This is a genomic window from Nocardia sp. NPDC005745, from assembly GCF_040630775.1.
Taxonomy (GTDB): domain Bacteria; phylum Actinomycetota; class Actinomycetes; order Mycobacteriales; family Mycobacteriaceae; genus Nocardia.
The window spans coordinates 1-51,550 of the sequence record NZ_JBEXYF010000042.1 but is presented as its reverse complement, the minus strand read 5'-3'; the positions used below and the strand labels follow the sequence as shown (position 1 = coordinate 51,550).

The window sequence follows — 51,550 nt, the reverse complement described above, 5'->3', positions numbered from 1 at the left end:
CCAACCGGCTCACCGCGGTCATCAACTTCGACGGCTGGCGCGACCACCGAATCACCCTGCAACTCACCCACTCTGACCAGTTCCTGCGGTGGAGTCAGCGTTCCGGGAAGTTCTACAACCAGGTGGATTTCGCCGAGCTGCTGGAGGACTTCGCCGCCGACATCCACGACCCCACGGCCGCGGACATGATCGAGCTGGCGCAGTCGTTCCAGGCCGCACGCCAGGTCAGTTTCGAGTCGTCGTCGCGCCTGTCCAACGGCGCGGTGTCCTTCCGCTACCGGGAGGACATCGACGCCAAGGCCGGGAACGCGGGACAGCTCGAGGTGCCGGAGACGTTCGTTCTCCAGATCCCGATCCTGCGCGGCGGCGACCACGTCCAGGTGATCGCGAAGCTGCGGTACCGCATCGAGCACAACAGCCTGAAGCTCGGCTTCCGCGTGCCCGGCCTGGACGACCTGCGGTTGCAGGCGTTCGCCACCGCCACCAGCGACGTCATCACCGAACTCGACACAGCGCACGGGCACACCGTGGTCTACGGCCCCGCCCCCGCCCCGATCGATCCCCTTCCCTGACCCGCACGCGGGCGAGCCGACCGCGGCTCGCCCGCACCGAAGGAGCACCCAGTGCCCGAGCCGTTCGTGCTCACCACCCCCTCCGGCCTAATCACGGTCACCGTCCAGCCGTGGACGGCGGAGCAGCGCGCCACTGCCGTCCACGAGATTCGGCAGATCGTGGACTCCCTCACCGCCGCGTTCCTCCGGCCCACCGACGACGTCGTATGCGCCCGCTCAAACGGTCCGCTCACACCCCGCGACGAGCACGAGGTGGCGCGGTTCCGTGAGTTCCTGACGCAGGCGCCGAAGGTAGGCCAGGACACCGCGTACGAGCAGGTGTACGGCACCGCCAAGGTCACCGGCGGCACGTTCACCCTCCACATCGGCGGGCTGGTCTCCCCTGCCCTGCCGTACGACGCCACCGGCGAGCAGTACAACGCGGCACGGGACGAACTTCTCGAACGCGCCGAGCGCGCACGGCAGGAGAAGACCCATGGCTGACGAGAAACCCGAACTGAACGAAGCCCTGAAGGGATTCAGCGAATCACTCGCCAAATCCGTCGAGTCTCTTGCCCGCGTTGGGCAGCTCTGGCGCGCCCAGGGCGCGTTCGGCTGGATGCTCCGCGGCGACATCGAGCAGGCCCGCACGACCCTGGAGAGCCTTCCGGCTGACCGGCTTCCGGAGATCGCCATCGCCGCAACCACGCTGGCGTCCCTCGCCGAGGAGATCGCCGCCCGCACCCCACCGAAATAGCTTCCCGCTCCACCCCAACCCATCCGAAGGAGACACCACATCATGACCTTCGCCCAGCTCCTGCACCTGCTGGACCTCACCCCCGAACAGTGGGTGCAGCTGTTCCTGCACCACCCGATCCGCACCCTCGAGCAGCCGACCACGGCGTTCATGGCCCCGCTCGGCCGGTGGTACTGGTGACCATCACCGCCACCCCACCACCGGCCACCGGCGAAACACCCACCCGGGACACGGTCCGCCACTGGTTGCAGGTCATCGGCTACATCCTGGTCATCGTCGGCGGCGTGGCCATCGGGTTGCCGCTCGCGGTCCTGCTGATGTGGAACCTCACCCTGCTACTCGGCTCGGTCGCCGCGGCCGGGGCCGGCATCGTGCTCGGCGCCGCCCTCCTGGCCGGTGTCGTCTGGTACGCCCTGCGTGGCTGACCAAGCCACCCCCGGCCCGCCACCACCCCGACTGCCCGGCGAGTTCGTCGTCCGCCTGGTGGAGGCATACCAGCGGCATTACCAGCATCTGCCCCTCCTCCACGCGGACGACGTGCTCCCCCTCCTCCGCGGTGACGACCGCGAATACGCCGCCGCTGAAGCCCTGCTCAACGCTGACCGCGTCTACTACCCCGAAGGACCATCCGCGTGACGCTCCCAGATCCCGAGGTGATCGAGGTACCGGCCCGCTGCCCCGAGTGCAGCCTGTACGTCGACGCCCCTCATGCCTCCTCACGCAATCTGTGCTCGACGTGCCGGTCAGACGAGATGCCGCGCCCCGATGTCGCGGGCGCTGTGTTTCGGGCGGGACCACCACCCGTGACCGCGCCGACGCACCCCGGCGTCGAATTCACCGCCACCGAACGCGCCCTACTGCGCCGCATTCCCCAGCACATCGGGCACTGCATCTCCAGCCCAGAGCACGGCATCGCATACCTGCGTGACGGCCACCTGGGCGGCGGTGGCGGCGAATTCACTACCGCTGGGGCCGTGCTGCTGCACTACCAGTGCACCCGCACCGCCATAGAAGGCCAGTGGCACGACTGGATCCCGGTCGCCTGGGCCGGACCCGACGATATCCGGCCAACTGGTACGCCGATCATGTTCCGCGAAGGCGCGCTGCTGCGTGAAGCCCGCGTCAGCTACACGCGGCTGCACCGCTGGTGCGAATCGCTGCCCGCCGACGTACGAGCCCAAGCGACGGTGCGGTGGCGCACCTACCCGACCAACTCCCGCGACATCGGCGCCCTGGTCCGACTCACGTTGCAGCAGTTGGCCGACCCCGCACCCGCCACCGAACTCACCCTCTTCAACCTCCAGGAGCCCGCCACATGATCCCCCGCATGCTCATCGCACTCGCCGTCGGTGTCGCCACTTCGTTGCTGATCTCGTGGCCGTGGTGGCTCCTGACTGTGCTACCGATCGCCGTGCTGATCTCCGTAATCCCTATTCCCGCACGGGCGTCCCGCACCAGCGACAAAGCCCCCTGCCAATCGCTGATGAAAGACCTCGGCCACCTGGCCGGTGAGCACCGATTCCTGCGCCACACAACCGCCGAGGGCGACGTCTGCTACTGCGGGTGGCGCGACCAGAACGAACCTCACTGCTACCACCAGGCGCAGATGCTGCTCGGCGAGTTCGACATCCGCCGCAAAGAGGAGGCTGACCGATGATTTCCCTGTGGTGGTCGTTCACCCTGACCACGATCGGCGTCGTCGGCCTGGTCCTGGTGTATCGCTCCCAATCCCTGATCGGCCCCGGCATCGGCCTGGCCGTGCAGGGCCTGTGGATCGCCTACGCCATCGCGACCCGGCAGTGGTGGTTCCTGCTATCCGCGTTCACCTACGGCGGCGCGAACGTCTACGGCATCGCCAAGCGCCGCGCGGCGGTCCGGGCTCAGGGCGAGACCACACCGGCCCCCATTGCCTGGCTTATCGCCCGCGAGTGGCGTGATGGACTAGCCCGGATCGCCGCCAATCCATGCTCCAACTGCTCCGGCGTGTATACATGCCGCGACATCCACCGCGCGGATCAAACGCATTGGTGCAGCGGCTGCATCGCCCGTGACGCCCTGAACTCCCCGATCCCCTCGTGGTCACCCGAGACGGCCGCCGAGATGGGCGCAGCTATCGAGCGGGACGAGTTCAACCGCTTCTGGAACGCCGTCGCCTCCGCGCTGACCACGTTCTGTGTACGCAACGGCTACAGGCGGCCCTACTTCTCCGAACGCAACCGCACCGCGGCCCAAGCCTGGCGCGCCCTGCACCCCGACAGCACCCTCGGCGCGGCCACCCTCACTCCCACACGCGAGGAGTCCGACCGTGGCTGACTGGATAGACCACCTCGTGAACTGGCAGATCCAGCAGGGCATACGCCGCGGCGAATACCAGCCCCAGCAGAAACCGCCAGCGGTCCGCAGCGTCTCCTACTCGGTGCTCGCCGGTATCCGCCGCCTCACGAGAGGCCGCACCCGATGACCACCCCATCCACGCCCGTGGAGATCACCATCTACGGCCAGCCTGGTTGCCAGCAGTGCCGCATGACCACCCGCCACCTCGACCGGCTTCGTGTCGAGTACACCTACCGCGACGTTACAAAAGACCAGGATGCACGCGACATCGTGACCATGCTCGGCTACCTGACGCTGCCGGTCGTCGTCGCCGGTGACGTGCACTGGTCCGGATTCCGGGACGAGCGACTCGACCGGCTCGCCGAGATTTACGCCGCCGCACCCGATATCGCTCCCCTCGAATCGGCGGCCGTGGCCACGCTCACCGAGGCCGACGATGCCTGAACGCATCCAACTCAAACGCGCCGCAGGATGGTGCAAACCACCCGGCGCAGTGGTCGTCGCCCGACCGTCGAAGTGGGGCAACCCCTGTCGCTGGCAGCCGGGCCCGATCACGGACCCCGCCACCGGCGAGGTCACCGAATGCACCCCGGCCGATGCTCGCCGCATCGCGGTCGACGGATTCCGGAACATGCTTGCCGACCCGGAAGCACGCGCCATCAACCGCTACCCATCCGATGAGGAGATCCGCGCCGAGCTGCGCGGCAAAGACCTCTGCTGCTGGTGCCCCCTCGAGGACGAGGACGGCAACCGTGTCCCCTGCCACGCCGACGTGCTACTCCAGCTCGCGGCCGGGGAGGAAATCTGACATGCCGCCTCGTCTAGAACTTGCCGCACAGACTTTCGGCGACCTCACAGTCCTTGAGCGCTCGCACCAAGACAAGTTCCGTGCATGGGTGTGGCTGTGTTCATGCAGATGTGGGCGACACGTCCGCGTTCGTGGCGCTACTCTGACCGCTGGTCGCACGTCCGCGTGCGCGTCGTGCGCAGTAAGCCGCGCACAAACGACACACGGCGGAACCGCGTCCCCGCTCTATCAGCGCTGGCGGGCAATGCTCGGCCGCTGCGAGAACCCCAACCACCGGGGATGGGAGAACTACGGCGGGCGCGGAATAGCCGTCTGCTCACGGTGGCACTCGTTCGAACAATTCGCTGCCGACATGGCCAGCGGATTCGCGCCTGAGCTTGAACTCGATCGCATTGATCCAGACGGCCACTACAGCCCAGACAACTGCCGCTGGGCCACCCGGACAGAGCAGCAGAACAACCGCCGCAACAACCACCGCGTCGAATTCTGTGGACAAACGCGGACTGTCAAGGAATGGGCCGCTCTGCTCGGGCTCAAGGCCAACACTCTGCTGTATCGCCTACGTCGCGGATGGCCCATTGAGCGCGCGCTCACTGAAGGTGCCCGGCCCGACGTCCTGCTCCAGCTCGCGAACCCCGAAGGATAGTCATGACCCTCATCCGCATCTACGTCCGGTCCAACGGCGCCGAACTCGACGTGCGCGAGGAAGAGACCGTGTCGCTGCAATCCGAGCCCGAGACCGCCCGTCTCGCGCGGATGATGCGCACCGTCCTCGGCAAGGTCGAACGCGCACTCGGATTCGAAACGCGCGACGGAACACCAGGAATCACCGTGCACCGCGTGCCCGCCGATCTGCTCAGCAAAATCCAGAGTGTCGACCTCTCTGCACTCACCATCACGCCCGAACCCGCGCCCGCCCAGGTGCCGGAACTTCCCGCCCCTACCGGACGCCGTCCCAACGGCGCACCCTTCTGGCGCGTCCTGTCTCGCGCGATTCCCGAATACGCGTCAGTGGGTATCGGTGATCCCGACGCCGAAGGCAACCCCCGAATCAGCATCGCAGTCGAACCTGGCGATTGGTCCCGCGATGACGCACGCTGCATCGCTCACGCGATCCTCGCCGCGACCGACTGGAAAGAGGACAACCCCGATGCGTAAGTGGTTGGCGGGCTGGGCTGGTCAGCTCTCCGCCTGGTTCGGGCGCCTGGCTGACCGGCTGTGGCCGCCCTACCCGCGCCGAATCCGCGACCAGGAGAGCCGCCCATGACGCACTGGCACAACGCAGAGCACTGGACCCACCTCCGGCCTCCACGCCGCAACGTCAAGCCCACACCGAACCAGCGCGCCATCCTCCGGCTGCTCTCCGACGGGAACCCCCGCACCGGCCGCGAAGTGAAGACCGCGACCAGGCAAGACAACGTGGCCGTACGCAACCGGCTGAAGGCGATGGCCATGCGCGGCTGGCTGTTCGCCGACACACCACCACCGAAGGGCCACATCACCTACCGCATCACCGGCGCCGGCCGGACCGCCCTGACGAAGGTGGGCGGCGACTGATGGTTTTGCCAGGTGTCCGCATCTACGACGAGATCTGCACCATCGAGGGATGCGACCTACCGCACCGATCCCGCGGCTGGTGCAGCAAGCACTACGCCCGCTGGTATCGAACCGGTGACCCGCTCACCGTCCGTCCCTCATCCCCACCGCCACCACCCAAACGCGGCCCCCGGAAACCCCGGGTGCCGTGCTCGGTAGACGGATGCGATCGGGTCGCGGTCTCACGCGGCTGGTGCACAAGGCACTACCAGCACTGGTACGCCTACGGCGACCCCGTGAAACCCGCACCACGCAAACCCCCCACCCCGCAGACTCACTGCAAGTACGAACACCCGCTGTCGGGCGACAACATCCGGGTTCACAAGCGGCCCGACGGAACGTCTCACCGGATCTGCCGCGCATGCGAGAGCAGAAGGTCGAAGGAGTACTACCAGTCTCGGCGCCAGCTCCGTGAGGCCCGCCGCCGCTGCACCCCTGACTCGTAGCTTCCGGACATGGGCAGCAACACCAACGAACTCACCTGTACCACGTGCGGGAAACCAGCATTCCCCGACCACCCCGACAGTCACCCTTTCACCTTCGCCATGGCCGAACCCGTCACAACGGACCAGACCGACATGCAGCAGGCGGTCCGCGACGCCTTCGAGGCGGGATACCTCGCAGCCGAACAGTGGTGGGCGGACGCGCACCCGTGCTGCCACGAGAGCGACCAGGCGGAGCGAGACAACGCATTCACCACCTGGCGCACAAAGGACCGCTGACATGAGCACTACACCCCGCGCAGCTACCGACTGCCCGGACTGCCGAGACTTGATCGACAAGTACGGGGCGCCGGACCGCTCATGCGACACCCACTGGCAGGAAGACCACCCCGGCAGCACACGCACGTCCATCACCTTCACAGACGTCAACGTCAACCACGACACCTTCGAACTCCTCACCGGTGTGCGCGACTTCTCTGCGTATAGAGGGGGTGCGGGGTGACGACTCCGAAGGATCCGAAGGCGACGCGGCCGCGGCGGGGGAAGGCGCGGGCGACTCCGGATGAGATGGCGCGGCAGCAGCGGTGCGCGGATCTGGCGGTGCAGGGGCTCACCTATGCGGAGATCGCTGTGGAGGAGGGGTACGCCAGCGAGTCGGGGGCGCGGGCGGCGGTGCACGCGGTGTTCCGGCGTGCCGCGACGGACGCGGCGGATGTGCTGCGGCCGAAGATCGAGGCCCGTGCGGAACTGTTGTGGACCGCTGGGCTGCAGGTGATGCGGGACGGCCGGGACGAGGGTGACCTGGACAAGTTCAAAGCGGGTGCGACGGTGGCGGATAGGGCGCTGGCCCGCCTGATGCGCTTGTACGGGCTGGATCAGCCGGTGGTGGAGGTGAACGTCGGCGGTGAGTCTCTCGACTCGTTGAAGGCGCAGTTCATGCGGATGCTCGACGGTGACGTGGTGGACGCGGAGCTGGTGAGTGCCGGCGACCCGGCTGTTCGCGAGATCCCTGGGGAGTGAGTGCCGGTGCCTACCTATGGGAGTCGCGGTGACCTGGGGAGAGTCTCCGGAAAATCGGTCCGAGACTCCCGGGGTGCCTACCGGATGCAGGGGCGGCGGCCGATCCCGCAGCGGTATCGGGTGCGGCCGGGCGACACGGTGGCGTTGATGGAGTGCCGGAACCCCCAGTGCCGGGCGCCGTTCGATCCGCGGTTCGAGGTGCCGCGTGACCGGTTGTGTGTGGAGTGCCGTAAGGCGCAGCGGGAGGCGACACCGGTCCTGCCTGGCCTGGAGTCGCTGGAATGATCCCATTGACGGCACACGCCTATGTGTGTACTGTTGAGCGTGTTCGACGGAATTGGCCGTCATCTCACCGGAAGGAGCCGGATGTGAATCCCGTATTGCACCGGATCACCGACAGCATCTACTTCGACGAGGCCCTCGTGTTGCTCACGTTCGGCGCGACGTACGCGATCGGGGCGTGGTTGGTATGACCCTCCCCCGCGACCGCAACGGCAACATCATCCCCGCCGACGACTGGGAAAAGATCTGCGCCGCCCTGTTCAACGGCGCATCCCCCCAGCGGGCCACCCAGATCATGGTGACCGCCGAGATCAACATGCGCCAGCGCCAGGCGCGGGAAGCGCAGCAGCCCGAGCAGCCCGGCGGCGCACTCCGGGACGAAGCCGAGGACCGGCGCATCAACGCCGTTGTCGACAAGTTCAGGAGCGAAGCCCAGCAGCGCCGCATCGAAGCGGCCCGCGCGGGACGCAGGAAGGTGCTCGCCCGCAAGCGAAGCGCCTAACCCCGACCCCCGGCCGCGTTCCTCGAACCAGCGCGGCCGGGCCGGTCGTCGCCCCGATTACCCCCTGCGTCGGCGACGACCACCCCTCCAGCGACGGCCCCCGAACCACGGCGCGGAGGGAAACACCGCCAAAACACCCACTACCGAAGGAATCCACCGTGATCGCTACCCGACCGCCGCAGACCGGTGGACGCCACCGCGCCCCCGAACCGCCCCGCCCCCGGCACGCCGTCCTGGTCATGTTCCTGTGGGTCGTGGTCGTGGCCGGGTGCAGCCTCGCGCTGGTCCTGCTCTGACACCGGAAGGGACACGCACCATGGAACATGCTGATATCGAGCGGATAGCCGCGGATGTTGTATGCGCCCACCTCACAGAGGAAATCGAGTACGGCGCCGTCTACGAACGTGACGATTGCTACGACATCCCCGAGAGCGACTTGAAGGCCATCCACCGCCGAGCTGGCGAACTGCTGCGCATGGTGGCCGACCAGTTCACCGCGCCAGCTCCAGAGCCCGACCATCTCAGCGCCGATGCCCTGCTCGAGGACGGCGCGACGATCACGCTGGAGTACTGGCCCGGCGAGGCTGGGCAGATGAGCGAGAACGGTGACGTGATCGAGCCGCCGCACGACGGATGGTTCCTCGCCGTAGCCAAGAACAGCGAGGACGGCGAGGACACCGAGATCGGGCACGGCGCGGGCGATTCCGCTGCCGATGCGCTCCGGCGACTGCGTCAGCCGCGGCCGGCCCCGACCCTGGGCCGGTTCGATGACGATCCGCCGTTCTGACAAACTCTAGACAGTACACACATGAGCGTGTATTGTTAAAAGAGTTCGAGGGACAAGCCCTCACAGACCGGATGGAGCCGGACATGGACATCTCTCTCGCCACCGCCCTCAACGCCTTGACCCGCGCTGCCGCGCAGTGGCGGCAGGGGTACGAGGACGGCCACCACAACGGCGGCCACTCCGACGCGGTCGAGCAGGCGTACGAGACCGCGTACGTGGCGGGCGCGACCCAGGCCCAGGCCGATGAGGCGTACCAGCTCGGCGTGGACTGGGGCGCGCTCGCGGCGTAGCCGCTACGGCGGGCCGGGGAGTTGCACCCCGGCCCGCTACATGTTGTCTCGAACCGACCGGTTGACGAGACACACATAGGCGTGTATTGTTTGAGTCATCGGAAGGAAAGCCTTCCCCAACCCGGAGGAGCCGGACATGAGCACCAAGGACCCCCGCCACACCACCACCGCCGACGAGATCGCCACCGTCCGCGCGGCGCTCGGCGTGGACGACGCGAGCATCCGCATCGAGATCTCCCGCACCGGCTGGGACCACGCCACCTGCGAGGTCACCGGCACCCCCGCCGCCGTCGACATCCAGTTCACCGACCGCGCGGACGGCCTCACCTCGATCATGGTCGCCGCGTCCGAGGTCGCCGAGCAGGTCGAGGCCCTCACCTACCGCGACGACGTCGACCTGAGCGAGGGCATCACCCTCGACGTGTCGTACTGGTGGCTCCGCTACGCCGTGGCCGTCCCGGCGGCGGCCTGACCCCCATCCACCAGCCGCCAGGCTCCCCACGGGGCCTGGTGGCTTCCGCCTATCCACGGAGCCCCACATGCCCAACCACCCACCCACCGCCCCGCCCCTGACCGATGCCGAGATAGCGGACCTGATCCAGCACTGGAACGACGGCGGGAGCGTCAACGCCTACCAGCCCGAGATTCACGCGATGGCCGCCGAGCTGCTCGAGCTACGCGCCCGCACCTCCCGGCTGGGGGAATTGCTGCGAACCATCTGGAAACGACGACGGCAATGGCAAACCGACTACGTCGACCTGATATCGGCCCGTGCCCGTATCGCCGAGCTGGAGGGCGAGCGGGACGAGCTCCGGGCCGATGCCGATCGGGCACATGGCAATGCGGGAGCGCTGCACGCACGTGTGATGGAACTTCGGGCGCAAGTGACCGCCCGTGACGCCCGCATCGCCGAGTTGGAGGCTGCGCAGCGTCCCCCACTCGGGTACGTCGTCGGCTGGCAGCACGAGGGCCGGACTCTTCTCGCGTTCGATGAGCTGGAGGTCGGCATCCTTGGTGACCGTGCCCGCGCGTACACCGACCCAGGTGAGGCGCACGAGTTCCTCGCCGAGGTCGCGCCCGAGGACCCTCGTACGCGGTTCTGCGTCTACGAGCTGCGAGAGGCGACTCCGTGAGCGGCTACCCAGAACCCGAGCGCTGCCCCCGCTGCGGTCAGCAGCTGATCGACGGCTGGCATCTGACCCCCTTCCAGCAGGACGCCGACGCCCTCACCAAGACCTGCCCCGCCGACACCGAGAGAGCCACCCCGTGACCATCACACGCCACTCCCTCACCCCATTGCTGCACCGCACCCCATGCCACCATTGGGGCCACCACCCCCCACCAGCGGAGGGGGTACCGGCAGAAGGGGACCACGTGGCCTACGAATACGGCCGCGGCGCCGAGATGCTTCTCGCGCGCCGCTACCTGGGATTGGAACGCGGCGAAATGGCGACTGTGCTGCGCGTACGCGAACAGTCCTACCAGCGGTGGGAGAACGGGCGCGACGCCATCCCCGACGGCGCATGGAAAGACGTAGACGCGTTGTACGCGCGATTCGACCAGCAAGTGGAAGCCCTCATCGCGGCAGTGCCCCCCACTGGTGAGGACCCCCACCCCGTGCGCGTGTGGAGGGGCCGCTCCCCCGAACAACCGTTCCCCGGCCTATGGCAGCGCATCGTGGGTGAGGCCCGCCGGCGCGAACCCCGCATCACCCCGGTCTACCCGGACGACGACGAGTGATCCCATGACGGATGTGTGGGAGCGCGCCGCGCAGCTGCCGCTTGCGCAGCGCCGGGCGTTCGAGGCATGGGCGCGTCAAACGTTGACGCGCCGAGCCGCGCTCGCCGCGTGTTCCCACCCGGCCGACCTCGCCCAACAGATCGACCCCACCTACGTCGCCACCCCCGCGATACGGCTGATGGCCGAGGCGATAGAAGACGCGATGACCACCCGCGGTGCTCGGCTGCTGATCACCTGCCCGCCGCAGGAGGGCAAGTCGACGTTGGTGGCGGTGTGGACGGTGCTGCGTCAGCTTCAGCGGAACCCGGACACCCGCATCCTGATCGCCTCCTACAGTGAGGATCTCGCCCGGCAGGCCAGCCAAGCGGGGCGCAACATCATCTCGGCCTACGGCACCGGCGCCCGAGACCCCCTCACCGGCATTGAGCTCCCCGACCGGCTCGGGCTCGGGTTGGCCGCCGACCGGTTCGCCGCCGGGAACTGGCAGATCAAGGGCCACAAGGGCGGTGTGGTCGCGGTCGGTATGGGCGGCACCATCACCGGCCGCCCCTGCGACATGCTCGTCATAGACGACCCGCTGAAGGGTATGGCCGCGGCGGACTCCCTCACCGAACGCGCGAAGGTGATCGCGGGATTCCAAGGCGACCTGACCACTCGTCTCGCGCCGGGCGCGCCGATCATCCTGATCCAAACCCGCTGGCACGAGGCCGACCTCGCTGGGTTCCTGCTCGCTGAGCACGCGAAGAAGTGGACCCACATCAACATCCCAGCCGTCGCCACCGCGGGCGTCCGCGACGCGCTCGAACGGCCGGAGGGCACGCCGCTGGAGTCGGCGCGCGGCCGCACCGCCGAGGACTGGGCCGACATCCGCACGGCGGTGGGCGAACGCGTCTGGGCCGCCTTGTATCTCGGGTCGCCGTACCCGCTCGGCGGGACACTGTTCTCGCAAGCCTGGTTCGACCGGTACCGGCTCGCCGCCGAACCCCTGCTGTATCGGCGGCTCGTCACGATCGACCCGGCCGAGACCGGCAAGGGCGACGAAGCGGGGATCGTCGCCGCGGGCCTGGCCGGTGACGGCACGGTGGTGCTGTCGCAGGACTGGTCGGGGCAGCTGTCGTCGGCGCAGTGGCCGCGCCGCGCCTGCCTCCTAGCGCTCGCCTACGGCGCGACTGAGGTGGTGTTCGAGGCGTACAGCGCACCAACCACCTACGCGGCCCTGCTGAAACGCGCCTACGACGACCTGGTGGTCGAGGCCGCGGGCGCCGGCGGTGTGGTCGAGGGTGTCCGGGTGCCGCCGTATCGGCCGTTCCACATCAATCCGTGGAAGGGCAGCGGTAATGCGTTGGTGCGGTCGACGGGGTTCCGGCACGCGACGAGCGTCGGCCGCTGCCGGGTGGTGGGGCATCAACTCGCCACGCTGGAGGCGCAGGCAGTCCGCTGGCAGGAAGGACAGCACCAGCCGGACCGGGTGGCGGCGGGCACGATCGCGTTCGACGTGCTGTCCGGTGGCGGGGAAATGGCGATGGCCAGCCCGGACACACCGTGGGGTTCGATGCCGGACGGACTGCTACCCAGCCGTTGACGATACACGCCCAAGTGTGTAGTATTGGTGTTGTTCGAGGGATAAGCCCTCACCCAACCGGAAGGCCGGACATGTCAGTTCCCGACTCCCCCGCTGCCCAGGACTTCGCCGCCCACCCGAGCGACGCCATGACCGAACCCGTGCTGTGCGAGCAGCACGACGGCGTGCACGAGTTGGCCGCTGATTGCGTGTGGCCGCACAACTGGGCCCCGAACGGCCGCACGTGGGCCGACGGCACCGCCGAATGCCCAGACCGTCTGGAGTGGGGTCCCGAACGGCCCTAGGACCACCCGAATGGTGGCTGGTTCCCCGCATCAACGGCGCTGCGGTCGGGAATCAACGGCGATCCCATCGCGAACCAGCCACCACACCCAGACCACCGAGTTCGACGGACCAAGCCGTCACACATCCGGAAGGCCGGACCCATGACCCTGTTCACTACCCCGCAAATCACCGAGGACGCCATCGTCGGCAGCGCCGACGGCCGTATCTGCCTCCAGCTCGTGGAGCTGCTCGGCGGTCGCCCCGGCCGAATCTGGCTCGTGTACAACCACCGCCAGCCGGTGGTGCGCAGTGAGTACTACGTGGAGGTGTTCAACCTCGGCACCCTGTCGTGGCAGCGGCTCCACGAAATCCAGCCCGGCGCCGTCGGTCTCGTCTTCCCGAGCGATATCCCTGCCCGGATGCAGGAACTCGCCGACCAACTGTTCACCGCCGCAAACGCGGTCCTCGCCGCCGCCGAGACGGCCGAGCGCCGATAGACCCGAGGGGAACCCATGACCACGTTCGATGAACTGATGGACGCGCAGGCCCGCGTCGTCGCAATCGCGATCGCCAACTACCCGTGCCCCTGCCACCCGATCGACACCGCGGCCGAGTTCCGCGCCGAGTTCGAGCGCCAGGCCCACAGGGCGTACGGACCGATCGCACAGCACGTGATCGACGCCGAGACCCGACTCGGCTTGATCGCCACCATGTTTGCCATTCGCACCAACTGACCGCCCCGGCCCGCCACCACCCGGTGGCGGGCCACCTGACGGACCGAGCCGTCACCAACCCGGAAGGAACCGGAACATGTTCAACCACAACACCACCGCGATCATCGATGGCCTCGACCCCAAGACGCTCACCCCGGAACTGAACGAGACCGTCGCGCTCCAGGTCGCTATCTGCGCGCTCGGCTCCGACGCGCCGCGCGACGCCGGGTACGCGCCCGCCACCGCCCCGCATCCCGATTTCATGCGCCTCCTGGCGCTCGACCCCGCCGCCCTCCCCGCCGTCTGGGCACCCGCGTCCGATCCCGACAGCCTGCCCTTCTACGCCTTCCCCTGGGCCGTCTGATGCACATCACCCCCTGCAACCTCGGCCCGATCGACTGGCAGCGCCCATTCGCGTCACCCATGCGCAAGGTCGCGACGTGCGCGTGCGGGATCGGATTCTCCGCACTCGATGAGACCGGGGTCCGAGACCAGTACGCCGAACACCTGCTCATCGAGCGCCCCCCGGCGGAGGTGTTGGCCCGCGACGTGCCGACCTTGGCCGATGTGCAGAGGTGGCCGCACTTCTTCATAGGTGGTCCCGGCGTTCGGCACGCACGGGCAGCCCGCTGCCCCCACAACAAAGAACTCACCATGCTGTTCACCTGCCCCGGCTGCATCGCCGAGCACAGAAAGAAACCGGACATGACCGCCCCCACCCATGACCAGCAGGCCAGCATCTCCCCCATCACCGACACCCTCGGCCGCATATGGGTGTTCTGCCCCGATGGGGAATGGCGTTCCACCGAGTGCGGGCAGGGCATCAGCTGGGACCGCCTGATGCGCTCACCGCTGTCCCAAGCTGAGCGAGACCGCATCGAATCGCGCCTGAATCCCGCCGAATCCGCCGACCTCGAGCATGACGCCGCAATGCTCGCCGCCCTCGCCAAGGGAGTCACAGATGCGGACGCGTACGCCGACCGCTGGATCGAAGTCGCCGACACCCTCACCGCCTATCGCGATGCGGGTGTCAACCTCCCCGAGACGCCGAGCGGTCACGAGGAATGGTTCTTCACCGGCGCGGTGCGGATGCCGTTCGATCTCGACGTGATGCGCGACGAGCTTGCCGCCCTGTCCGGTCTGATCACCAAGGCCCACACCATCGCCGCCCTGTACCGGCGTGAGGCCCGCCGCCTGGACGACGAGTACGCCGCCGTCGCTCCCGACTGATCACCCATCCGGCCCGCCCCGCCACCCGCGGCGGGCCGGACCGTCACGGAGGAAACCCATGCCCGAGCAACTGGGGCCGCCCGCGCCCCGCCCCTGCGAGTCCTGCCCGTACCGCTGCGACGTACCTAGCGGCGTAGGGGCCGCAGAGGAAATGGAGAAGGTCACCCGCCGCCGTCCTGACATCACCCTCTCCGAAGCCATCAGGGACGCGTTCCGCGGGTGGAACTCCTGCACTTGCGGCTCAGCGGACTGCGACCATTTCACCGAGTAGCGGTTGCGCGGTCGGTGTCTACCGTCCGCGCCATGGCAACCACCCTGCTCGCCCTGGCCCTGTACGTGCTCACCGTCGCCCGCCTGAGCCGGATCATCACCAACGACAAGATCGGCGAACCAATACGAGACTGGTCGATCGCGCGATGGCCCGAGGGGTCCATGCTGCGGTTCATGTTCTGGTGCGCCTGGTGCATGGGCTGGTGGTTCGCGCTCGCGCTGGCCTTCCCCGCGGCGCTCGTGGCCGGTTTGCCGTGGTGGTGGGGGTTCGGGTTGTGGCCGGCGGCGTCGTATCTGGTGGGTTTCCTGTCTCGGTACGAGAAGGACTGACCCGTTGACAGTACACACATAGGCGTGTATTGTTGGATGTGTTCGAGGGACAAGCCCTCACCGCACCGGAGGAGCCGGGCATGAGCATCTACACCTTCCAAATGCTGGACGACAACGGCAATCCCACTGGCGGCACCATCGTCACCTCCGACGAGACCGAGGCCAACGAGATGGCCGAGTACTACCGCGCGAACCGCCGCAACTTCACGCTGACCACCGCCCTCGCACCCGCCGACGTCCTCGGGGCAGAGTTCCTCACGGTGTACAGCGAGAACGGCGAAGGCTCTTTCGGCATCATCCACGCCGCCACCTGCCCGCACGCCACCCCGGACGGCACCCAGCGCATCTGGGCAACCACCCCGGCCGCCGCCGTGCGGGGATCGATCGCGCAGTGCTGCAAGGACAACGAGGGCCACATGCTGGACCTGGCCCGCCGCGCGGGCGAGGTCTGACCCCGTGAGGGCCGCCCAGACTGGGCGGCCCTCACCCATATCCCCCGACGGATCGAGCCGTCACCCAACAACCCGGATGGAGCCGGAAATGAACACCTACACCCCCGCACAGGTCACCGCAGCCGACGAGCTGGCGCACGCCAACGCCCACCTGATGGACCTCCTCGACCACGAACCCATCACCTACGGCGCGGCCTACGACCAGTGGCAGAAAGAGTTCGACGGCGCGTACACCGCGCACGAGACCGCCGAGTCCCTGTACCGCAGCCTGTTCCCCGGCGACGCCCCCACCGCGTTCGACGTCCTCACGCATGCCCCGCTGACTGCGCTGCGGCGCGCGTCCCTGCCCGGTGTCTGGACGACCGGTGACAAGCGGTTCCTCGCCGCCCCGTACGCGAAGCGGAACACCAGGGCCGGACGCTGGACCGTCGAGTACTGGGCGCGCGGCGTCCTCGAGGACACCCCACGCCCCACGGTGAAGCTCGTCGCCACCGACCGCGAGCACGTGCAGCAGCTGATCGACCAGATCACGTGGGCCACGACCGACGGTGCACGCCCCGCCGACATTGTGACGCGGTGAGAGCAACCACCCGCGACGGCCGGACGTTGGAGGAGATCCCAGCCAAGGCCGTCACCGGCGACCAGGAGACCGCGGTGCGGCGCCTGGTCGCTTCCCACGCCGAGGACAGCGACGAGGAGCACGCCCTCCTCCAGATGCTCGGCATCCCCTCCACGCCGTCGTCCGTCGGCGTCCCTGATCCCCGCCCGGCGAAGTCGAGCGGCACCCCGAAGAGAAGGAGACAGAAGACCCAATGACTTCCGAATGCCGAAGCCCGGTGTGCGCGGCCGGTCGGCTCGCGCCGATCGCACTGATCACGGTCGGCGTACTGAACATCCCGATCGAGTTCGGGCTCGTAACGATCCCGACGTGGGTGGCGGTGGTGATGCTGTCCATCATCATCGCCGGAGTCGTTACCTTCGCGGGCCACTGGCGGCTCTGCAACCACTGCTATGGGCCGCTGCCGGTGGACGGCCCGACCGACGGCAGTCGAGCGTGGGGGCTGCGCACTCACGGCCTGGCGTGGCGCGTCCTGCGCGTCGGCTTCTTCTCGGTGATCGCGGCCATTGTGGTGGCGCTCATGGACAAGTTCGTCACGGTCTCACTGGACTGGATTACCGCCGCATTCCTCAGCGTGGCCGTCCTGTCCGTCGGCGTAGAGATGGCGGTGAGCGTGCTTCACCGCTGCTCGTGGTGCCCGATCTGTCACCCCGACGACAAGCGGGACAACCGGCCGACCGCCGCCAATGACGTCGAATGGCCCGGCACGATCTAACGCGGTCACCCGAGAACGCCACCACACGCCATCTGTCGGCGTGTGGTGGCGTTTTTGTCGGTTGGGGCTGGTAGACACTGCCCATGTCTGCTCAAATCCGGTTCGCGCGCCTGGCGCTGGACCAGGTTGCCGCCGAACTGGACGGCACAGCGCTACGCAACGGCTATCTGACCTCGGAGCGCATGCGGTTCCTCGCCACCAAGATCCGCGACTCCCAGCAGGTGTACGACACCGCCCTCGAAACCGCGGGCCCGCAGTGACCGACGAACACCTGATGAGCGCCGAACAGCAGGCACTCGTGCGTGCCGTGGTCGACGGGATCAACGCCGCCGCCCGCCCGGTCACCGCCCCGGAACTCGGCCGCTATCTGGCCGGTCGAATCACACCGGCGCCGGAGCCCGGGGACGTGGAGACGGTGCTGCGGATCCTGGATCTGCCCGCTGTAGCGTTCGAGCGCGGCGAAGCGCCCGGGGTCGTGCTCGCGCGCATCCTGGATGTGTTGGAAGCCGCGGCCGCAGGAGAGCACTACACACCCCCAGACCAGGATTCGCGGTACTGAGATTCGATGGAACCGGGACGCGCGTTGATGCGTCGAAACCTGCATGACCTTCGAACTGCGTCCCGCACCGAACCCGGAACCGCCCCTCGGCGGCCCGTACGACGAAGAGAAGGCCGCCCGATCGTGGGCTGCCTTCCTGGCGCAGCGGCACGGCGACGCAGGCGAGGAGCACCCGGACAGGGTTACGCGGTAACGCCGATCGGCACATTCGCGGCGGGGGGTGTCCCCTAGGCTGTCGGAATGGCAACCCCGAGTGTGTGGACCGTGACTACAACCACCCCCACCGAAGACGCTGCCCAATCCATCGCTCGCGCCGCGGTAGCGGAGAAGCTGGCGGCGGGTGCGTTCATCACCGGGCCGATCAAGTCGGTGTTCTGGCACCTCGGCGAGTCCGGTGAAGGCCAGGAATGGCGCGTCGAGTTGCGAACCTCCCACACCACTCGGGACAAGCTCGCCGCCCGGGTCAAGGAGCTGCATCCGTGGGACAATCCAGAGCTGACCGGCCAGCCCATCGCATGGTGCCCGGATGAGTACGCGGACTGGGTGGACCGCTCTACAAGCGCGCCGGAGTAGGAACCTGCGCAGTGGCTGCCCGCGCCCACAGGTCGTCTCCACCGGGGATCCCGACGGTCCGCCGCGCGACCTGCCGCACCCGCGCGAGTGGCCGCACTGATGCGACCTTCCCGGCCAGCGTAAGCGCATCCTCCGTGATCGACAGCGCCTCCTCGGCGTTGCCTGCGTCAAGGTGAGCATCAGCGAGCCAGGTCATGTACAGGGCTTTGTCCCGTGTCCACGGATCGGGGTACGAGCCCAATGCACGTTGCAGCGGCGCCATCGCCTTCTCCGGGTTGTGCAGGACGGCCCAAACGCGGCCGACCATGATGTCCAGCTCGTCGCGGGTCATCCACGCAAACCACTTCGCTGCCGGGCGCGACGCTTCGCTGTCGAGCGCGTCCGCCGCAGCATCGAGGGCACGGGCGGCGTTGTCGCGTTCGCCGATGGTCGCCAAAGACCAGGCACGCCGAGATTCGAGCAACGCTCGAGCCTGCGGGGGAGCGTCCGGGCCAAGGGCAGTACAGGCGGCGTCCGCTGCTGACACGGCGTCGCGGTCACCGGTGGCGTACGCGGTTTGGATGAGCGCGTTAGCGGCCAGCTCCAGGTTGCCGGCCTCGGTCGCGGCGCGGTGGCTGTAGCTGTACAGGCTAAGGGCGTGGTCGGGGAAACCAGCGTCGAACGCTGCCCAACCAGCCTGTTGCGCCTGCTCTCCCGCGAGTTCGGTCAACTGGACTCGTATTGCGCTGCTGTGGTTGGCGTGGCGGAGAACGTGCTCGGTTCTGGCGAGTTCGGAGAAGTACAGGTGGAAGGTGTCGCCGCCGCCGATGAGGTTGTCGAGGTCTTGCAGGCGGGTGAACTTGTGGCGCATCTCGTCCAACTCCGCTGCCCCGACGCGGTTGGGTGCGGCGGCGGTGGTGAGCGGGATGGACATCCCGGCCAGCGCTAGAAAGTCTCTGCGTTTCGTGGCTTCATCCTTCTCAGCGTCGCGGCGGGTTCGTTTCGGGTACAGCCCGATCTCTGATTCCGACCCCGCCTTTAACACTGCCATGAGCGCCTGTCTCGTCGCAGTGCGAGGCCATCGGATTTCACCACGCTCGATCCGGCTGATCGCCTGCGCATCGACGGCGGCTCGGTGGCCAGTCGCGTTTTCGATCTCGGCACACACCAGTGCGGCCAGCTCGGCATGTGTCCAGTCGTGAGCCAGCCTGCGAGATTTGAAAAGCTCGTTCAACTCTCTCTCCAGAGTTCGAGCGTTATTTGCCTACAGTTTTGCGCTGTCGATCAATCCTCGCAGCGACAACCCTGAAAGTGGCCCTCGGCGCCGGGTGAGCCCTCCCTCATCAGGGCACACCACCGGCGTCTGTGACGCCGCCGGAGGGTAGCGAAAGCCCCCGGCGCCGGGCGCCTTCCAATCGAGGAGAACGGGAGCCGCGCGGGATGGGAGAGGCAGACAAGGTCCGGCTGTCAAAGGTCGGGCAGTGGGAAACCATCGACGGCACACCGTACGGGCCGCTGACGCGGGTGCGGTGTCCGGACGTCGAGCACTGCCTACGCCTGGCCCCCTACGAGGACGGCCGCATCGGGCCGCACGACCGCAACCAGCCCGGCACCTGCCGCTGGGTCGGAACCGCGGTCGTGGATGACCGTCACGACATCCCGCGCGAATACCTGATCAACCTCGCTCCGGTCACCGGGATAGACCGGAGGCGCTGGCTGGGCGGGGGCGCAGATGCTTAAAGCCGCAGTGCATTACGTGGACGACGCCACCACCGTGCTGGAGAACCCGATTGCGCGAGTCCGGTTCTACCGCAACGTGTGCGGGCTGCCCGCGTGCATCGATCCGTCGCTGGGCCGAATCTCGTTCTGGTCGGGCAGTATCGGCGCGATCACTCTCCCGGCTCAGTTGGGCGCGCAGGTGAAGAACCACATGCAGCAGACCGGGGCGACGGCCGGGCCGGTCGTGTCGCATCCGCGGTCGAAGCGCTGGACGTTCATCATCCGCCCGGACGTGCCCGATGATGTGCCGTTGTTCGCGGAGATGTTCCGGCTCAACGTCACCCTTGTCCCGCCTGGGGCGGAGATTGCTCTGCCGAGTCCGGTGGATGACGTGCGGGTGTGGGCGCACGCGCCTCGGGATTCGTTCCGGCCGTCGGGGATGGCGGTGATCGAGGCGATTCGTGCGTGTCGACCTCATGGGCGGCCGGTGTTCTACCAGCGGAAACTCGTCCCCGACCAGTAGACAGTACACACACGAGCGTGTATAGTTAGGGGTGTTCGAGGGAGCAGCCCTCAACAAACCGGACGAAGCCGGAACACCCTCCACCTGCTCACCAGGTGGGCCACTGGCGTCGTCCTCTCCCCGGCCGGACATCCCGGACCGGGACCAACAGGGAGGAACCATCATGCGTCACCTCTTCACCGCCGTACTCGCCGGTACGGCACTGCTCAGCGCGGCGGCACCCGTCGCCGCCGCGCCGGTCGTCCCCGCCCGCGCTGAATTCCAGTGCAACCTGGGATTCATGCCGACCAAACCCACCGTGGGTGTCGGCTCGATCGTGGGGAACGCCTGGGCGAAATGCAGCGTCGCCCCCGAGGTGCACCACATGACGCTCACACTGGAGCGGCGCGACGGCGGCGCGTGGGTGTCGGAGGAAATCGCCCACAGCGACAAGATCCCGGCCCCCCGCGAGGTGTACGAGGTCAAGACGCGCTGTATGCCCGGAGTATGGCGTGTCGCGGCCACCGCCAGCGGTAGCCTCGGGGGCACCCCGTTCGCCTTCACGGACTTCAGCATGGAGCGGTTCATCACCGCGCCGGAATGCAAACGATAGGAGCATCCATATGCCCATGACCGCAGGCCGATACGCCGATGCTGGACCGTCGCGCCCGTGGTTCTGGGTGCGTCACGCCGTCGCCGGGCTCGTCCCGGCGCGGCGTGACCCTCGGGACAACGGCGGCGGCTACACCATGCACCGCGAATGGGGCGCATGGACGTTGCGGCCGGTGACCGGGTGGCGGTCGATCCGATGGATCACCCCGCCCGCGCACGCGACCCGCAGCGTGCCCGCCACCGATCGAGACGCAGCGCTCGACTGGCACGCCGAGAAGCTCGGGATTCCTCACTAGAGTCCCGACCAAGGAAGCCCCACCCGAATCCCCTTCCGGGTGGGGCTTCGTCGTGTCCGGGGTGGTTGCACCCCGGCTGTTTACCGTCCGCCGTCGATGGCACAGATCTGGCGGCGCACGAAACCCACCACCCCGGACAGCGTGGAGTCCCCGGTGGCCTCCGCCGTGTCCGGCCTCACCGCGGCATCCGCGCCCGTGCCGCCCGCACGGTGGGGCAAGATCGCCAAAACCAGCGGTGACCGCGGCAAGTGGCAGCCCGAATGCTGGGACATGCTCGACCAGGTCGGCGAACTCAGCTTCTCGATGCTGTGGAAGACCGCCCTACTGAGCCGCTTCCGCCTCGTAGCCTCCGATATCGACCCGGAGACCGGCAAACCCACCGGCAGCACCGACAACGCCGAAGCCAAGAAGATCGTTGCCGCCATCGCGGGCGGCGCGACCGGCCAGTCACAGATGCTGTCCCGCCTGGCCCCTTTGATGATGATCCCCGGGGAGGGGTTCCTCGCGATCATCTACCGCGACGGCGCCGAAGAGTGGCACATCCTGTCGTCGGATGAGATGAAGACCCGCGGTACCGAAGTCGAGATCGAACTGCCCGACGGCAGCAAGTACGTGATGGTGCCGGACGTCGACACGCTGGTGCGGATCTGGCGGCCCGACCCCCGCCGATCCTCGCTCGCCTGGTCGCCGGTCAAGGCCGCCCTGCCGATCCTGCGGCAGATCGTCCGGATGATGCAGAACATCGAGGGCGCGGGCAAGAGTCGACAGGCCGGTAACGGCATCCTCGTGCTGCCCAACGAGATCTCGATGCCGCTCACGCCGCCGCCGACCGGCGCACCGGACCCCGACGCCCCGAACCTGCCGCCGCCCCCGCCGCCCGTTGCCCGGTTCGTGACCGCCGACCAGGTGCGGCAGGCTCTGCAAAAAGCGATGGCCACCGCGATCGAGGACCCCTCGAGCGCGGAAGCGATGGTTCCGATCATCCTCCAGTGCGCCGGCGAATGGGTCGACAAGATCCGGCACATCCGGTTCGACACCGAGGTCAGCGAGAAGGCGCAGAAGGCCCTCGAAGCCGCGGTGCGGCGTCTGGCGATGACACTGGACATGCCGCCGGAAGTGCTGCTCGGCCTCGCCGACCTCAATCACTGGAGCTTGTACGGGGTGGAGGAGGAGGCCGTCAGGTGGCACGCCTCCCCCGAGATGGAAACCATCTGCGACGCCCTCACCCGGGACCTACTGCGGCCGCTGCTGAACGACGGCAGCAACACCGTGATCTGGTACGACACCTCCGACGTGGACGCCGAACCGGACCGGGTGGAGAAGGTGCGGCAGGCATACCTCGACGGGGTCGCCAACGCCGAAACCTACCTGCGAGAACTGGCGTTGGGTGAGGACGCCGGATACGACCTCACCACCCGCGACGGATGGGCGGCGTGGGCCACCGATCAGGTACGCAAAGACGCCGCCCTCGTGCCCACCCTCGCGCCACTCCTGCAACTCCTCGTACCGGCCCTGGCCGACATCGCACCACCGGCCGCCGTCCCCGCCGCACCGCCCCAGGAGCAGCCCGCGATCGAAGCACCGACCAACGACCGCCTCCCGGACACTCGCGAAGCCGCCGCCGTGGCGGTGCGGATGTGCGTCAACGAAGGCCTGCGGCTGGCCGGGATGCGCCGACGGTCCCGCGCCAATCACGCCCTGCTGCGGGACGTTCCCGCGCGCGAGACGCACCGGCATCTCGGGCCGGTCCCGCCCGGCGAAGTGGATCGGCTGATCGAAGGGTGGGAAGAGGTGCTCGACGCCGAAGTGTGCGCGTCAGCGGGCATCCCGCTCGGGCAGTTGCGGGAGCTGGTGCAGGCGCAGTGCCGGGAAGTGCTGACCGCCCAGTCCGCTGTCCTGGTCGGTGCACCGTGAACCAACAACAGCGCGACGACCTGGTGGCCATCCTCACCCTGGAACGGGAGCTGGAGGCCGCTGTGGGGGCGGCGCTGCGGCCCTGGCTGGCGACTGCCCGCGCGGCCGCCCTGCCCGCCCTCGTCGCCGCGGCGATCCCACCCGACCCAGACGCGATCGGCCGCCACGCCGACGCCGAATGGGACCGGGCCGTGGATGAAACGGTGCTGCCCCGTCTCGGTGCGGCCCTGACCCGGCTCCTCGGTGAGAACGCCGACCGCCTCACCGACTGGCGCGCCCAATACCTGGCCTCCGCCCGCACCCGCCTGGCGGCGCTGCCCGCCCGTGCGATCCGCCGTGTTCGCGCCGCCGTCCGGGACGCGGCCGGCGCCACCGTGGACGCTGTGCGCGCCGCGGTGGACACGGCGCTGTCGTGGACGCAGTGGCGATCCGATGCCGCCCTGACGGCCCGCAACGAGGCCGTGAGCGCGTTCAACGCGTCTCGACTGGCCGCCGCCGAGGCACACGCCCGGGAGACCGGTGTGCGCCTCGATAAGCAGTGGATCGCGCTGCACGACAGCGCGACCCGGCACAGCCACATGGACGCGGACCGGCAACGCGTCCCCCTCGATCAACCGTTTCTCGTCGGCGGCGCGCAGCTGATGTACCCGCACGACCCTGACGGGCCGATCGAGGAGACAGCGAACTGCCGCTGCGTCGTCCTCATCCTCAACGCCGCACCCCTCGAACCCGCTGCGCTCACCGCCGCCCACACAGGAGGAACCATGCCCCGAACATTCGAGGCCCTGTTGATCCCGACCGGCGTGGTCGGCCGATCCCAAGGCTGGATGCTGGCGAGCAATGTGCAGCTGGTCGACAGCGCGTTGCCGCTCGCGTTGAAGTGGCAGAAGACCGCCGACCCGGGCCATGACGGCGCGTACACCGTCGCGGTCCTCGAAACCCTCGAGCTGCGCGACGGCGCGGTCTGGGGCACCGGTGTCATGCTCGACACCCCCGAAGCCGCAGAAGCGGCAGCCGAGGTCGAGAAGAAGGTGAGCCGCCCCAGCATCGAACTCGTCGCCCGCAGCGAAGTACTCGCCGATTCCAGCGGCAACCCGGTCAGCATCGAAACCGCCGAGCAGATGTACATGGACGGCGCGGCGATCGTTTCTCGGATCGACGTCGCCGAAATCGTCGCCGCCACACTCGTTTCCGTCCCGGAGTTCCGCGACGCCCACATGATCCTGGGCGAGGAGGCCGACGCCGAACACACGCTGGCGCTGGTGGCCGCCGCCCGCATCGTGGAACCGGACCTCTACCCGGCCGACTTCTTCCAGGACCCGCACCTCACCGAACCCACCCCCATCCACGTCACCGCCGAAGGCCGCGTGATGGGACACCTGGCGTGCTGGGAAACCATGCACACCGCATACCCGGACATGGCCCGCACCCCCTACCGGTCGTTCTCCGGATACAACGAATTCCATCAGTCGCCGGTCAACCTCGACAACGGCGAACGGTTGCAGTGCGGACGGCTCACGGTCGGAGGCGGCCACGCACCCGCAGGCCGCGGCGTCATCGCCGCCCGACAGCACTACGACGACGTCACCACCTGCTGGGCCTACGTGTGCGCCGGGGAAGACGACCTAGGCATCTGGGTATCCGGCGCCATCGACTTCCAGGCTCCGGAGGACATGGTGAAAAGGGCGCTCCAAACCCCGCATTCGGGGCACTGGGAGCGCGCCAACGGCCACCCCGAACTGCTGGCCGCTCACGCGGTGAACACACCTGGCTTCCCGATCCCGGCCCGCCGGATGCGGGATCGAGACGGGGATTTGGCATTGGTGGCGTCGTTCGCGCCGCGCCACTCCCGGCCGCCGCTGCCGACCAGCCTGCTAGAGGACATCGCCCGCCGGGGCGCGCAGGCGTACGCACAGCAGCAGGCCGCCGACCAGCGCGCGGCGGCAGCACGGGAGATCGTGGCGGAGACATCGGATCGCCGCCGCAAGCTCGCCGCGGCGATCCGCGAGGACAGCGCACGACGGAGGGCAAGCTGATGGGCTGCAACTGCGGCGGCGGCGGTTCCCGTGCTCGCACCGGCCAGGTGACCGGTTATGAGGTCACGACCATCCTCGGGGAGAAGAAAGGCCCGTACCTCACCCAGACGGACGCCCGGATCGCGGTCCAGGAGGCCGGTGGCGGCGTGATCAAACCGATCCGCGCCTCCAGTTGAGATCGAACGTTGAAAGGCCCGGTTACATCCGGGCTTTCAACGTGAATGCTTCACCACACCTTGTGCGGACCAATTGATTTGGGGCGCACGCTCAACCCCTCACCCTCCCAACGCTCGACGAAGTAGCGGCGCCGCTCACGCTGTAACCCGATCGTCTTCCAATCACCCTTCGGCCTGGTGTTCGGGCCACGGAATACGTTTCGAACGGTGTTCCATTTCCACCGCTGGTATTCGTCCGTGAGCATGTGGGTGCGGGCGGACTGTTGCATCACGGCTCGCCGAGCTGCCTCCACCCAGGTAACACCGACCCATGGCGCAACTCCTTCGGAGTCGACAGGGAAGTGCACGGTCAACTTGATCGGTTCGGACTCGCATGTCATTTTCGGCAGAACATGCGGCGTCTCGAAAAGCACAGACCCTGCACCCCATATCCGCGCTTCAACCTCATATAGCTCCACTGGCCCGATTGCACGCATGGTGACTTGGCATTCCCACTGTCCGTTGGTCACGATTTCGTCGCGCAGTACATTTAAATGCCAGCCCTGAACCGGGGATAAGCGATGCTGACGCCACATACCGTAGGCCGGAATCACCATACCGAGCGGACGAAGTGAAGGCTCCATCGTCTCACCGCTGGAAGGTGGAGAAGTCGCCCTGCCAGAGAACCGAACCCGCCGTCACCACAGCAGGATTCAGCTTGTCCTTAGTGACCTTGTAGGCGTGCTTCACCGTCTGGCGTGACCCGGGTGGGATCGCGCCCTGCACGCCGTCGCCGTAGTGTTCGGAGATCGACATCGTGTGTTCGGCAGGCGATCCCGCGGCCCCGTACACGAGGGTCGGTGTGGGCCAGTTGTAGCCCTGGAACACCTCCGTGCCGGTATTCACCAGCTGGAACGTGAACACAGTGACCGGCCCGTAGCGGGAGTTGACGTCCTCCACCGACAGAATCGACACCTCCATGCCGGTGGACTTCGAAACCCCGGTGTCCAGTGGCGCATTCACCCCCGCCGCCTTCCCCGGGGACGTGCCCGCCGATGTGGCTGGCGCTTGGCTGGTCGGCAGGATCGGCGTGGACTTCGGTTTGGTGTCCTCGTCGTTGCTGCCGCAGCCGGTGAGCGCGAGCAGCGCGCACACTGCCGCGGCGACGGCGGTAGATCTGATCATCGGTGTTCCCCTCTCGAACACATGAGCGAATTATTTTCGCTGGTCAACCCCCATATCGAGCCGTCATCTTATGGCGTTGCACCCCCCTCCTCTACGTTTCGCGCGAACTCGGGGTATGGCTGCGGGCCTCCCGAACCAGAGAACGGGGCATGGCTGCGGGCCTCCCGGCGATAAACCACGCTCAGGGAGAGGGAAATCCCGTGAAGTTCAAGATGCCCACCGTCGAGGAGCTGGCGAAGCTGTCGGCGGCCGAGCTGGAGCAGCTTCGCCAGGCGGCGGAAGCCGAGTTCGATGACCTGTCGGCCGTCCTCGATCAGGATGGCGCGACCGTCTCACAGGAGACGCTCGACAGCTTGCAGGCGTTGAACGAAGCCGCGGCGGCGCTGACCACGCAGATCGATACGATCCGCGCCGAGGACGCTTCCCGGCTGGACGCGGCCCGCGCGCTGCGCGAATCGCGTAGTGCCGCCCGCACTGCTGCCGAGCAGCAGGCAGAGACCGAGACCACCGAGCAGTCCGGCGACGGCGATGGAGGAGACGGCGGCCAGGGCGACGGCGAACAGGATGGTGGCGCGGCTGTCGTGGCGGAGGCCGAGCAGGTTACTGCGGAAGCGGCTGCCGAGCAGCCCGCGGTCACCGCCTCCACCCGCGCGCCGTCGTTCCGTGGTCTGGGTGCGGCGACCGGTCGCCGCCCGGCGAACGTTGCGCCGCCGTCGGACCAGGTCGGGTTTGTGATGCGGCCGACGGCGCACAAGTACGTCGGTGGTCACGTGGGGTTCAAGGAGTTGGCCGCGTCGATCGATGCGATGGCGCCCGGCCATCGGATCTTCGGCAATCGCGACCCGCTACGGATCGATGGCGGTGCGAACAAGATTCCGCTGTCGTTGGCGACCCTCGATCGCGGATTCGGGCCGTCGCACATCATCGACGAGAAGCTGTCGGATGAGGAGCGCACTGCCCGCATCGATGAGATCGTCAACGCCACCGAGTACCGGGCTGCGACGTTCGATGACGGCGGCGCGCTCGTGGCGTCCGGCGGGCACTGCGCGGTGCCGGAGACGATCTACACGTTCTGTGATGTGACCCCGGCGACCGGTTTGGCGACGTGGCCCGCGATGAATCTGGGTCCGCGTGGTGGCCAGCGCCGCCCGCTGGAACCGGACTTCTCCGAGCTGTACAACACGCTGCCGTGGCGGTTCACCGAGGCGGAGTTGCAGGCGGAGAACCCCGACGGCACGCCCGTAGTGACCAAGCCTTGCGTCGAAATCCCCTGCGTCGAATGGGAAGAGGTGTACGTCGACGCGATCGGCCTGTGCGTCACCTCCGGCATCCTCCAGCGGCGCGGCTTCCCCGAGTCCATCGAGCGGTTCCTCGCCGAGCTGGTCAAGGCGCACCTGATCAAGGTGCACCTGTGGTCGCTGATGGACGTGGAAGCCGACTCCACCGCGTACACGATCCCGTCGGCTGGCGGGCTCGGCGCAGCTGGTGCGTTCCTCAACGGTGTCGCGTTGCGGGCGGTGGTGCAGCGGCAGCAGGAGCGTCTTGGGAAGGACGCGCCGATCGAGGGCAAGACCCCCGCCTACATGCTGGATGTGGCCAAGGCGGACATGGCTTTGCAGCAGGGGCGGGATGTCAAGAACATCACCGACGCGGAGATCGATGGCTGGCTGGCGTCGCGCAACATCTTCATGGAGTGGGTGCAGCACTGGCAGCCGATCCCGAAGGCGTCGGTGCGGTGGCCCTCGCAGGTGCGCACGCTGCTGTTCCCGCGCGGCACCTGGTACCAGCACCTCGAGAACGTCATCGAGGTCGGCACCCTCCACTCCAAGGACATGCTCCAAAAGAACAGGCAGATGGAGCTTTTCACCGAGGACGAGTACTTGATGGACCGCCGGTGCAAGACCTCGGAGGTCCTGACCATCAACGTCTGCGCCAACGGCTCCGTCGGTGCCCGCGAGCAGGTGACCTGCGCGACCACCACCAACGAAGTGCAGACCGGGACCATCTCGGGCTCCCCGACGGGCGGCACCTTCACCTTGTCGTTCGGTGGCCACACCACGACCGCGCTGCCCTACAACGCCTCGGCTGCTCAGGTTCAGGCGGCGCTGGCGCTGCTGCCGTCCATCGGCACCGGCAATGTCGCGGTCACCGGTGCGGCGGGCGGCCCGTACACCATCACGTTCCAGGGCGTGCTGGGTGCGACCAACGTCGCCCTGATCACCGCGACGGGCGCATTCCAGGGCGGCTCCAGCCCGTCGATCGCGGTGGTGCAGACCACCGCTGGCGCGCCGAACTGACCGGCGCCCATCCCTGATCTCCGGTCGGGGCGGGGAGTAGTCCCGATGGTGGCTGCCCCGCTCCCCTCCCCGACCGGACCCCTCTTTCGGAAGGAGCGGCCTGTGGCCGAGATCTACCGGCCGCCGCTGGCGAACCCCACGGCTGGGGGCCTGTACGGCGCGGCCACGGTCAAAGACACCGGCGAACCGTCGCGGCTCGCGCAGGGCATCCAGGTCGAGACCTGGAACTGCGGCCCTAGCTGGGTGTGGCCGATTGCGTGCGACGCCGAACTACCCGACCCCTCGCCGAAAGGCGCGCAGCCACGCAACGACTGGACCGACCTGGAATTCACCGGCGATGTGGTCGGCGCCGACGACAACTGTTCGGCGCTCGTGGACGAGGAGGAGGCGGCGCAGCGCGCGCAACAGCTGCTACGTCTCCAAGAATCGCGGCGCGTCGAGGAGGAGCTGGTCCCGCGTCTGCTCACCTTCGCGGGTGCCCCGACCACCGTCGCGGGTCTGGTGGCTGCCGTGGGCGGGTTGGAGGAATCCATTGCACCGTTCGGGTTTCCCGGGGTGCTGCACGCCGCCCCGCACCTCGCGGCGGCGCTCCAGGCCGCGCAGCTCATCACCCGCTCCGGCACCTACCTCCTCAGCCCGCTGGGGCATCGGTGGGCGTTCGGCGCGGGCTACGCGGGCCTGGCGGAAACGATCGTCGCCACCGGGCCGGTCGTCGTCCATCGCGGGCCGGTCGTCATGAACCACGGCCCGAATTACCCCAAGAACCAGCGGCTTTCAGTGGCCGAGCGGGAAGTGCTCGTCACGTGGGAGTGCTGGACCGAAGCCGTAACGATCGGAGCCTGACCAATGGAAGCCATCACCAACCTGCTCGAAGACGGCACCGCAACCGTCGAACCCCTCTCCCCCGGCGACCGCGGCAGGCTCGCCGCGCACCTGCTCCAGGCGGCCGGATCGGGCAACGCCCGCGTCGTACGCACTGTCTCCGTCAAGGGCGGCGGCCGCGCATTCCAGGTGCCGGCGGCCGTCGCGTACGCGGCGGGCCTGGTCCCGGATACGGCCGACGCCGACGCGGCCACCAAATCCACCGAGAGCAGCGACACCGGGCCCAGGAACGCCCAGTTGTCGCCCAACGCAGACGAGTTCACGAAGGCCGTGCTCGACACCAAGTCCGAGAACTCCGAGCCGGAGCCCCCGTCGGCGACCGCCGCCGAAGCGGATCCGCAGCCCGCCCCGGCGAAGGAGACCGCCGCGAAGAAGGCGGCCCCGGCCAAGAAGACCGCGCCGCGTACGGCAGCGAAGAAGGAGTCCGGCGATGTGGAGTAAGGACTACTGGAAGGCCACGGCCGAGCGAGCCGTGAAGACGTTCGCGCAGACGCTCGTGCCGCTGGTCACCGCGACGGTACTCACCTCGCCTGACTGGAGCGACATCACCGCGGCGGTCGGACTCTCGGCCTGCGCCGCCGGTATGTCGATCCTCTCCTCCATGGCGAGCACGTTGCGCGGTGACCCGGAGTCGCCGTCTCTGATCCGTCCGGCCGGGCGGCATTCCGCGACTGATCTGGGCTGAGCCGGGGTTGCACCCCCGCTCTCTACCTTCCGCATCCGACGGGGCTTGGGCAGCCACGACACAACTCACATGCGTATTTGAGGAGTAGTAGCCGTGAGCGAATTCGGCGTAGTCAAGGGCCGCAGGCTGCGGCTCACCTTGACCGATAGCTGTGGCCTGCCCAAGGCCGGGCCCCGTAGCCGGGCGGTGACGAAGGGCTTCGTCACCGCCACTGCCAGCCCGCAGATGAAGGAGCGGGAGGACCTGGAGCAGGCCAACGCCGAGGGCGGGACCTGCGTCACCGATTCCACTCCAGCGGAGCGGAAATGGTGGAACGTCACCATCAACTTCTGCAAGGTCAACACCTGTATCTACAACATGCTGATGGACTGGGAGCTGGTCACCGGCTGGGACGGCAAGGACATCGGTTTCTCCGATCGCAAGACCATTCCGCAGGACCGCGGCGTCGCGATCGAGCTGTGGACCGGTGTCGGTTCCGACGACGAATGCGACGTGCCCGAAGACGACGACATCTTCGCGGCGGTCGGCGGTGTCTCGAAGTACGGCTACTTCCTCTTGCCCGCGGTCAAGGACTGGGCACTCGGGGGTGACCTGGAGATCGGCGCCCAGGTGTCTACCTTCACGCTGACCGGCCGGACGAACGCGGGCACACGTTGGGGCCGAGGCCCCTACAACGTGATGCCGACGGACGCCGACAACACCCCGGGGCGTCTGCTGTTGCCGATCAAGAAGGATCAGCATCTGCGCGTGTTCGAAACCACCGTCGCGCCGCCGGAGCCGTCGACCGACTGCTGCCCGCTGGTCTTGACCATGCCCTACTTCGGTGAGACCGCCGTCGCTGTTGCGGACGAACAGCCCGAGTGCGGGGCGGTCGCCTCCAACGAAATCCAGACGGTCACCATCACCGGTTCGCCGGCGGGCGGCAGCTTCACGCTGACGTTCCAGGGGCAGACCACCACGTCCATCGCGTACAACGCGGCGGCCGCGGCCGTGCAGTCCGCGTTGCAGGCGCTGTCCACGATCGGCACCGGCAACGTCACCGTGACGGGCAGTACGTCCGGCCCGTACACCTGCACGTTCACCGGTGATCTGGCGCAACTGAACTTGCCGCTGATGACCGCCACCAGCGCGCTGACCGGCGGCACCTCGCCGAATGTCACCGTGGCCGAAACGCAGCCCGGCGGCGTCTACGCCTGATGACGCTCACGCTCGGTGACATCGCCGGGCGGCTGCGTCTGGCGCTCGATCCGGCCACGGACTTCGTCGGCCGGATCGAGCTACAGGCCCCGCTCGGCACTCCGACACCGTGGCCCGCTGGCATGTCGGCGTGGCTGCGGCTGTCGGTGCGCGGCGGCACGTTCGAGGTGCTCTGGCCCGCCACCATCGCGGGCGCGGTCATGTCGTGGCTGGTGCCTGCTGACGAGGTGGCGCAAGTCCCGCTCAACGCGTGGGCGGAACTGTGGCTGGACTACGCCGACAGCCCGCCGCTGCGGTGGCTGGAGGGGCCGATCCAAACCGGCTGCTCCAACAACGGAATTGGGCAGATCGTCGCCGTTCCCGGAGCCGGACCGGACGCGGTGGCCGTGCCGGTGCCGGGCCCGGCCGGACCACCCGGCGGCGGCAGCGGCAGCACGGTGGTCGTTTCGGGTGTCGCAGCGGTACCGCTGTCCGGGCATCGGGCGGTCACCAGGCAGCCAGACGGCACCCTCGTTTACGCCAGCGCCGACGCTCCCGGGCACATGCACGCGCCGATCTGGATCACAACTGGCGCGGCCGACGCGGGCGCGCAGGCAACGGCGGTCGCGTTCGGGGAGATCACCGAACCGTCCTGGGCATGGACGCCCGGGCCCCTGTATCTCGGCCTGGCGGGAGCGATCACGCAGATCCCGCCGACCGCTCCCAGCGCGTACTTCCTCGCGCAGCTCGGCGCAGCGACCGCGCCGACATCCGCATTCGTAGACCGCTCTGCGAGCATCCAACTCACCTAGGAGACCGCCATGGCTGGCGACAAGTACATCTACAACAACGCGGGCACCCTGACCGAGAAGGCCGCGATCCAGACCTCCGCCGGTGCAGGCGACGCGGGCAAGATCCCCGCCCTCGACACCAGCGGCCGCCTCGACAACTCGATGCTGCCGGTCGGGCTCGGCGCTGACACTGCATCCATCCAGGCATCCGAAGCCCTTTCCGCGGGTGACTTGGTCAACGTGCACAACGTGACCGGTGCGGCGCGGGTCCGTAAGGCCGACGCGACCACCTCGGGCAAGGAGGCGCACGGGTTCGTGCTCGCGGGCGCGGCCAGCGGCGCGAACGCGACGGTGTACTTCGAGGGCACCGACACCGCCGTGACCGGCCTGACACCGGGTGTGGCGTTCCTGTCCACCACTCCGGGCCAGGCGACCGCGACCGCGCCGTCCGGTACGGGCAATGTCGTGCAGCGGGTCGGGTTCGTCACCGCCGCGACCGCGCTGAACTTCCAGTCGAACGCGCCGGTGGTGCTGGCCTGATGGTGTCTCGGCTCCCGCTGGTCAATGTGTCGGGCACGACTCAAGAGCTGCCCGCCGCAGACACGATCGCGGACTTGTCGTCGCCGACGCGGACGCTCACCCTGCCGCACAGCAACGGCGGTCTCGGCGGCACCGTTGCTACTGCGCTCGGCGCGGCCACAGCGGGTTCGGTCCGGCTTGTGGTGAAGTTGCCCGCTACGACCACGCAGTGGCGGATCAAGATCCGCAACCGCGACTACAACCAAACCACCCTCACCGCGGCCACGCTGAAAAAGCTCATCGTCGGCACGCACGCGAGGGCAACGACCGGAACCGCCTTGGAGACCGGCAGTTTCACCGGCTCTGCCGCGACGACGATCGTCTCCACGGATCAGACGATCCCCGGTGATGGAACCTGGTACACGAGCCCATGGGTGACCGCGGGCGGGGACCAGTTCACCGCCGGTGTGGAGAAGCTGATCGGGTTCGGCTACACCTTCGCGTCCAGCACTGCGGTCTCCACTGGGTGTGGGCGCGGCTGGCAGTGGGCGAACAGCACATCGGCGACTGATCCGACGATCGCCGGTAGCGGCGCGACCCAAACTTACATCCCGTTCGACTGGGTCGTGGAATACCAAGTCACCAGTCGCCGCAAGGTCACGTTGGTGATCGGTGATTCGATCTCCGAGGGCATCATGGGCAGCAACTCGGCGCTCAGCTCGACGTCGCTGTGGCGTGGCCCGTTCTGGTTGTGGGCGGCCCGAGACGATCGCCTGATCATCAACCTGTCGCTGGCCGGTATCGCGCTCACACATTTCGCGACGACCCCGGCCAGCAACTACCTGTGGACGCGGCAGAGTTTCACGGCGAGCGACATAGACGAGGTTGTCATCTCGGCCGGTAGCAACGACATGAACGCGGGCAGGACCTTGGCGCAGATGCAGGCCGATGTCCTGACCATCGTGTCCTATCTGCAATCCACGCTCGGGGTGACGGCGCCGATCTACATGGCGACCATCCTCGCGCGCGGCGCGACCGGTGATGCGGTGCGGCTCACCTACAACGAGTGGATCAGCCAGCTGCCCACCTTCAGCAGCGGCCTGGTCGACTTCGACGGCGCGTTGCGCGGTGTGAACGCGCAATCACTGGTGGACCAGTACACGCCGGACAGCATTCACCCGTCCTGGCTCGGCGCGTATGCAATGGCCGATCAGTTGCTTGTCTCGATGCCGTAGGCCGCTGCACCCCACCGGCCTACGGTCGCGCCCATGTCCTGCACCTGGCCTGTAGACCGCACCTGTCTCCCGACGGTGACCGCACCGGATGATCAGGTGCGGCTACAGGGCGCGATCGACACCGCCGTGTCGGTGCTGTGGAGCTTCACCGGCCGCGTGTTCGGGTGCTGCCCCAGGATCGTGCGGCCGTGCCCGCGTGAGCGCGCGGGCACGAGGGTGTGGCTTCCCGGCCTGCTGTGGTGGCCCGAACTCGACGGCGGGGTGTGGCGCAACGTCCTGTGCGGGTGCGGGCCATCGTGCTCGGCGACCGGACCGGGAGTGGTGCATCTGGCCGGTGGCGTGTGCTCGGTGACCGAAGTGAAGATCGACGGTGCGGTGGTAGATCCCAGCCTGTGGGTGCTCGAGGGTGACCGCCTGTATGCGACGTCCGGGCGCTGGCCGGATCAGGATCTTCAGAAGCCGGCCGGGTCGCCGGGCACGTGGACGGTCGAATACCTCGAGGGGGCACCGCCCCCGGCCGGCGCCGCTCAGATGGTGGGTTTGCTGGCCAAGGAGTTTTGGAACGCGTGCACCGGCGGGAAGTGTCGGTTGCCGCGGCGGGTGGAGTCGGTGACGCGGCAGGGCGTTTCGATGCGGTTGATGGATCCGGCCGCCCTGTTCGAGAAGAAGCAGACGGGCATCGAGGAGGTCGACCTGTGGGTGGCGGCAGTCAACCCGTACAGGCACTCTCAGCCCCCGGCCGTGTCGTCTCCTGACTATCCCGGCGGTGCGTGATGCCGGATCGGGCGGCCACGGTGATCGGTTTGGTGGTGGAGCAGTTGCGGGCGGTGTTCGCGCTGGACTCGCCGCGGCCGCCGCTGGGTGGCGGAACGGAGACGGTGCACATCCTGGCTGGGGAGACGGTGGTGCCGCCGCCGTGGCTGGCCGGGGATCAGGACGACTGCGCGGACTGCGGCCCGTACCTGTGGGTGCGGTTGGCGCGGCGCTGGCGCACCGGCGACCAACGCAGCGGCGGGGTGTTCCGCGATGCCCTCGCCGGTGCGTGCGGGCAGAAACGGGCCATCACTATCGAGGTCGGGATAGCGCGCTGTCACCCGCTGGATGGGACTCCGCAGGAGCTGGAGGAGCAGGCGGCGATCCAGTGGGACGACTCGTGGCGGATCGACAACGCGCTGTGCCGCGCGATGAGCGCCGCCGACGACGCGCAGGTGATTACGGATTCGGCGATCGGTCCCGGCGAACCAGCCGGACCCCAAGGGCTCGCGGTGATCTGGACTCAGACCGCGCACGCCCAACTGTGAGGAGAAGCAAATGCTCGTGACAATCGAAGGTGTCGTCAACTCGGACGTGTGCGCGCAGGGCGAGCGGCACACCGTGGAGTGGACCCCGCATCTGCAAGGCCTGAGGAACTCCGGTCTCATCACGGTGGTCGAGGTCGTTCCGGCAGCTCAGCCGGAGAAGCGACCGCGGGCCCGCCGCCGCGCCAGCGAGGAGTAGCTGGTGGCGCGGACGTTGCGGCCGCGACTCGTGTTCCGGCCGGTCCCCGGTGCACAGGCACAGGCTGTCGCGCATGCGGCTGGTGAGCTTGACGGCCTGGGCCGCCGGATTGTGTTCAACGCCAAACAGCGCGTGAATGTCCGGTCGGGTGAACTGCGGGACTCCATGGGGCACAACGTGACCACCGAACCCAGCCGGGCACAGCTGGTGGTGTTCGCGCGCGCTCGCCACGCCGCGTGGGTGCACGACGGTACCCGACCGCACGAGATCCGGCCGTTGAACGCGAAGGCGCTTCGGTTCGAGGTCGGTGGCCGGGTCGTGTTCGCACGGCGCGTATGGCACCCGGGCTACGCCGGGAACCCGTTCCTGCGGGACGCGGTGAACGAGGAGATGAGGCGCAGCAACCTGCTGTGACCTGGGGTTTGCACCCCACTTTGCCACCTTGCCCGCGTGACGCAGCCGGGCATCAGCATTCCGATCACCGCCGACGGCGACGGGTTAGACGCCGAGCTGCGCCGCGTCGTGCTCGAAGCGATCCGGGATGTACAGCGCGAGCTGGACGCCAACCCGCTCGACATCCCGGTGTACGGCAACTTCGACGGCGACGACCTGTGGCGCGAGATCGACCGCGAGCTGCGCGACATCGAACGCATCCACGATCCGCGGATCACCATCGGGGGCGAATTCCACTCCGCTGGCCTGATCTCCGAGATCGACACGGCGATCGCTGGCGCTGGCCGCAACATTCAGGTCGGCGCGAATTTCGACATCGACGCCGCCCAGCTCGCCGCTCTACAGGGCATCGACGCCCTGGGTGACAAGAACATCCACGTCAAGCTCGACATCGACACCGACGCCGCCTTGCTGGCGGCAGTTACTGCGGTGCAGGGCTTCACCGACAAGACGGTGAATTTCAAGCTCGCCATCGACGTGGACGCCGCCCAGCTCGCGGCGGTCACGGCCGTCAGGCAGGTCGCCGACAGGGACGTCCGGATCAGGATCGGCATCGACGTGCCGCAGGCCGAGGCGGAGCGGCTCAAGGCGATCACACCGGCGCTGCGCTCCCTCCGCACCCTGACCGATCGGGACATCCGGATCAGGGTGCGGCTGGACATGAACGCCGCCGAGCTACAACGGCTTCAAGCCATCGCCCCAGCGTTGCGTTCCCTGCGGGGGCTGTCCGACCGCGATGTCCGTATCCGGATCGATCTGCGGGTGGATGAGGCGCAGCTGCGGCGGGTGGCTGAGCTGATGCGGGAGGTGCGTTCGCACACCGCGACCATCCGGGTCAACACCAACGCCGATGACGCCACCGCCCGTACGGAGCGGCTACGGGCTTCGCTCGGCGGTCTCGGCGTCGGGGTCGGCGCGATCGCTGGGATCACCGCGGCCATCGCGGCGATCGGCGGCGCGGCCGGTGCCGCGGCGGGCGCCGTCGGTGGCCTCGTCGTCGGCTTGGGCGCTCTCGGTCCCGCCGCCGGGGCGGGGATCGCCACCGCCGTCGTGGCGATGCAGGGCATCAAGGACGCGTTCAAGTCGCTGTCGGACATGTCGGACAACGCCGGGTCGGAGGCATCCGATCAGGCCGAGCGGGTGTCCTCGGCGATGGACGCCCTGAAGTCCGCGCAGGACTCGGCACGTAGCGCCGCCGATTCGTACACGGAATCGGTCAAGGACCAAGAGGAAGCCAACCAGGAGTTGGCGCGGTCCTACGAGACTGCCGCCGACAACCTCGAAGACCTCACGTTCAAGCAGCGCGGCGCGGTCATCGACCAGAAAGAGGCGCTGCTCGACCTGCGGGAGGCACAGAAGGCCGTCGGGGAGGCGGCCCGCTCGGGTGACCCGGACAAGTACCAGCGGGCGGTGACGCGGCTTCAGCGGGCACAGCTCAACTACGACAAGTCGATCACCGAGGGGCAGCGGACACAGGAACAGTTCAACGACGCCCAGGCCAAGGGCATCGAGAACTCCGACGCCGTCGTCGCGGCCAAGGCGAAACAAGCCGCCGCCGACGCCCGGGTGGCTGATTCCGCGCGGCAGGTGCAGCGCGCCAACGAGCAGGTCACCAAGGCACAAGAGGCGCTGACCAAGGCCCAGACCGAGGGCAGCCCCAGCGCCAAGAAGTTCCAGGAGGCGATGGCGAAGCTCGCGCCGAGTGCGCGGGAGTTCGTACTCGCGGCGCAGGCCGCGAAACCCGCATGGGAGGACGTCCGGAAGTCGGTTCAGCAGACCGCGTTCGAGGGCCTAGGCGGCACGCTGACCGACCTCGCACACAACGTGCTTCCGACGCTCGGCGAGGGGATGCGGTCGGTCGCTGGCGAATTCAACGCAGGCGCGAAGGGGTTCGCCGGATTCCTCCAGTCCGGTGAGGGATTGGCCGGTCTGAAAGCGGCGTTCGCTGGCGCTCAGGGCTTCATGCACGGGCTGCGGGAGGAATCCACCGGGTTCCTGGCCGGGCTGTCGCAGATGACGCAGGCCGCGGCACCGTTCGCCGAAAGTATCGGGCGGGCGTTCGGGTCAATCGGTACCGAGATCGGCGCGGCGCTGTCCCAGATCTCCGAGTCCGGGCTGCTCGGTCAGGTGATGGAGGGGATGGCCACCGCCATCCGTGGTTTGGGTCCGTTGCTCGGGGATCTGATTCGGTCTTTCTCCGAACTCGGCGCGCGGGTGCTTCCCGCGCTTGGGCCTTTGTTTGAGTCCATCGGTCAGGCGCTGGTCGCTATCGCCCCTGCGCTCGGTGATCTGGGCGCGATTTTCGCGGAATCGCTGACCGCGATTATACCCTCCCTGTCGCTGTTTATTCGCGACCTGACGGAGGGCCTACAGCCTGTTCTTCCAATTATCGCGCTGCTTCTGAAATCTGTTTTCGATGCGCTGCGACCCCTGATCGAACCGCTCGCGGAGATCACGGTGGCCGTAGGCGGTGCGCTGATCAGCGCAGTTCAGGCACTCGCCCCAGCCCTTCCGCCGCTGGCCGACGCTTTCGTTGCACTGGTCAACGCGGTAACACCAATTATCCCACTGATCGCCGATAATTTGGCGCAAATCCTTATCGCTCTCGCCCCGGCGATTACCGATATCTTTAATGCACTCGGCCCACTGGTCGCTATTTTCGCGGAGGAAATGCAGCCGGTAATTCGGGAGCTTATTCCGATTTTAGCGGAGACGGCGACAATAATTGGTAAAGCGCTGGCGGATGCGCTTGTTCAGATTGCGCCTATGCTGCCGGATTTGGTGCAGTCTTTCGGGGATTTGTTGATCGCCGTCGCCCCTCTGCTCCCGGAAATCGCCCGGTTCGCGGCCGAAGTGCTGCCGCCGCTGGTCCAGGTCCTGGTGGACCTGACACCGGTCATCGTCAAGGTGATCGATGCCTTCACCTGGCTGGTCGAGCAGACCCTGCCGGTGCTGATCACCGCGATCCAGGGCGCGAGCCAGTACTGGCAGGACCAGCTGACCGCCATGGGCGACGTCGTCACCTGGCTGACCGACACCGTGTTCCCGCTCATCGGCAAAGCCCTGGACAAGGTCCAGGGCTGGTTCGAGTCCGGCGTCGACGGCATCGCGCAGAAGTGGGGGAAGCTGCGCGAAGCCGCCGCCGTGCCGGTGCGGTTCGTGGTCAATCAGGTCTGGAATGAGGGCTTGCTGAAGGCCTGGAACACCGCGGCCAGCTTCCTGCCCGGTATCAAGCCGATGGAGCCGGTGACGCTCGGATTCCGTACCGGTGGTGCGGTGTTCGGTGCGGGCACCGGCACATCCGACTCCATCCCGGCGTGGCTGTCGAACAACGAACACGTCGTCACCGCCATGGAGGTTTTGAAGGCGGGCGGGCACAACATCCTGTACGCGATCCGCGACATGATCAGCCGGGGTGTCCCGTTCACGTGGGATAACGGGCGGATCATCAGCGAGCTCGGCCGGGGCAACCTCGACGCGTACGGGGCGGCGGTGCGCGCCAAGGGCATCGGCAACGTGAACCCCGAGGGTCTATTCGATCCGCTGCTGCGGTTCGCCGAGGGCGGCGCGGTGCTGCCGTGGATGCATCAGCTGTTGCGCGGCCACGAGTTCGCGCGGGCGCAGAACGGCAAGCCCTACCAGTGGGCCGGACCGCGGTGGGTGGGTGACTCGTTTGACTGCTCCGGGTTCATGGGCAGCATCCTCGCCGCCATCCTGGGCGGGAATCCGTGGCGGCGGTACTGGGCCACCAGCAGCTTCTCCGGTTACCCGCAGGTGGGTGCGCAGGGCCTGGTCCGCAATCTCACCGACGGTGTCGGGATGCTCGTCGGCATCACCGACGATCCGGGCGGCCCGGGTGGCGGCCACACCGCGGGCGAGCTGCGCGGCATCCCCGAACTCGGCATCCCCTCCGCGCGAGTCGAATCCGGTGGCGCGCTCGGGGATGTCCACTACGGGCGCGGCACACCCGTGAACTCCTTCGCCAGCCTGTACGGGCTGCCGATCGGCGCCAACGGATTTTTCCAGCCGAGCACCGGCGGGTCGGTGGGGCCGTCGCCGGACGAGCAGCGCGGGTTCGTGGAGAAGCAGATCGCGCGGATCTTCCGCGAGATCACCGACCCGATTCGCGGGGAGATCGAGGCCGCGGTGGGTGCACCGCCGCCAGAGTGGCGGCGGATCCCGCCGGAGTACCTGACCACCCTGGAGGACAAAACCATTCAGCACCTCGGTGGCCTGGTCGGTGGGCTCGGGGACGTGCTGCCGGGGGTGTGGTCGAAAGCCCAAGAGCTGGCCGGGCGCGCGTTCGATGCGCTCACCCCGTTCGACACCGGCGGCATCGCCTCGGGTGTGGGGTTCATGCCGAAGAACACCATCCAACCGGAGCGGGTGCTGTCCCCGGAGCAGACGAAGTTGTTCGAGGCGCTGGTGCTGGCGTTGCAGAAGATCGCCGGGGCCGGTGCCACGTTCAACGCCAGCGTGATCGATGCCCTCGGTGACGGGATCGGCCGCGCGGTCACCGACACCATTCAGGCGCTCGTGCCGCCTCCAGCGGAGCGGGTGCAGCGGGAGCAGCCGGACACCGCGCGGATGCTCGCCGAACGGGGGGTGGTGGACGAGCAGGGCCGGGTTCGCGCGGAGACCGCGGAGTTGATGCAGCGCACCGAATCCGACCGTGAGCGGGTCATTCTGGAGCAGACCGAGCAGCTCAAAGCGTCGCTAACCGACATCGCTGGACGGCTCACCAACGGCGCGTTGGTGCCGATCGTGCAGTCCGCGATGGACGCCGCGCTCGGCGTGGTAAAGGGCTGGCTGGGGGCTGGGTTCGAGCAGGTGACCGACGGCACCGACCGCACCACACAGGCCGTGGAGAACATCCCCGCCGACCTGGGCGACGGTGCCGCACCCCCACCGTTCGGCGCGCCCGGCTCAGCGTTCGACGCCGTGCAGGCGATCTCGGATGCTGTCGTGCAGGTCGCCAACACTGCGACGCAGGCGTTCAACCAGGTCGCGCAGGACATCGCCCGCGCGGCCCTCGAGCAGCGGCCGTCGCGGGTGCAGAACTCCAAAGGCACCCTGGGCCGCGACATCTCCGGCGGCCCCCTGGTGGACCTCATCGTCCGGCTCACTGGGGTGGAGATCGAGATCCGCGACAACCTGGTGGACACCCTCGCCGAAGTCCGGGAGATGCGCGGCGACCTGTCGAACGCGTTCGACAGCAGTGGGCGGATCGTTGCCGACACCGCGGAGTTGATGCAGCGCAACGAATCCAGCCGCGAGCTGGTGATCTCCGAGATGGCCCGACTCAACCGGGAACTCATGAAAGCGGTCCTGCGGTACCTGGTGCTCAGCGTGCTGTTGCCGATCCTCACCGCCATCCTCGGCGCGATGATCCAACTCGCCGTGACCGCCATCGGTGCCGCGATCGGGTCGATCATCCCCGGAATCGGCACCCTGATCGGCGCGGCCATCGGCGCCGTCGTCGGCGCTGCCCTGGCCGGTGCGGCCGCGGTGTTCACCTCGGTGCTGGCGGTCGGAGCCGGCGCGGCTATCGACTCGTTCGACTCCGGTGGTGTCGCATCGGGTATCGGGTTCCTGCCGAAGAACACGATCGCACCGGAGCGGGTGCTGTCCCCGCGGCAGACGGAGTCGTTCGACCGGCTGGTTGCCGCTCTGGAGGGCCAGCGCGGCAACCGCAGTGTCCACGCCCCGATCACTGTGTACAGCGGTCCTGGGGCGGGCCAGGACATCCAGAACCGATTGTTGACCCTGCTGTAGGAGCACACGTGGACATGGACGTAACCCGCCAGATCGCCGACCTCACGGCGCGATCGACCTCCGACCCCGACGGCATCGGCGAAACCGATGACGCGCCGGTGGTGTGGGGCGGGGTGCTCGGGCAGACGGCGCCCGTCGCGGCCGTCGTAGTGGAGGGCTGATGTACCGCGGCTGGCTCACTCTTGGCGGGCAAGAGCTGACGAACACCTCCCGGCTGATCGCCCACACCGACCCGGACCCACCGCAGTCGTGGGAGGAAGCCGAGCTTCAATGCCGGTGCGCTGTCGACTACGTGGTGGGTGACGACACATGGCCGGGCCTGCGTGAGTTCCTCGGCGACGACCCGTACGTGCTGACCGATGCACCCTGGTACGACCCGACGATTCCGCAGTCTGCGGAGTTCTTCGGGTACTGGGTGACGAAGGTAGACGGGCTCGGCCCGGTCCCGGTCGACCGAACCATGAACGACGCGATCTGCGCGGGCGGTGTTGCGGGCCCGCACCGCGACAAGTTCCGCGCCGTCACCGTCGAGGCGATTCTCGTGGCCTGCACCAACGCGGGCGTGGAGTACGGCCTGGAGTGGTTGTCGTGCCGATTGCGGCCCGCGACGGCGCTGACGGGCACGACGCTGGAGTTCCTGGCCGCCCACCCGGAAGACTCGGCGGCTGATCCGGCGCTGCTGCGGCGGGTCGCGAACCGGGTGGTGCTCACGCGCGAAGCGCAGATCTCCAACCAGTTCGGGACGCGCGGCGGCCGCAACCGGCAGGCCGCGGTGTACGTGGTCGATTGGGAGATGGGCATCGGCGACCCGTACCTGTATGGGCCGGTCACCGCCGAGACGGTGGTGTGGGATTCGACGGTGGTGGAGGGCATCGAATGGGCGCACCCACCCGACTGCGAGAACCCCGCGAGCTGCACCGATATCCCGGTGCTCGCCTCCGCGTCCTGTGTCCCGAACATCGTGGACGTGGCACCCGTGCAGCCGCCGGTGTGCGCGGGATGTATCCCGGTGTGCTCGGTGGAGACTCGTGTCGCGGTGATCCCGTCGGCGGCGGGGGTGCTGTGCCGGGATCAGGCGGTCACCCTCACCATCACCGCTGGCGCCGAAGACGTGAGTGTCAATTTCTGGTTCCGGCCGTGCGGTGAGACCGCGCTATGTGACCGCACCGGGTACCTGTCTCTCGCGGGCCTGCCCGCCGGGGGGACGCTCGTCGCCGACGCGGTGGCCGGCCGCGCCTACGGGTTGGTGGGTGGTGTGCAGGTTCGGCAGGTGGGGATCGTGCACACCCCGTCGGGTGCACCGTGGACCCCACCGATCCTGGACTCCTCGGAGTGCTGGGAGCTGGTGGCGCAGTCCGCACCTGGCGCGGACTTCACCGTGCAGGTGCAGGTTCGGGGGAGGCAAGCATGAAACTCGAGCAGGCGGCGTTCGGGGTGCACTCCCATGACGGGATCGCGCTCGGCGTGATCGAGTGCCCGGGAGAGTTCGCGTGGTCGCGGGAGCTGAACCAGATGTCGCGGCTCAGCCTGAAAGCGCCATTGCAGGACCTGGCGAGCGAGATCGTGCCGCTGGTGCATTGGATCTCGTGCTGGCACGGGCAGTCGCTCCAGTGGGTGGGGTTGATCGAGGACTCACTACGGGACCGCACCGGCATGTCGATCGAGGCACGGGACCACGCCCGCCTGCTGGGTTGGACACGCACACCCACCACCCGCCAATGGAATCAACTCGACGTGGCGCCGATCGCCGCCGACCTCTGGCGAGACATGCTCGACGTCCACGGCATACAGGCTGAGCCGATCGTCCTGCCGCAGCTGGCCGAGCAAGAGCGGTACAACGTGACCGCGACAGCGGATCAGCGGCTGGTGTCCCAGGACATCGCCGAATTGTCGAAACTCGGACTCAGGTGGACGGTGGTGCGGGGGCGGCCGGTGCTCGGGTTGCAGCCGACAACGGTGGCCGCGGAGTTGGAGGACTGCCATCTGACCAGCGGCGCGCACATCCGCCGCTCCGGTGCCCGCACCGCCAACGATGTCCGGGTGCAGGGCAAGAACGCCGCGTGGACCGAACGCCGCGAGCTCGGTGGATTGCGGATGCAGTCCATCGTCTCGCTCGATGATCTGTTCGGGGTGAACAACATCCAACGGGCGGCCGCCGACTATGTGCGGCGGTCGGCGCGGATCCGTGACGAACTGGTGGTGCCGCCCGCGGCGACGCTGACGCCGGATGCTCCGGTGGAGTTGGACATGCTGGTGCCGGGCGTGCATCTCAGTGTGTCTGCACTCGGTCTGCGTAGCGTGCTGCGCGTGGACCAGGTGCAGGTGTCCGGCTCCCCGCAATCGATCGACGTAGCGGTCACGCTGTCGACGCCGGAGTGGGTCAGCGAACTGGAGAAGGCAGGCGGGCAGGTGATCAGCGGATGAGCGGCACAGCCGAACCCGTACGTCCACCCACCACGGACGCCGAGTGGGCGCGTGACACCGACAACCGCCTGAAGAGTCTGGAGAACCCGAAGTCGCAGCGGATCGGGTCGTGGGTGCTGTCGGAATCCTCGGAAGGTCACCTGATTGGCTCCCACGTGGGCGGTGGCAGCGTGATCATCGCACGGAAACCCGAGGGTGGGGAGAACGATCCGGACTCGATTACTGACAACCTCGCGCCGTCCGTAAGCGTGCTGCGGTCCGCGCTGCAATCCATCCCCGCTAACGGCGCGAACGTCCGTTTCGACGGCATTCGCCTGGAGGTGGGTGGGGACTGGACCGGCGGCCGCAACCTGATGGACACCGTCGTGGTCCCGGTTTCCGGCGTCTACGTAGGCACCGGCACAGTGCAGTTCGACACCGGGTCGGCGTTCCTCACCGCGACCATCATGGTCGACGGCAAGACCCGGGTGGCTGGTCGTGTCGTGGACTCCTCGGGCGGGGCGTGGATGTCGTCCACCGCCACGGGGATATTGCAGCTCACCGCCGGGCAGTCCGTCGGGCTATTCGCCCACGCGGGCGTGGTCCGCAACATCGGCGCGGCCACGTTGTACGGGACGCCGGTGCCGACGGAGCTGTCGCTGGCACTCATCGAACGGAGGTCGTGATGCCGCAGGTGTGCACGTCCCGCAACATGTCGATCGTCGCGGGGAAGTTGGGGATCGCGAAATGGTCGGCACCTCGGATGGTTGGGCAGGTGTCGGCCACCTCCACCGGGGACGGCGCGATCACCGGCGCCGGGCTCACCACCCAACCCGGCCGCCTGATGGTCAACGCCCAGATCGCGTGGATCTCCGATAGCCCGCTGCCGTCGCAGATGCGGCTACAGGTGATCCGCCCCTACCGCACGATCATCTGCTCCAACCCGAACGCCATCCAGATTTGGGACTCCTGGAACTACGGGATCGATGAGGCGGCGCGGGTTCCCGACACCTACAACCTGGTCAACAGCTTGTGCACGCTGGGGGTGGACGTCGGCACCGACAACGTCTCCCAGCCGTACTACGGGCGCATCCACCAGGACTACCCGGCCACCTCCACCGAGGAGTGGTACGAACTCCCGGCCGGGTCGACGCTGAACATCCACTACCGCTGCTACGTGTGGACCCCACCGCCTTGGAGCAACAACGCCAGCGCGAACAGCCCGCTGCATGAGGCGTATTCGCGTGGGGTGAAGCTGCGGTTGTGGGCGTTCCCCACTGCCGACGAGGAGGTCCGGTGAGCATCGCCATCTGCGGCACCGAGTGGATCCTGTCCGGCCCGAACGGGACCGGGTTCGGCGACGGCTGGCTGCCCCGCATCGTCGCCGAACGGTTCGTCTCGTCCACCCGCGACGGGGATGTGCAGCGCGCCCCCGACCCGGTGCCGTTCATCCAAGCCGAAATGTCGTGGACCAACGAGACCGGCGCGGCGCAACACGCCTGGCTCGGTACCCACCGCGCACCCAGAACCATCGTCGCCGCCAACCCCAACACCTACGCCGTGGACGACGCGATCTCCTGGGACATCGGTGTCTCCCCCAACGCACCCGAACCGTATGCCACGGAGAACGGAATCGGCGCCCGCCTACAAACCACCCCGAACGCGAGCAACGAAGTCGGCTACTCCCGCATGTTCCGCGGCTGGGACGACAGCGTGCGCACCGACGAACTCGGCACCGTCGCCGACGGCGACACCGTCCACATCCGCTACAGCGCGCTGTACACCACACCCGGCTCCTGGCGTGCACCCAACCAAGGCCTGCAAGTCGTGCGGGTGTTCTGGGTGCGGCTGCGGCTGCTCGCGGTACCGGAGGCCACACCATGACCACACCCTGCATCGACAGCAACTACTTCCAGGCCCCCAGCGGCATCCTGTCCCCGAAACGACAGTGGCAGTGGGCACACCGCGCCACCGCCACCGCCGGCGGCGCGACGTTCACCCCGGCGAACAACGCTGCGGGCACCACGCTGTTCACGGTGCAGGCGCAGTGGACGAACGACACCACGATCACGCAGCAGGTGTATGCGGTGATGACCGCGGGCCCGGTCCGGTACGTGCTCGACAGCTTGAAGCACATGACGATCCAGTACCAGTGGGGCACGTCGTTCGGTGCGGCCCCGGCCGACCCGACGCTCACCGAGGAATCACGGGTGCGGGGCTACCCGGATTTGGGAACCGGCAACGCGACACCGTCCGGGCCGGTCGTGGGGATCTATGTGCTGCTCGAGGACCGGCAGCCCACGAACAGCGTGCCGATCGGGGACGTGGTGACTCTGCCACCCGGGCAGCAGATGAAGGCCCGGGTGCAGGTCAGGTGGTTCACCTCGGCGTGGGGCACCGACTGGTACGCCACCGCGTGGGGCGACCCCGCCCCCTACCGGGTCGGGAAGGTCGGGCCGGTGCGGGTGGATCTGTTCAGTGTTCCGGTGATTCCGTAGCCGCTGGCTCGATCCAGTTGTAGATGGTCTGGCGCGCCAGGCCGGTTTCGTTGATGATGGCCTGCGGCTTGACCGGGCCGTCCTCTGTTGTGCCGGAGTGCGCTGCCTTGGCCGCTGCTTCCAGGTAGCGCATGACCTGATTCACCTGCTGGCGTGCGGTGGTGAGGTCTTCGCCGAGCAGGTCCAGGGTCCGGAGTGCGTCGACCTCGGTCTTGAACTGGAAGACAGGTTCGACAAGCCAGTTGATGTCTACGGTACCGGGGACGTACAGGTCGTCGGGACCGGTGATGATTCGCTGTTCCACGCTTCCTCCGTAAAGTGTCTAGTGATAGACACTTTACGGGTGTTTGGCCCAGGTGTCTAGTGATGGACACTTCGATGACTCGGCGCGTCGAAAGCGCTGTCGCTAGTAACAATTCGCCGGTGTCGGCGATCAGCCAGTGAACTATCACGCTTCACCGACGACAGGAGTGCCAGATGAGCCCTGATCCCTGGACGGTCACAAGCCCGTCCGACGGCGTGTATCGCTTCACCAACGCCAGTGATGCCAAAGCAGTGATGATCACACTGCACCCCATCGGCAACGTCGAACTCAAGGCCGTCGGTGATGGCGAATTCGATGACCAGGCGGTTTCGACCCCGAAGGACCCCGGCCAGTCCTTCGATCGGAAAATCAAGCGTGCGACCAGCGTCGGCACCGCAGGTGTCCGCGTCACGTGGACGACACCCGGAGTCGGGCACAGCAGCTGGGATTTCAAACTGCCGGAGTAGACAGCCCATTCGCCGACGGCCTACAGCCGCGAAGTGCTGTAGGCCGTCGGCGTTGCAGCTGCATGAACGACCATCTGCACCCCCTCGTCCTACGGTGCGCGCCTGTATCCAGGGCAGCCCCTACGGGATGGAGGACAAGGTGACGATGAGCTATGAGCCGCCGAGCGGTGCGGAGGATCTGGCGGCGCAGGCCGAGCAGGTCGCGCGCGAGCGTGATCAGCTGGAGCAGGAGATGGCGCTGGTGCGGCAGCGGCGCGCAGAGCGGCCCTCGGTGGCCTATCAGCCGCTGTCGACCATCGGGGACGTCGCCGGAGACATGGCGTCTACGGTCGGCCCCGTGGACGTGGTCAAGGCGGGCGCGGTGATCGACCCCGACGGGATGGAGTACGAGCTCGACGGCGACGGCGATGTGCTGCGCGACGGCGAGGACAAACCGATCCCGAAGGGCGACTACGAGCGGGACGAAAACGGTGTTGCTCTGCTGGATGACGCGGGGCGGCCGTTCGAGCGGTGGCCGCACGACACGATCGAGTACAAGGGCCGGAAGATCCAGATCAAGAAGGCCAGCCCGGAAGCGTTGCAGGCGATGAGCTTGTCGACGTCGGACACGTTGCCGGCTGAGACGCAGCTGCGGATCTACCACCGGTATGTGGACTCCCACATCAGTATGCGGTCACGAGTCGAGCTGATGGACGCGATGCTGGCCGGTGAGTTCACCATGGACGACTACCGGGAGTTGTTCAAGCTGATCGCGAAGGCGGGCAGTGGACGCCCTACGAAGCCGTCGCGAGCCTAGCGGCGTTCGCGACGAAGAATTGGCGGCTGCTGCGTGGGCGGCTCATTCTGGCGGGGATCGCTGATCCGCTGCGGCAACTGCCGGATGTGCACGCGATCCTCGATGTGGCTGAGGTATTGATCACCGAGCACATGACGCAGGAGCAGTTGGACGCGTACTACCGGCGGACCTATCACGGGCCGTCGGCTCGGGTCGCTGCTACCGGGAAACCGGAGGAGCGACCCGACCCGGCCGGGTTCGATGTCGAGTCCCAACGCGACAGCTTCGCGGCGTTCGCCAAGGCCGTCGGCGGTCTGGAATAGGTCAGCTCTGCTGGACCTCGGGCGGGAGGTTCCAGTCCGCCTGGTCGCGGGGCAGCCGCTTCCCGGGGCGGACGGCTGACCAGTCGTCCACCGTTTGCGGCAGCCAGCCGCGCACGTCGCCGATCATCGCATCGGGCAGCGGCAGCTTGTACCGGTTGAGGGTGTCGCGCTCCACGTTGATGCGTTCGGCGAACCCGCCGCTGCTGAGGAAGCGGATCGTGGAGTGGCGCATCACGTGCCACTCCTCCCCTTCCCGGGTGGGCCGCTTGCCGGGGCGGCGGCGGTTCCACTCATCCGCTGTCTCCGGCAGCCAGCCGCGGATGTCGCCGATCATCGCGTTCGGTGTCGGTAGTTGGCCCTTGCGCCCGTAGGTGTTCAACGTGTTGCGGCTGATGCCGAGGCGCGCGGCGACCTCGCCGAGCCCCAGGTAGTGAATGGCCACAGGTGATCGCCTCCTTCTTCGTCGTCGCCGGGGTAACGGTACCGGCATATGTGTGTACCTTTTCGCCCACGGCCAGCGCAGTAGTCATGCCCTGTGATTACTGCAACAAGTTCCGTCGGTGCCGACAGGTTTACACCCGTTCATGCGTGGAGTTTCGGCGGCGGCTGCACCCCGCCCGCCTACCGTGCGCGCCATGACGAAGCCGGATTACGTCGAATTGGACCGAATGGGCGACTCCGCCTCCAGCAGGCATGGGGCGCGCGTCGAGAACTTCCTGCTGCACACTCAGGAAGGCAACGGGACGGCCGAGAGCCTGGCCAACTATCTCAACAATCCGGCGAATGGGGTGAGCTACCACTACACCGTGCGCGACCGCGTGGTGGTCGATGTGGTGGACACCGACCTGGCGAGCTGGTCGGTGTTGGACGCGAACCCGTTCACGATCAACCTCTGTTTCGCGGGCAGCCGGGTCTCGTGGACCCGCGAGGACTGGCTGAGCATCCGTGACGACATCCGGATCGCGGCCTGGCTCGCGGTGCAGGACGCGCGCAAATACGGGTTCGACACCTATGTCATCGCGCCCCCGTACCGGCGGCGGCAGGGCATCAGCGATCACCGCTACGTCACCGAGTGCCTCGGCATCGGCACGCACACCGATGTGGGACCGAATTTCCCCTGGGACGTGTTCGCCCGCGACGTCGCAGAGTTCACCGGCACTATCCACGAGGAGGAAGACATGCCCAGTGCGAAAGAGATCGCCGATGAGGTGGTCAAAGCCATTCTGTCGGCGCGACCGCAGCAGCCGGACGGCAGCACGGACGCCACAGTCGGCGAGCTGCTGACGTGGATCGACAAGCACACCGCCGACGGGATCGACTTGGCTGCTGGTACCGGCAGCAAGGACCAGCGCGGCCCGCTCCAGCCGACCGGGTTCGACTACCTCGCCGACCTCACCCCAGGCGAAGCGCTCGGGGTGATCGGCGCCGCATTGAACATTCCCGGTTTCCGTGACCCGCGAAAGGACGAGCAGCGATGAGCGCGATGCTGGACAAGCTGGACGGTGGCGACTGGGTGAAGCTGCTGGGTGCGCTGGTCACCATCATGTCCGTGTTCGCGACGTAGCCGGTCATGGATTTACCCACTCTCCCGTGGGAGTCCATCGGCATCGTCGGCGTGATCGTCGGCATCGGAATGCTGGTGATCACCGGCAGGCTCGTGCCGCTGTCGTTGCATCAAGCGATTGTGGACGATCTGCGCGCGCAGATCGCCGCGTTCCAGCGCCGCGATGAGGCTCGCGAGCGGGACACCGCGATGCAGATTCAGCAGAACTCGACGCTGCTGGTGCGACAGGCGGAAATCTGGGACCGCGTGCTGAGTCCCGCCGACCCTCGTCAGGAATCGGGAAATCATGTGGCGCCGACTACTCGGGATTGACCGCAAGTCCGACCAGGAGGCGCGCCGCGCGGCCGAGGAGGCGGCCGCGCGGGCCGAGGCCGACCTGCGCCGGACCGAGCAGCGTTGGCCGGAGGTACGCCGCCTGGCGAAGGGATTGGACAAGGGCTTGGAGCGCAACCACATCGTGGAGACGCTGCTCATCTCGATACAAAGGGAGAACCCGCGGTGACCGCTCGCATCCGCCGGTACGTGCTCGCCGCGGCGGCGCTGCTGGATGTGCTGATCCTGGTGATCGAACCACCGGCCGACGCCGCGATTGCGCTGCTGATCGCGATTGCTGTGAAGTCCGGAGTGCTGGCCTGTGTGTATGGCTTCGGCAGTCCCTGGTATCGGACGAAGCTCGGCAGCAATCTGCTCGCCCTGGCGGGCGCGGTCGCGGTCGGCTCCGGGGTGAGTGCGTTGCGGCTGCTCGATATCCGGTACCCGCATGACGAGCGGATCGTGGCCGTGTCGGTGGCGATCGTCGCGTTCAGCTTCATCCGGTTCCTGCTGACCGTGGTCCAGCTGCAGCGGGAAGGGAAGCGTGGGGGCGCGGTGAGGTCGGGCGGGCAGTGACCGTGGGTTGTCCCGGTTTGTCCCGTCGTTGTCCCGGGTCCGCCGTCGCTGGCGGGTTCTCGGGTCGCTCGGGTCGCGTAGACCGACAGGAAGCACCCCTTCAACCAGCGTTAGCGAGCTATAACCGAGTGACAATCGGTGATAATTTTCTATTACCGACGGGTAGCTTCGGGCAACACGACTGAGACATTCTCCACATTGCA

82 protein-coding genes (1 of these 82 cut by a window edge) are annotated in these 51,550 nt (G+C 67.8%); 77 read left to right on the top strand and 5 right to left on the bottom strand.

The genetic code is table 11. The features are described from left to right. The 43 genes from ABZ420_RS31650 to cutA form a co-directional block, all read left to right on the top strand. On the top strand, window positions 1-572 hold the 3' portion of the coding sequence (locus ABZ420_RS31650; protein WP_357130565.1) for a DUF2303 family protein. Its footprint begins 286 nt before the window's first position; only the last 572 of its 858 coding nucleotides appear in the window; the start codon falls outside the window, past its left edge; the stop codon is at window positions 570-572. 51 nt (window positions 573-623) lie between these two features. Beyond that, a complete protein-coding gene (locus ABZ420_RS31645; RefSeq protein WP_357130562.1) occupies window positions 624-1,055 on the top strand; it encodes a hypothetical protein in 432 nt (143 codons plus the stop codon). Further along, complete coding sequence (locus tag ABZ420_RS31640; RefSeq protein ID WP_357130559.1) at window positions 1,048-1,308, top strand: hypothetical protein; 261 nt, start codon at window positions 1,048-1,050, stop codon at window positions 1,306-1,308. Before ABZ420_RS31645 ends, ABZ420_RS31640 begins: the two co-directional genes overlap by 8 nt. A gap of 42 nt (window positions 1,309-1,350) precedes the next feature. Then, window positions 1,351-1,488 carry a hypothetical protein gene (locus ABZ420_RS31635; protein ID WP_357130556.1) on the top strand — a complete coding sequence of 46 codons (138 nt, stop codon included), beginning with the start codon at window positions 1,351-1,353 and terminating at the stop codon, window positions 1,486-1,488. After that, on the top strand, window positions 1,485-1,733 hold the full coding sequence (locus ABZ420_RS31630) for a hypothetical protein (RefSeq protein WP_357130552.1): 249 nt from the start codon (window positions 1,485-1,487) through the stop codon (window positions 1,731-1,733). Before ABZ420_RS31635 ends, ABZ420_RS31630 begins: the two co-directional genes overlap by 4 nt. After that, entirely contained in the window at window positions 1,726-1,944 is a 219-nt protein-coding gene (locus tag ABZ420_RS31625; protein ID WP_357130549.1) for a hypothetical protein, read from the top strand. The genes ABZ420_RS31630 and ABZ420_RS31625 overlap by 8 nt, the downstream gene beginning before the upstream one ends. A gap of 167 nt (window positions 1,945-2,111) precedes the next feature. Continuing rightward, window positions 2,112-2,627, top strand: coding sequence for a hypothetical protein (locus tag ABZ420_RS31620; RefSeq protein WP_357130546.1), 516 nt, complete (start codon window positions 2,112-2,114; stop codon window positions 2,625-2,627). An 8-nt stretch (window positions 2,628-2,635) separates the two neighbouring features. Continuing rightward, a complete protein-coding gene (locus ABZ420_RS31615; RefSeq protein WP_357130543.1) occupies window positions 2,636-2,965 on the top strand; it encodes a hypothetical protein in 330 nt (109 codons plus the stop codon). Continuing rightward, window positions 2,962-3,621: a hypothetical protein gene (locus ABZ420_RS31610; protein WP_357130540.1), complete on the top strand. Its 660-nt coding sequence runs from the start codon at window positions 2,962-2,964 to the stop codon at window positions 3,619-3,621. Before ABZ420_RS31615 ends, ABZ420_RS31610 begins: the two co-directional genes overlap by 4 nt. Beyond that, entirely contained in the window at window positions 3,614-3,769 is a 156-nt protein-coding gene (locus ABZ420_RS31605) for a hypothetical protein (protein WP_357130537.1), read from the top strand. Before ABZ420_RS31610 ends, ABZ420_RS31605 begins: the two co-directional genes overlap by 8 nt. Further along, the gene (locus tag ABZ420_RS31600; RefSeq protein ID WP_357130534.1) at window positions 3,766-4,086 is read left to right on the top strand and encodes a glutaredoxin family protein; all 321 of its coding nucleotides are present in this window, start codon (window positions 3,766-3,768) and stop codon (window positions 4,084-4,086) included. The genes ABZ420_RS31605 and ABZ420_RS31600 overlap by 4 nt, the downstream gene beginning before the upstream one ends. Then, window positions 4,079-4,450, top strand: a complete 372-nt coding sequence (locus ABZ420_RS31595) for a DUF4326 domain-containing protein (RefSeq protein WP_357130531.1) — start codon at window positions 4,079-4,081, stop codon at window positions 4,448-4,450. Before ABZ420_RS31600 ends, ABZ420_RS31595 begins: the two co-directional genes overlap by 8 nt. A gap of 352 nt (window positions 4,451-4,802) precedes the next feature. After that, window positions 4,803-5,096: a hypothetical protein gene (locus tag ABZ420_RS31590; protein ID WP_357130528.1), complete on the top strand. Its 294-nt coding sequence runs from the start codon at window positions 4,803-4,805 to the stop codon at window positions 5,094-5,096. Window positions 5,097-5,098: 2 nt separating this feature from the next. Beyond that, window positions 5,099-5,608: a hypothetical protein gene (locus tag ABZ420_RS31585; RefSeq protein ID WP_357130525.1), complete on the top strand. Its 510-nt coding sequence runs from the start codon at window positions 5,099-5,101 to the stop codon at window positions 5,606-5,608. Window positions 5,609-5,713: 105 nt separating this feature from the next. Beyond that, on the top strand, window positions 5,714-6,007 hold the full coding sequence (locus tag ABZ420_RS31580) for a hypothetical protein (RefSeq protein ID WP_357130522.1): 294 nt from the start codon (window positions 5,714-5,716) through the stop codon (window positions 6,005-6,007). Window positions 6,008-6,501: 494 nt separating this feature from the next. Further along, window positions 6,502-6,768, top strand: coding sequence for a hypothetical protein (locus ABZ420_RS31575; protein ID WP_357130519.1), 267 nt, complete (start codon window positions 6,502-6,504; stop codon window positions 6,766-6,768). Window position 6,769: 1 nt separating this feature from the next. Beyond that, complete coding sequence (locus ABZ420_RS31570) at window positions 6,770-6,991, top strand: hypothetical protein (protein ID WP_357130517.1); 222 nt, start codon at window positions 6,770-6,772, stop codon at window positions 6,989-6,991. After that, window positions 6,988-7,509, top strand: coding sequence for a hypothetical protein (locus ABZ420_RS31565; RefSeq protein ID WP_357130514.1), 522 nt, complete (start codon window positions 6,988-6,990; stop codon window positions 7,507-7,509). The genes ABZ420_RS31570 and ABZ420_RS31565 overlap by 4 nt, the downstream gene beginning before the upstream one ends. Before the next feature lie 84 nt (window positions 7,510-7,593). Then, window positions 7,594-7,794 carry a hypothetical protein gene (locus ABZ420_RS31560; RefSeq protein WP_357130511.1) on the top strand — a complete coding sequence of 67 codons (201 nt, stop codon included), beginning with the start codon at window positions 7,594-7,596 and terminating at the stop codon, window positions 7,792-7,794. Window positions 7,795-7,978: 184 nt separating this feature from the next. After that, window positions 7,979-8,293 carry a hypothetical protein gene (locus ABZ420_RS31555; protein WP_357130508.1) on the top strand — a complete coding sequence of 105 codons (315 nt, stop codon included), beginning with the start codon at window positions 7,979-7,981 and terminating at the stop codon, window positions 8,291-8,293. A 158-nt stretch (window positions 8,294-8,451) separates the two neighbouring features. Continuing rightward, window positions 8,452-8,589: a hypothetical protein gene (locus tag ABZ420_RS31550; RefSeq protein WP_357130505.1), complete on the top strand. Its 138-nt coding sequence runs from the start codon at window positions 8,452-8,454 to the stop codon at window positions 8,587-8,589. Between the two features lie 20 nt (window positions 8,590-8,609). Beyond that, the gene (locus ABZ420_RS31545; protein ID WP_357130502.1) at window positions 8,610-9,080 is read left to right on the top strand and encodes a hypothetical protein; all 471 of its coding nucleotides are present in this window, start codon (window positions 8,610-8,612) and stop codon (window positions 9,078-9,080) included. 83 nt (window positions 9,081-9,163) lie between these two features. Then, window positions 9,164-9,370, top strand: a complete 207-nt coding sequence (locus ABZ420_RS31540) for a hypothetical protein (protein WP_357130499.1) — start codon at window positions 9,164-9,166, stop codon at window positions 9,368-9,370. A gap of 136 nt (window positions 9,371-9,506) precedes the next feature. Continuing rightward, window positions 9,507-9,842, top strand: coding sequence for a hypothetical protein (locus ABZ420_RS31535; RefSeq protein ID WP_357130496.1), 336 nt, complete (start codon window positions 9,507-9,509; stop codon window positions 9,840-9,842). A 67-nt stretch (window positions 9,843-9,909) separates the two neighbouring features. Continuing rightward, window positions 9,910-10,503, top strand: coding sequence for a hypothetical protein (locus ABZ420_RS31530; RefSeq protein ID WP_357130493.1), 594 nt, complete (start codon window positions 9,910-9,912; stop codon window positions 10,501-10,503). Next, the gene (locus ABZ420_RS31525; RefSeq protein WP_357130490.1) at window positions 10,500-10,640 is read left to right on the top strand and encodes a hypothetical protein; all 141 of its coding nucleotides are present in this window, start codon (window positions 10,500-10,502) and stop codon (window positions 10,638-10,640) included. Before ABZ420_RS31530 ends, ABZ420_RS31525 begins: the two co-directional genes overlap by 4 nt. A 104-nt stretch (window positions 10,641-10,744) precedes the next feature. Then, window positions 10,745-11,110: a hypothetical protein gene (locus tag ABZ420_RS31520; RefSeq protein ID WP_357130488.1), complete on the top strand. Its 366-nt coding sequence runs from the start codon at window positions 10,745-10,747 to the stop codon at window positions 11,108-11,110. Between the two features lie 4 nt (window positions 11,111-11,114). Beyond that, window positions 11,115-12,692: a terminase family protein gene (locus ABZ420_RS31515; protein ID WP_357130485.1), complete on the top strand. Its 1,578-nt coding sequence runs from the start codon at window positions 11,115-11,117 to the stop codon at window positions 12,690-12,692. Between the two features lie 71 nt (window positions 12,693-12,763). Next, window positions 12,764-12,976, top strand: coding sequence for a hypothetical protein (locus ABZ420_RS31510; RefSeq protein WP_357130482.1), 213 nt, complete (start codon window positions 12,764-12,766; stop codon window positions 12,974-12,976). 141 nt (window positions 12,977-13,117) lie between these two features. After that, the gene (locus tag ABZ420_RS31505; RefSeq protein ID WP_357130479.1) at window positions 13,118-13,453 is read left to right on the top strand and encodes a hypothetical protein; all 336 of its coding nucleotides are present in this window, start codon (window positions 13,118-13,120) and stop codon (window positions 13,451-13,453) included. Window positions 13,454-13,489: 36 nt separating this feature from the next. After that, entirely contained in the window at window positions 13,490-13,690 is a 201-nt protein-coding gene (locus tag ABZ420_RS31500) for a hypothetical protein (RefSeq protein ID WP_357130476.1), read from the top strand. Between the two features lie 76 nt (window positions 13,691-13,766). Further along, window positions 13,767-14,033 carry a hypothetical protein gene (locus ABZ420_RS31495; RefSeq protein WP_357130473.1) on the top strand — a complete coding sequence of 89 codons (267 nt, stop codon included), beginning with the start codon at window positions 13,767-13,769 and terminating at the stop codon, window positions 14,031-14,033. After that, window positions 14,033-14,899 carry a hypothetical protein gene (locus ABZ420_RS31490; protein ID WP_357130470.1) on the top strand — a complete coding sequence of 289 codons (867 nt, stop codon included), beginning with the start codon at window positions 14,033-14,035 and terminating at the stop codon, window positions 14,897-14,899. Before ABZ420_RS31495 ends, ABZ420_RS31490 begins: the two co-directional genes overlap by 1 nt. 58 nt (window positions 14,900-14,957) lie before the next feature. Next, window positions 14,958-15,170, top strand: coding sequence for a DUF6283 family protein (locus tag ABZ420_RS31485; RefSeq protein ID WP_357130467.1), 213 nt, complete (start codon window positions 14,958-14,960; stop codon window positions 15,168-15,170). A gap of 32 nt (window positions 15,171-15,202) precedes the next feature. Further along, window positions 15,203-15,499: a hypothetical protein gene (locus tag ABZ420_RS31480; protein WP_357130464.1), complete on the top strand. Its 297-nt coding sequence runs from the start codon at window positions 15,203-15,205 to the stop codon at window positions 15,497-15,499. A gap of 80 nt (window positions 15,500-15,579) precedes the next feature. Continuing rightward, window positions 15,580-15,951: a hypothetical protein gene (locus ABZ420_RS31475; protein ID WP_357130461.1), complete on the top strand. Its 372-nt coding sequence runs from the start codon at window positions 15,580-15,582 to the stop codon at window positions 15,949-15,951. An 88-nt stretch (window positions 15,952-16,039) separates the two neighbouring features. Beyond that, the gene (locus ABZ420_RS31470) at window positions 16,040-16,531 is read left to right on the top strand and encodes a hypothetical protein (RefSeq protein WP_357130458.1); all 492 of its coding nucleotides are present in this window, start codon (window positions 16,040-16,042) and stop codon (window positions 16,529-16,531) included. Continuing rightward, window positions 16,528-16,767, top strand: a complete 240-nt coding sequence (locus tag ABZ420_RS31465; RefSeq protein WP_357130455.1) for a hypothetical protein — start codon at window positions 16,528-16,530, stop codon at window positions 16,765-16,767. The genes ABZ420_RS31470 and ABZ420_RS31465 overlap by 4 nt, the downstream gene beginning before the upstream one ends. Continuing rightward, window positions 16,764-17,285 (top strand): hypothetical protein, encoded by a 522-nt coding sequence (locus ABZ420_RS31460; protein WP_357130452.1) that lies wholly within the window; start codon window positions 16,764-16,766, stop codon window positions 17,283-17,285. Before ABZ420_RS31465 ends, ABZ420_RS31460 begins: the two co-directional genes overlap by 4 nt. A gap of 83 nt (window positions 17,286-17,368) precedes the next feature. After that, window positions 17,369-17,545: a hypothetical protein gene (locus ABZ420_RS31455; RefSeq protein ID WP_357130449.1), complete on the top strand. Its 177-nt coding sequence runs from the start codon at window positions 17,369-17,371 to the stop codon at window positions 17,543-17,545. Window positions 17,546-17,559: 14 nt separating this feature from the next. Continuing rightward, entirely contained in the window at window positions 17,560-17,844 is a 285-nt protein-coding gene (locus tag ABZ420_RS31450; protein ID WP_357130446.1) for a hypothetical protein, read from the top strand. Window positions 17,845-17,887: 43 nt separating this feature from the next. Further along, window positions 17,888-18,037: a hypothetical protein gene (locus ABZ420_RS31445; RefSeq protein WP_357130443.1), complete on the top strand. Its 150-nt coding sequence runs from the start codon at window positions 17,888-17,890 to the stop codon at window positions 18,035-18,037. Between the two features lie 71 nt (window positions 18,038-18,108). Then, window positions 18,109-18,417: a divalent-cation tolerance protein CutA gene (cutA, locus tag ABZ420_RS31440; RefSeq protein WP_357130441.1), complete on the top strand. Its 309-nt coding sequence runs from the start codon at window positions 18,109-18,111 to the stop codon at window positions 18,415-18,417. Here the strand turns inward: cutA and ABZ420_RS31435 are convergent. Continuing rightward, the gene (locus ABZ420_RS31435; RefSeq protein WP_357130438.1) at window positions 18,398-19,630 is read right to left on the bottom strand and encodes a hypothetical protein; all 1,233 of its coding nucleotides are present in this window, start codon (window positions 19,628-19,630) and stop codon (window positions 18,398-18,400) included. The genes cutA and ABZ420_RS31435 overlap by 20 nt on opposite strands. Window positions 19,631-19,836: 206 nt before the next feature. Here ABZ420_RS31435 and ABZ420_RS31430 point away from each other — a divergent pair, with 206 nt between their 5' ends. The 7 genes from ABZ420_RS31430 (at window position 19,837) to ABZ420_RS31400 (ending at window position 25,651) form a co-directional block, all read left to right on the top strand. Then, the gene (locus ABZ420_RS31430) at window positions 19,837-20,136 is read left to right on the top strand and encodes a hypothetical protein (protein ID WP_357130435.1); all 300 of its coding nucleotides are present in this window, start codon (window positions 19,837-19,839) and stop codon (window positions 20,134-20,136) included. Beyond that, the gene (locus ABZ420_RS31425; protein WP_357130432.1) at window positions 20,129-20,638 is read left to right on the top strand and encodes a DNA-directed RNA polymerase subunit beta; all 510 of its coding nucleotides are present in this window, start codon (window positions 20,129-20,131) and stop codon (window positions 20,636-20,638) included. Before ABZ420_RS31430 ends, ABZ420_RS31425 begins: the two co-directional genes overlap by 8 nt. A gap of 163 nt (window positions 20,639-20,801) precedes the next feature. Further along, window positions 20,802-21,230, top strand: coding sequence for a hypothetical protein (locus ABZ420_RS31420; protein WP_357130430.1), 429 nt, complete (start codon window positions 20,802-20,804; stop codon window positions 21,228-21,230). Window positions 21,231-21,240: 10 nt separating this feature from the next. Next, window positions 21,241-21,525, top strand: a complete 285-nt coding sequence (locus ABZ420_RS31415) for a hypothetical protein (RefSeq protein WP_357130427.1) — start codon at window positions 21,241-21,243, stop codon at window positions 21,523-21,525. A gap of 96 nt (window positions 21,526-21,621) precedes the next feature. Then, entirely contained in the window at window positions 21,622-23,439 is a 1,818-nt protein-coding gene (locus tag ABZ420_RS31410; RefSeq protein WP_357130424.1) for a hypothetical protein, read from the top strand. Continuing rightward, window positions 23,436-25,475, top strand: coding sequence for a phage minor head protein (locus tag ABZ420_RS31405; RefSeq protein ID WP_357130421.1), 2,040 nt, complete (start codon window positions 23,436-23,438; stop codon window positions 25,473-25,475). The genes ABZ420_RS31410 and ABZ420_RS31405 overlap by 4 nt, the downstream gene beginning before the upstream one ends. After that, complete coding sequence (locus tag ABZ420_RS31400; RefSeq protein WP_357130418.1) at window positions 25,475-25,651, top strand: hypothetical protein; 177 nt, start codon at window positions 25,475-25,477, stop codon at window positions 25,649-25,651. Before ABZ420_RS31405 ends, ABZ420_RS31400 begins: the two co-directional genes overlap by 1 nt. 50 nt (window positions 25,652-25,701) lie before the next feature. Here ABZ420_RS31400 and ABZ420_RS31395 read toward each other — a convergent pair whose 3' ends face one another. Next, window positions 25,702-26,274 (bottom strand): hypothetical protein, encoded by a 573-nt coding sequence (locus ABZ420_RS31395; RefSeq protein WP_357130415.1) that lies wholly within the window; start codon window positions 26,272-26,274, stop codon window positions 25,702-25,704. 4 nt (window positions 26,275-26,278) lie between these two features. After that, on the bottom strand, window positions 26,279-26,815 hold the full coding sequence (locus ABZ420_RS31390; protein ID WP_357130412.1) for a hypothetical protein: 537 nt from the start codon (window positions 26,813-26,815) through the stop codon (window positions 26,279-26,281). A 2-nt stretch (window positions 26,816-26,817) separates the two neighbouring features. Here ABZ420_RS31390 and ABZ420_RS31385 point away from each other — a divergent pair, with 2 nt between their 5' ends. From ABZ420_RS31385 to ABZ420_RS31290, 20 genes are all read left to right on the top strand, one after another. Continuing rightward, the gene (locus ABZ420_RS31385) at window positions 26,818-29,112 is read left to right on the top strand and encodes a major capsid protein (protein WP_357130409.1); all 2,295 of its coding nucleotides are present in this window, start codon (window positions 26,818-26,820) and stop codon (window positions 29,110-29,112) included. A gap of 102 nt (window positions 29,113-29,214) precedes the next feature. After that, window positions 29,215-29,955: a hypothetical protein gene (locus tag ABZ420_RS31380; protein WP_357130406.1), complete on the top strand. Its 741-nt coding sequence runs from the start codon at window positions 29,215-29,217 to the stop codon at window positions 29,953-29,955. A 3-nt stretch (window positions 29,956-29,958) separates the two neighbouring features. Continuing rightward, window positions 29,959-30,435 (top strand): hypothetical protein, encoded by a 477-nt coding sequence (locus ABZ420_RS31375; RefSeq protein ID WP_357130403.1) that lies wholly within the window; start codon window positions 29,959-29,961, stop codon window positions 30,433-30,435. Further along, window positions 30,425-30,679 carry a holin gene (locus ABZ420_RS31370; protein WP_357130400.1) on the top strand — a complete coding sequence of 85 codons (255 nt, stop codon included), beginning with the start codon at window positions 30,425-30,427 and terminating at the stop codon, window positions 30,677-30,679. Before ABZ420_RS31375 ends, ABZ420_RS31370 begins: the two co-directional genes overlap by 11 nt. A 93-nt stretch (window positions 30,680-30,772) precedes the next feature. Then, window positions 30,773-31,876, top strand: coding sequence for a hypothetical protein (locus ABZ420_RS31365; RefSeq protein WP_357130397.1), 1,104 nt, complete (start codon window positions 30,773-30,775; stop codon window positions 31,874-31,876). After that, window positions 31,876-32,667, top strand: a complete 792-nt coding sequence (locus ABZ420_RS31360; RefSeq protein ID WP_357130394.1) for a hypothetical protein — start codon at window positions 31,876-31,878, stop codon at window positions 32,665-32,667. The genes ABZ420_RS31365 and ABZ420_RS31360 overlap by 1 nt, the downstream gene beginning before the upstream one ends. A gap of 9 nt (window positions 32,668-32,676) precedes the next feature. Beyond that, the gene (locus ABZ420_RS31355; protein WP_357130391.1) at window positions 32,677-33,186 is read left to right on the top strand and encodes a hypothetical protein; all 510 of its coding nucleotides are present in this window, start codon (window positions 32,677-32,679) and stop codon (window positions 33,184-33,186) included. Next, window positions 33,186-34,400, top strand: coding sequence for an SGNH/GDSL hydrolase family protein (locus ABZ420_RS31350; RefSeq protein ID WP_357130388.1), 1,215 nt, complete (start codon window positions 33,186-33,188; stop codon window positions 34,398-34,400). The genes ABZ420_RS31355 and ABZ420_RS31350 overlap by 1 nt, the downstream gene beginning before the upstream one ends. Before the next feature lie 75 nt (window positions 34,401-34,475). After that, window positions 34,476-35,174, top strand: coding sequence for a hypothetical protein (locus ABZ420_RS31345; RefSeq protein WP_357130384.1), 699 nt, complete (start codon window positions 34,476-34,478; stop codon window positions 35,172-35,174). Then, window positions 35,174-35,701, top strand: coding sequence for a hypothetical protein (locus ABZ420_RS31340; protein ID WP_357130381.1), 528 nt, complete (start codon window positions 35,174-35,176; stop codon window positions 35,699-35,701). The genes ABZ420_RS31345 and ABZ420_RS31340 overlap by 1 nt, the downstream gene beginning before the upstream one ends. Window positions 35,702-35,711: 10 nt before the next feature. Then, window positions 35,712-35,897: a hypothetical protein gene (locus ABZ420_RS31335; RefSeq protein ID WP_357130378.1), complete on the top strand. Its 186-nt coding sequence runs from the start codon at window positions 35,712-35,714 to the stop codon at window positions 35,895-35,897. Between the two features lie 3 nt (window positions 35,898-35,900). After that, the gene (locus ABZ420_RS31330) at window positions 35,901-36,311 is read left to right on the top strand and encodes a hypothetical protein (RefSeq protein WP_357130375.1); all 411 of its coding nucleotides are present in this window, start codon (window positions 35,901-35,903) and stop codon (window positions 36,309-36,311) included. 36 nt (window positions 36,312-36,347) lie between these two features. After that, window positions 36,348-42,125, top strand: a complete 5,778-nt coding sequence (locus ABZ420_RS31325; protein WP_357130372.1) for a hypothetical protein — start codon at window positions 36,348-36,350, stop codon at window positions 42,123-42,125. Window positions 42,126-42,133: 8 nt separating this feature from the next. Further along, window positions 42,134-42,286 (top strand): hypothetical protein, encoded by a 153-nt coding sequence (locus tag ABZ420_RS31320; RefSeq protein ID WP_357130369.1) that lies wholly within the window; start codon window positions 42,134-42,136, stop codon window positions 42,284-42,286. After that, window positions 42,286-43,536, top strand: a complete 1,251-nt coding sequence (locus ABZ420_RS31315) for a sugar transferase (protein WP_357130366.1) — start codon at window positions 42,286-42,288, stop codon at window positions 43,534-43,536. The genes ABZ420_RS31320 and ABZ420_RS31315 overlap by 1 nt, the downstream gene beginning before the upstream one ends. After that, on the top strand, window positions 43,533-44,549 hold the full coding sequence (locus ABZ420_RS31310; RefSeq protein ID WP_357130364.1) for a hypothetical protein: 1,017 nt from the start codon (window positions 43,533-43,535) through the stop codon (window positions 44,547-44,549). Before ABZ420_RS31315 ends, ABZ420_RS31310 begins: the two co-directional genes overlap by 4 nt. Further along, a complete protein-coding gene (locus tag ABZ420_RS31305) occupies window positions 44,546-45,214 on the top strand; it encodes a hypothetical protein (RefSeq protein ID WP_357130363.1) in 669 nt (222 codons plus the stop codon). The genes ABZ420_RS31310 and ABZ420_RS31305 overlap by 4 nt, the downstream gene beginning before the upstream one ends. Beyond that, a complete protein-coding gene (locus ABZ420_RS31300; protein ID WP_357130360.1) occupies window positions 45,214-45,828 on the top strand; it encodes a hypothetical protein in 615 nt (204 codons plus the stop codon). Before ABZ420_RS31305 ends, ABZ420_RS31300 begins: the two co-directional genes overlap by 1 nt. After that, the gene (locus ABZ420_RS31295; protein ID WP_357130357.1) at window positions 45,825-46,412 is read left to right on the top strand and encodes a hypothetical protein; all 588 of its coding nucleotides are present in this window, start codon (window positions 45,825-45,827) and stop codon (window positions 46,410-46,412) included. The genes ABZ420_RS31300 and ABZ420_RS31295 overlap by 4 nt, the downstream gene beginning before the upstream one ends. After that, entirely contained in the window at window positions 46,409-47,026 is a 618-nt protein-coding gene (locus ABZ420_RS31290; RefSeq protein WP_357130354.1) for a hypothetical protein, read from the top strand. Before ABZ420_RS31295 ends, ABZ420_RS31290 begins: the two co-directional genes overlap by 4 nt. Here ABZ420_RS31290 and ABZ420_RS31285 read toward each other — a convergent pair. Then, window positions 47,004-47,330 carry a hypothetical protein gene (locus tag ABZ420_RS31285; RefSeq protein ID WP_357130351.1) on the bottom strand — a complete coding sequence of 109 codons (327 nt, stop codon included), beginning with the start codon at window positions 47,328-47,330 and terminating at the stop codon, window positions 47,004-47,006. The two genes, ABZ420_RS31290 and ABZ420_RS31285, sit on opposite strands and share 23 nt — an antisense overlap. A gap of 173 nt (window positions 47,331-47,503) precedes the next feature. On the opposite strand from ABZ420_RS31285, the gene ABZ420_RS31280 reads away from it, so the two are divergent. From ABZ420_RS31280 to ABZ420_RS31270, 3 genes are all read left to right on the top strand, one after another. Next, window positions 47,504-47,797, top strand: coding sequence for a hypothetical protein (locus ABZ420_RS31280; RefSeq protein ID WP_357130348.1), 294 nt, complete (start codon window positions 47,504-47,506; stop codon window positions 47,795-47,797). 139 nt (window positions 47,798-47,936) lie between these two features. Further along, window positions 47,937-48,593 carry a hypothetical protein gene (locus ABZ420_RS31275; protein WP_357130345.1) on the top strand — a complete coding sequence of 219 codons (657 nt, stop codon included), beginning with the start codon at window positions 47,937-47,939 and terminating at the stop codon, window positions 48,591-48,593. A gap of 104 nt (window positions 48,594-48,697) precedes the next feature. Beyond that, window positions 48,698-48,895, top strand: a complete 198-nt coding sequence (locus tag ABZ420_RS31270; protein ID WP_357130342.1) for a hypothetical protein — start codon at window positions 48,698-48,700, stop codon at window positions 48,893-48,895. Between the two features lies 1 nt (window position 48,896). Here ABZ420_RS31270 and ABZ420_RS31265 read toward each other — a convergent pair whose 3' ends face one another. Further along, on the bottom strand, window positions 48,897-49,337 hold the full coding sequence (locus tag ABZ420_RS31265) for a hypothetical protein (RefSeq protein ID WP_357130339.1): 441 nt from the start codon (window positions 49,335-49,337) through the stop codon (window positions 48,897-48,899). A gap of 193 nt (window positions 49,338-49,530) precedes the next feature. Between ABZ420_RS31265 and ABZ420_RS31260 the strand changes: the two genes are divergently transcribed. The 4 genes from ABZ420_RS31260 (at window position 49,531) to ABZ420_RS31245 (ending at window position 51,347) form a co-directional block, all read left to right on the top strand. Beyond that, window positions 49,531-50,373 carry an N-acetylmuramoyl-L-alanine amidase gene (locus tag ABZ420_RS31260; RefSeq protein ID WP_357130336.1) on the top strand — a complete coding sequence of 281 codons (843 nt, stop codon included), beginning with the start codon at window positions 49,531-49,533 and terminating at the stop codon, window positions 50,371-50,373. Between the two features lie 137 nt (window positions 50,374-50,510). Then, complete coding sequence (locus ABZ420_RS31255; protein ID WP_357130333.1) at window positions 50,511-50,771, top strand: hypothetical protein; 261 nt, start codon at window positions 50,511-50,513, stop codon at window positions 50,769-50,771. Next, the gene (locus ABZ420_RS31250; RefSeq protein WP_357130330.1) at window positions 50,746-50,961 is read left to right on the top strand and encodes a hypothetical protein; all 216 of its coding nucleotides are present in this window, start codon (window positions 50,746-50,748) and stop codon (window positions 50,959-50,961) included. The genes ABZ420_RS31255 and ABZ420_RS31250 overlap by 26 nt, the downstream gene beginning before the upstream one ends. After that, a complete protein-coding gene (locus ABZ420_RS31245) occupies window positions 50,958-51,347 on the top strand; it encodes a hypothetical protein (protein WP_357130327.1) in 390 nt (129 codons plus the stop codon). Before ABZ420_RS31250 ends, ABZ420_RS31245 begins: the two co-directional genes overlap by 4 nt. Window positions 51,348-51,550 lie beyond the last annotated feature (203 nt).

Bases quoted from the DNA above. Each gene is read 5' to 3' on its own strand.
- ABZ420_RS31640 (WP_357130559.1), top strand. From the start codon at position 1,048: ATGGCTGACGAGAAACCCGAACTGAACGAAGCCCTGAAGGGATTCAGC.
- ABZ420_RS31635 (WP_357130556.1), top strand. From the start codon at position 1,351: ATGACCTTCGCCCAGCTCCTGCACCTGCTGGACCTCACCCCCGAACAG.
- ABZ420_RS31615 (WP_357130543.1), top strand. From the start codon at position 2,636: ATGCTCATCGCACTCGCCGTCGGTGTCGCCACTTCGTTGCTGATCTCG.
- ABZ420_RS31610 (WP_357130540.1), top strand. From the start codon at position 2,962: ATGATTTCCCTGTGGTGGTCGTTCACCCTGACCACGATCGGCGTCGTC.
- ABZ420_RS31600 (WP_357130534.1), top strand. From the start codon at position 3,766: ATGACCACCCCATCCACGCCCGTGGAGATCACCATCTACGGCCAGCCT.
- ABZ420_RS31595 (WP_357130531.1), top strand. From the start codon at position 4,079: ATGCCTGAACGCATCCAACTCAAACGCGCCGCAGGATGGTGCAAACCA.
- ABZ420_RS31590 (WP_357130528.1), top strand. From the start codon at position 4,803: ATGGCCAGCGGATTCGCGCCTGAGCTTGAACTCGATCGCATTGATCCA.
- ABZ420_RS31585 (WP_357130525.1), top strand. From the start codon at position 5,099: ATGACCCTCATCCGCATCTACGTCCGGTCCAACGGCGCCGAACTCGAC.
- ABZ420_RS31580 (WP_357130522.1), top strand. From the start codon at position 5,714: ATGACGCACTGGCACAACGCAGAGCACTGGACCCACCTCCGGCCTCCA.
- ABZ420_RS31575 (WP_357130519.1), top strand. From the start codon at position 6,502: ATGGGCAGCAACACCAACGAACTCACCTGTACCACGTGCGGGAAACCA.
- ABZ420_RS31570 (WP_357130517.1), top strand. From the start codon at position 6,770: ATGAGCACTACACCCCGCGCAGCTACCGACTGCCCGGACTGCCGAGAC.
- ABZ420_RS31560 (WP_357130511.1), top strand. From the start codon at position 7,594: ATGCAGGGGCGGCGGCCGATCCCGCAGCGGTATCGGGTGCGGCCGGGC.
- ABZ420_RS31555 (WP_357130508.1), top strand. From the start codon at position 7,979: ATGACCCTCCCCCGCGACCGCAACGGCAACATCATCCCCGCCGACGAC.
- ABZ420_RS31545 (WP_357130502.1), top strand. From the start codon at position 8,610: ATGGAACATGCTGATATCGAGCGGATAGCCGCGGATGTTGTATGCGCC.
- ABZ420_RS31540 (WP_357130499.1), top strand. From the start codon at position 9,164: ATGGACATCTCTCTCGCCACCGCCCTCAACGCCTTGACCCGCGCTGCC.
- ABZ420_RS31535 (WP_357130496.1), top strand. From the start codon at position 9,507: ATGAGCACCAAGGACCCCCGCCACACCACCACCGCCGACGAGATCGCC.
- ABZ420_RS31530 (WP_357130493.1), top strand. From the start codon at position 9,910: ATGCCCAACCACCCACCCACCGCCCCGCCCCTGACCGATGCCGAGATA.
- ABZ420_RS31515 (WP_357130485.1), top strand. From the start codon at position 11,115: ATGACGGATGTGTGGGAGCGCGCCGCGCAGCTGCCGCTTGCGCAGCGC.
- ABZ420_RS31510 (WP_357130482.1), top strand. From the start codon at position 12,764: ATGTCAGTTCCCGACTCCCCCGCTGCCCAGGACTTCGCCGCCCACCCG.
- ABZ420_RS31505 (WP_357130479.1), top strand. From the start codon at position 13,118: ATGACCCTGTTCACTACCCCGCAAATCACCGAGGACGCCATCGTCGGC.
- ABZ420_RS31500 (WP_357130476.1), top strand. From the start codon at position 13,490: ATGGACGCGCAGGCCCGCGTCGTCGCAATCGCGATCGCCAACTACCCG.
- ABZ420_RS31495 (WP_357130473.1), top strand. From the start codon at position 13,767: ATGTTCAACCACAACACCACCGCGATCATCGATGGCCTCGACCCCAAG.
- ABZ420_RS31490 (WP_357130470.1), top strand. From the start codon at position 14,033: ATGCACATCACCCCCTGCAACCTCGGCCCGATCGACTGGCAGCGCCCA.
- ABZ420_RS31485 (WP_357130467.1), top strand. From the start codon at position 14,958: ATGCCCGAGCAACTGGGGCCGCCCGCGCCCCGCCCCTGCGAGTCCTGC.
- ABZ420_RS31480 (WP_357130464.1), top strand. From the start codon at position 15,203: ATGGCAACCACCCTGCTCGCCCTGGCCCTGTACGTGCTCACCGTCGCC.
- ABZ420_RS31475 (WP_357130461.1), top strand. From the start codon at position 15,580: ATGAGCATCTACACCTTCCAAATGCTGGACGACAACGGCAATCCCACT.
- ABZ420_RS31470 (WP_357130458.1), top strand. From the start codon at position 16,040: ATGAACACCTACACCCCCGCACAGGTCACCGCAGCCGACGAGCTGGCG.
- ABZ420_RS31460 (WP_357130452.1), top strand. From the start codon at position 16,764: ATGACTTCCGAATGCCGAAGCCCGGTGTGCGCGGCCGGTCGGCTCGCG.
- ABZ420_RS31455 (WP_357130449.1), top strand. From the start codon at position 17,369: ATGTCTGCTCAAATCCGGTTCGCGCGCCTGGCGCTGGACCAGGTTGCC.
- ABZ420_RS31450 (WP_357130446.1), top strand. From the start codon at position 17,560: ATGAGCGCCGAACAGCAGGCACTCGTGCGTGCCGTGGTCGACGGGATC.
- ABZ420_RS31445 (WP_357130443.1), top strand. From the start codon at position 17,888: ATGACCTTCGAACTGCGTCCCGCACCGAACCCGGAACCGCCCCTCGGC.
- ABZ420_RS31430 (WP_357130435.1), top strand. From the start codon at position 19,837: ATGGGAGAGGCAGACAAGGTCCGGCTGTCAAAGGTCGGGCAGTGGGAA.
- ABZ420_RS31425 (WP_357130432.1), top strand. From the start codon at position 20,129: ATGCTTAAAGCCGCAGTGCATTACGTGGACGACGCCACCACCGTGCTG.
- ABZ420_RS31420 (WP_357130430.1), top strand. From the start codon at position 20,802: ATGCGTCACCTCTTCACCGCCGTACTCGCCGGTACGGCACTGCTCAGC.
- ABZ420_RS31415 (WP_357130427.1), top strand. From the start codon at position 21,241: ATGCCCATGACCGCAGGCCGATACGCCGATGCTGGACCGTCGCGCCCG.
- ABZ420_RS31410 (WP_357130424.1), top strand. From the start codon at position 21,622: ATGGCACAGATCTGGCGGCGCACGAAACCCACCACCCCGGACAGCGTG.
- ABZ420_RS31400 (WP_357130418.1), top strand. From the start codon at position 25,475: ATGGGCTGCAACTGCGGCGGCGGCGGTTCCCGTGCTCGCACCGGCCAG.
- ABZ420_RS31395 (WP_357130415.1), bottom strand. From the start codon at position 26,274: ATGGAGCCTTCACTTCGTCCGCTCGGTATGGTGATTCCGGCCTACGGT.
- ABZ420_RS31390 (WP_357130412.1), bottom strand. From the start codon at position 26,815: ATGATCAGATCTACCGCCGTCGCCGCGGCAGTGTGCGCGCTGCTCGCG.
- ABZ420_RS31375 (WP_357130403.1), top strand. From the start codon at position 29,959: ATGGAAGCCATCACCAACCTGCTCGAAGACGGCACCGCAACCGTCGAA.
- ABZ420_RS31370 (WP_357130400.1), top strand. From the start codon at position 30,425: ATGTGGAGTAAGGACTACTGGAAGGCCACGGCCGAGCGAGCCGTGAAG.
- ABZ420_RS31360 (WP_357130394.1), top strand. From the start codon at position 31,876: ATGACGCTCACGCTCGGTGACATCGCCGGGCGGCTGCGTCTGGCGCTC.
- ABZ420_RS31355 (WP_357130391.1), top strand. From the start codon at position 32,677: ATGGCTGGCGACAAGTACATCTACAACAACGCGGGCACCCTGACCGAG.
- ABZ420_RS31350 (WP_357130388.1), top strand. From the start codon at position 33,186: ATGGTGTCTCGGCTCCCGCTGGTCAATGTGTCGGGCACGACTCAAGAG.
- ABZ420_RS31340 (WP_357130381.1), top strand. From the start codon at position 35,174: ATGCCGGATCGGGCGGCCACGGTGATCGGTTTGGTGGTGGAGCAGTTG.
- ABZ420_RS31335 (WP_357130378.1), top strand. From the start codon at position 35,712: ATGCTCGTGACAATCGAAGGTGTCGTCAACTCGGACGTGTGCGCGCAG.
- ABZ420_RS31315 (WP_357130366.1), top strand. From the start codon at position 42,286: ATGTACCGCGGCTGGCTCACTCTTGGCGGGCAAGAGCTGACGAACACC.
- ABZ420_RS31310 (WP_357130364.1), top strand. From the start codon at position 43,533: ATGAAACTCGAGCAGGCGGCGTTCGGGGTGCACTCCCATGACGGGATC.
- ABZ420_RS31305 (WP_357130363.1), top strand. From the start codon at position 44,546: ATGAGCGGCACAGCCGAACCCGTACGTCCACCCACCACGGACGCCGAG.
- ABZ420_RS31300 (WP_357130360.1), top strand. From the start codon at position 45,214: ATGCCGCAGGTGTGCACGTCCCGCAACATGTCGATCGTCGCGGGGAAG.
- ABZ420_RS31290 (WP_357130354.1), top strand. From the start codon at position 46,409: ATGACCACACCCTGCATCGACAGCAACTACTTCCAGGCCCCCAGCGGC.
- ABZ420_RS31280 (WP_357130348.1), top strand. From the start codon at position 47,504: ATGAGCCCTGATCCCTGGACGGTCACAAGCCCGTCCGACGGCGTGTAT.
- ABZ420_RS31260 (WP_357130336.1), top strand. From the start codon at position 49,531: ATGACGAAGCCGGATTACGTCGAATTGGACCGAATGGGCGACTCCGCC.
- ABZ420_RS31250 (WP_357130330.1), top strand. From the start codon at position 50,746: ATGTGGCGCCGACTACTCGGGATTGACCGCAAGTCCGACCAGGAGGCG.